This window comes from Streptomyces sp. NPDC101160, assembly GCF_044768205.1.
GTDB lineage: Bacteria > Actinomycetota > Actinomycetes > Streptomycetales > Streptomycetaceae > Streptomyces.
The window spans coordinates 1-48,930 of record NZ_JBIWPJ010000016.1 but is presented as its reverse complement, the minus strand read 5'-3'; the positions used below and the strand labels follow the sequence as shown (position 1 = coordinate 48,930).

Genomic DNA, 48,930 nt, shown 5'->3' with positions numbered 1-48,930 from the left:
GGCGATGATGCGCAGGTTGCTGCCCTTGGACTTGGTGTAGCCGTTGATGGACGGCGAGGGACCGATGAAGCCGATGTCGATCGAACCGGCGTTCAGCGCCTCGATCTCCGACGGGCCCGCGTTGAAAGTCGACACCTTCAGCGCCGTGCCACCCAGCTCCTTCTGGAAGATGCCCTCATTGTCACCGACCAGCGCCGTGGCATGCGTCAGATTGGGGAAGTACCCGAGCCGTACGGCGTCGGCGGAGAGCTTCTTGCCCTCGGCGGCCACCTTCTTCTCGTCGTTCTTGGCCTGGGAGCCGTAGCTGCAGGAGGCGAGCACCCCGATGAGAAGGGGCAGTGCGGCAGCGGCGGCCAGGCCGCGGCGCAGGGTGGTTCGGGTGGTGGCAGGCACGGGAGGTGTTCCCCTCGATCTGTGTCAGTGAAGTCTGTGTTTATGTCGTCGCCCGACGCGGGCGAGCGAGTGGTGGAGCGGGTGGAGCGGCATCGCGCCGCCGCAGCGGCGCACGGAGGTCAGCACGCACATCGCGCGACACCTCCCCGGCCCGCGCCGAGGGCACCGGAGCCCACCCGGCCGCCCTCCTTCGCGAAGGTGGCCCAGAAGTCCTGACCCGTCATCAGAAGTCCCAGCCTTCCTCGTCGTCGACCGTCTTCTCGACGGCCTTGGCGGTGGCGAAGGACTCGCCCGCCATGCCGGCCGCGAGCGTGGTGCCGTCGGCCGGGTCGATCAGCAGGAACGAGCCGGTACGGCGCGAGTCCGCGTACGAGTCCAGCGCGAGCGGCTCGGCGGTGCGCACCTTGACCCGGCCGATGTCGTTGGCGACGAGCTGCCCCGGGTTCGGGTGCTGGGAGAGGTCGTCCAGGGTGAGCCGGGACGGGATGTCCTTGACGATCGCCTTGACCGTGCGGGTGGTGTGCTTGAGCAGCACCCGCTGGCCCACGGTGAGCGGCTGGTCCGCCACGTGGCAGACCGTCGCCTCGACGTCCTGGCTCGTCGCCGGGGCGTCACCGGAGGGCGCGAGCAGGTCGCCGCGCGAGATGTCGATGTCGTCGGCGAGCCGGATGGTGACCGACTGCGGCGCCCAGGCGATGTCCACGGGCTCGCCGAGCGCGTCGATCGCCGTGATCGTCGACGTCCTGCCGGACGGCAGCACGGTGATCTCCTCGCCGACCCGGAACGCGCCGGCCGCGATCTGGCCCGCGTAGCCCCGGTAGTCCGGGTGCTCGGCGGTCTGCGGACGGATCACGTACTGCACCGGGAAACGTGCGTGGCAGGCCGTCAGGTCGTGGCTGACGGGGACCGTCTCCAGGTGCTCCAGGACCGTCGGGCCGCCGTACCAGTCCATGTTGGCGGACGGCTCCACGACGTTGTCACCGGCCAGCGCCGAGATCGGGATCGCCGTGATCTCCGGGACGCCGAGTTCGGAGGCGTAGGTGGTGAATTCCTCGGCGATGGCGGCGAAGACGGATTCCTGGTAGTCGACCAGGTCCATCTTGTTGACGGCGAGGACGACGTGCGGGACGCGCAGGAGGGCGGCGACGGCGGCGTGGCGGCGGGTCTGCTCGACGACGCCGTTGCGGGCGTCGACGAGGACCACGGCCAGCTCGGCCGTCGAGGCGCCGGTCACCATGTTCCGCGTGTACTGCACGTGGCCGGGGGTGTCGGCGAGGATGAACCGGCGGCGCGGGGTGGCGAAGTAGCGGTAGGCCACGTCGATGGTGATGCCCTGCTCGCGCTCGGCGCGCAGGCCGTCGGTGAGCAGCGCGAGGTCGGGGGCGTCCTGGCCGCGGGAGCGGGAGGCGTGCTCGACGGCTTCCAGCTGGTCGGCGAGGACCGACTTGGAGTCGTGGAGCAGCCGGCCCACCAGGGTGGACTTGCCGTCGTCGACGGAACCGGCGGTCGCGAAACGCAGCAGGGTGGTCGCCGCGAGCTCCGCGTTGCCGGGGGTCGGCTGGTCGGTGGTCGTGCTCATTAGAAGTACCCCTCGCGCTTACGGTCTTCCATGGCGGCCTCGGAGAGCTTGTCGTCCGCCCGGGTGGCGCCCCGCTCGGTGAGCCGGGACGCGGCGATCTCGGTGATCACGGCCTCCAGCGTGGTGGCGTCGGAGTCCACCGCGCCGGTGCAGGACATGTCGCCGACCGTGCGGTAGCGGATCAGCCGCGTCTCGACGGTCTCGGTGTCCTTCGGGCCGCCCCAGTCGCCGGCCGTCAGCCACATGCCGTTGCGCTGGAACACCTCGCGCTCGTGCGCGAAGTAGATCTCGGGAAGCGAGATCTTCTCCCGCTGGATGTACTGCCAGACGTCCAGCTCGGTCCAGTTGGACAGCGGGAACACCCGGACGTGCTCACCGGGGGCGTGCCGGCCGTTGTAGAGCTGCCACAGCTCGGGGCGCTGCCGGCGCGGGTCCCACTGCGAGAACTCGTCGCGCAGGCTGAACACCCGCTCCTTGGCGCGGGCCTTCTCCTCGTCGCGCCGCCCGCCGCCGAACACGGCGTCGAAGCGGTGCTGCTGGATCGCCTCGGTCAGCGGCACGGTCTGCAGCGGGTTACGGGTGCCGTCCGGGCGCTCCTTGAGCGCGCCGCGGTCGATGTACTCCTGCACGGAGGCGACGTGCAGCCGCAGCCCGTGCTCGGCGACCACGCGGTCGCGGTACTCGATGACCTCGGGGAAGTTGTGCCCGGTGTCCACGTGCAGCAGCGTGAAGGGGATCGCCGCGGGGGCGAACGCCTTCAGCGCCAGGTGCAGCATGACGATGGAGTCCTTGCCGCCGGAGAACAGGATCACCGGCCGCTCGAACTCGCCCGCCACCTCACGGAAGATGTGGACGGCCTCGGACTCCAGGGAGTCGAGGTGCGACAGCGCGAACGGGCTGTCGGTCTCCTCGTGGAGATGAGCGACGGTGGTCATGCTGCGCCCCTTTCGTTCGCTTCTCCGCCCGCGCGGCGCACCGGTGCGGCTTTCGTGGTCGTCTGCGGGCCGGTGGCCGCGCGCGCGTCGCTCACAGGACACCCCTCTCGGTGAGCAGCGCGAAGAGCGTCGCTGCCGACTCCTGCACGGTCTGGGTGTGGGACTCGATCCGCAGATCGGGGTTCTTCGGCTCGTCGTACGGGTCGTCGACACCGGTGAGACCGCTGATCTCGCCCGCGGCCTGCTTGGCGTACAGGCCCTTCACGTCACGCACCGAGCACACCTCCACCGGAGTGGCGACGTGCACCTCGACGTACGGGGTGCCCTCGGCGGCGTGCCGCTTGCGGACCGCCTCGCGGCTGTCCTCGTACGGAGCGATGACGGGCACGAGCACCTTCACGCCGTTGGAGGCGAGGAGCTCCGCCACGAAGCCGATCCGCTGCACGTTGGTGTGCCGGTCCTCGCGGCTGAAGCCGAGGCCCGCGGAGAGGAACTCGCGGATCTCGTCGCCGTCGAGCACCTCGACGCGGTGGCCCTCGCCCCGCAGCCGGCCGGCCAGCTCGTACGCGATGGTGGTCTTGCCGGCGCTCGGCAGACCCGTGAGCCAGATGGTGGCACCGGTCACGTGCTTCTCCTGGGTTTCCTGAGTGTCCGTCATCCGTGCAGCCCGCACTCGGTCTTGGCGCGCCCGGCCCAGCGGCCGGCCCGCGCGTCCTCGCCTTCCAGCACCCGGCGGGTGCAGGGGGCGCAGCCGACGGAGGCGTAACCGTCCATCAGGAGCGGGTTGGTGAGGACGCCGTGCTCCGTGACGTACGCGTCGACGTCGTCCTGGGTCCAGCGGGCGATGGGGGAGATCTTCACCTTCCGGCGCTTCTCGTCCCAGCCGACGACCGGGGTGTTCGCCCGGGTCGGGGACTCGTCGCGGCGCAGTCCGGTGGCCCACGCGACGTACGCGGTCAGGCCCTCCTCCAGCGGCTTGACCTTGCGCAGCGCGCAGCACAGGTCGGGGTCGCGGTCGTGCAGCTTCGGCCCGTACTCGGCGTCCTGCTCCTCGACCGTCTGGCGCGGCGTGATCGTGATGACGTTGACGTCCATGACGGCGTCGACGGCGTCCCGGGTGCCGATGGTCTCGGGGAAGTGGTAGCCGGTGTCGAGGAAGACGACGTCCACGCCCGGCATGGCGCGCGAGGCGAGGTGCGCGACGACCGCGTCCTCCATGGAGGAGGTGACGCAGAAGCGCTTGCCGAAGGTGGCGGCCGCCCACTGGAGGATCTCCAGGGCGGAGGCGTCCTCCAGCTCGCGGCCGGCCTGCTCGGCGAGTGCCTTCAGGTCGGCCGCGGTCAGCTCATCGGCGGACTGATCGACCGTCATATCTCGTTCCTCCCAGAGTGGTTGACCGGAAGTCCGGGGGCGAGCAGCCCCAGGAACTTCAGCTGGAAGGCTCGGCTGCACGCGGCGCATTCCCAGGCGCCATGGCCCTGCTCGTTGGGACGCAGGTCCTCGTCCCCGCAGTAGGGGCAGTAGAAGGGGGCGGCTCGCTCGCTCAAGACAGCGCCTCCTCGGAGGCGCGCGCCGCCCAGGTGGCGAAGCGCTCGCCGTCCGCGCGCTCCTCCTGGAAGCGCTTGAGGAGCCGCTCGACGTAGTCGGGGAGCTCGGCCGAGGTCACCTTGTGGCCGCGGAGCTTGCGGCCGAAGCCGGCCTCCAGGCCGAGCGCGCCGCCCAGGTGGACCTGGTAGCCCTCGACCCGGTTGCCGTCGGCGTCCAGGACCAGCTGGCCCTTGAGACCGATGTCCGCGACCTGGATGCGGGCGCAGGCGTTCGGGCAGCCGTTGATGTTGATGGTGATCGGCTCGTCGAACCCCGGCAGGCGGCGCTCCAGTTCGTCGATGAGCGAGGCACCGCGGCCCTTCGTCTCGACGATCGCGAGCTTGCAGAACTCGATGCCGGTGCAGGCCATCGTGCCGCGCCGGAACGGCGACGGGGTGACCCGCAGGTCAAGCGCCTCGAGCGCGGAGACGATCGACTCGACCTGCGCCTCCTCGACGTCCAGGACCAGCATCTTCTGCTCGGCGGTCGTACGGACCCGGCCCGAGCCGTGTGCCTCGGCGATCTCGGCGATCTTCGTCAGCGTGGCGCCGTCGACGCGGCCGACGCGGGGCGCGAAGCCCACGTAGAAGCGCCCGTCCTTCTGCTGGTGGACGCCCACGTGGTCGCGCCACCGGCCGACCGGCTGCTCGGGGGCGGGGCCGTCCGTCAGCTTGCGCTTCAGGTACTCGTCCTCCAGGACCTGGCGGAACTTCTCCGGGCCCCAGTCGGCGACGAGGAACTTCAGGCGGGCGCGGTTGCGCAGCCGGCGGTAGCCGTAGTCGCGGAAGATCGAGATGACGCCCTCGTAGACGTCCGCCACCTCGTCGAGCGAGACCCAGGTGCCCAGCCGCACGCCGAGCTTGGGGTTGGTGGACAGACCGCCGCCGACCCAGACGTCGAAGCCGGGACCGTGCTCGGGGTGGTCGACGCCGACGAAGGCGATGTCGTTGATCTCGTGTGCCACGTCGAGCAGCGGCGAGCCGGAGACCGCGGACTTGAACTTGCGGGGCAGGTTGGAGAAGTCCTTGTTGCCGACGATCCGGCGGTAGATCTCCTCGATGGCGGGGGTGCCGTCGATGATCTCGTCCGCGGCGATGCCGGCGACCGGCGAGCCGAGGATGACGCGCGGGGTGTCGCCGCACGCCTCGGTCGTGGACAGGCCGACCGCCTCCAGGCGGTTCCAGATCTCCGGGACGTCCTCGATCCGGATCCAGTGGAACTGGACGTTCTGCCGGTCGGTGATGTCGGCGGTGCCGCGCGCGAACTCCTGGGAGATCTCGCCGATCACCCGCAGCTGCTCGGTGGTCAGCCGGCCGCCGTCGATGCGGACACGCAGCATGAAGAACTCCGCGTCCAGCTCCTCCGGCTCCAGGACACCGGTCTTGGTGCCGTCCAGGCCCTCGCGGCGCTGGGTGTAGAGGCCCCACCAGCGCATGCGGCCGCGCAGGTCGTTGGGGTCGATGGAGTCGAAACCGCGCTTGGAGTAGATCGTCTCAATACGTGTCCGCACATTGAGACCGTCGTCATCCTTCTTGAACTGCTCATTGCCGTTCAGCGGGGTGAAGTGCCCCGCGGCCCACTGACCCTCGCCACGGTGGCGCCCGGTCTTGCGGCGGGCGGTGGCGGGAGTGGGGTTTTCCGGGGTGGCGGCCATGGCGATATGTCCTTCGGGACGGCGAGGGGGCGGCTCTGACCTGCACACTCGCGCGTGGGTCGGAGGGTGGCGCGGCAGTGCGCAGCGAAACAGGACGTCAGGAAGAGTGCGGCGGTGCTGGTTTTCTCAGCGCGCCGAACAGATGGCGCTGGACATGCGGCCGAGGTCGACGTGCCGCCGACTCACCAAGGCAGTTCCAGTTCCAGACATGACGGAAGCGTGTCACGGGACTTTGGACCCAGTCCAGCTTCGTCCAGGATGTGGACAAGAGTGTCTCGCCTGACGAGACAGTGTGGTATGGGTCACGCGAAAGGGGCCCAGTTCAGGGCCCCTTTCACGCGCTGTGTGCAGACGGTGCTACGGCTCAGGCGTACGCGCCCGGCCACGGGCCCGGCGTCTCGGCCTCCTCCGCCTGCTCCACCTTGGTGTCGAAGAGCCGGAAACCGCGCCGCTCGTAGTTCGCCATCGCGTGCTCGCCGTCGAGCGAGCAGGTGTGCAGCCACACGCGCTTGGTCGGCGTCCGCTCCGGCCAGCGCTCGGCCAGGTCCCAGGCGCGCTCCACCCCGTACGAGAGGAGGTGCCCGCCGATCCCGCGGCCGCGGAACGCGGGGATCAGGCCGAAGTAGACGATCTCCACCACGCCGTCGTCCTGCGGGTCCAGCTCCACGTACCCGGCCGGCGTCCCGTTCTCGTACGCCACCCAGATCTCGGCGCCCGGCTTCTCGACGATCTCCTGCCACTGCGCGTAGCTGAGGGAGAGCCGGTCGGTCCACCGGATGTCGCCGCCGACCGCTGTATAGAGGAAGCGGCTGAACTCCGCCGACGGCTCCCCGGCGCGCACGATCTTCAGGTCCCGGCCCTCGGGGGCGGGGACCGGGCGCAGGTCGGACGGCGCGGTCTGTTCCAGGGACCAGGTGGTGAGAGTGATGCTCATGGGCTTATCGCATCATGCGGAGCGCCGGATTCCCAGGGCCTTTCCGCCGGGCGGGACCGGAATCACTGCCGGAATGCCTGCCGGAGCCACTGCCGGAATCACTTCCGGCCGGAGGCGGCCTCGGCGAGCAGTTCCGCGGTACGGGCGTCCGCCGGGAGGAAGGCCTCCAGCTTCAGCTCGGCCACCGTCACGTCGGACGCCGTGCCGAACCGGGTCAGGGTGGTCAGCAGCCGCAGCTCCTCGTCGCCCTCCACGGTGCGCAGGCGCAGCGGCACCGCGAAGCCCACGTACTCCGGCCCGGGGTCGCGGGGTCGCTCCGGGACCAGCGTGGTCAGCTCGGCGATCCGAGCCGTGAGCCGGTCGTCCGGATTGCGGACAGATTCGTTCCGCATCGAGTCCAGGATGTGCCAGGCCCACTCCTCCAGGTTCACGATCCGGGGCGCGAGCCCGCGCGGGTGCAGCAGCAGCCGGGCCACGTCCACCGGGGCCCGCAGCAGCTCCGGATCGGCGGTCGCGGTCAGCGCGGCGAAGGCGGCGTTGGCCGCCACCAGGTCCGCGTACCGGTCCACGATCACCGCCGGATACGGCTCGTGCGCCTCCATCACGCTGATCAGCGCCGTGCGCACCGGCGCGAGCGCCGGATCGTCGAGCCGGGACTCGCGGTACGCGGGGGCGTAGCCGGAGGCCAGGAGCAGGGCGTTCCGCTCGCGCAGCGGCAGCTCCAGCGACTCCGCGAGCCGCACCACCATCGCCCGGCCCGGCACCGAGCGGCCGCTCTCGATGAAGCTCACGTACCGCTGCGTGGTCCCGGCCCGCGAGGCCAGCTCCAGCTGGCTCATCCGCCGCCGGCTCCGCCATGAACGCAGCGACGGGCCCACGCCGCTCATCGGTCTCGTCTCGCTGGTCGTCACGTCCCCGTACTACCGGAGCGGGCGGCCTGCGGGCCATTCCCTGCGGGGAATTGCCGGGCCGCACCCCGGTCCGGATTCTGGACACATCCGATCACCCGCACCGGCACAGGGAGCAGCAGCCATGTCGTACCCCGACCCGCAGACCGTCGCCGACCGCTACGCCGCCGTCTGGAACGAGCCCGACCCCGAGCTGCGCCGCCGCGCTGTCCGGGAGCTGTGGCACGAGGACGGCGTCCACGTCCTCCAGCCGCCGCAGGAGATGCGCAAGGCCGCCCGCGCCATCGGCTTCGCCGAGCCCGAGCTGCGCGCCCGCGGCCACGCCGAGCTGGAGACGCGGGTGAACCGCGCGTACGAGGAGTTCGTGGCGCCCGGCACCATGACCTTCCGCGCGGCGCGGGACGCCGAGCGCCTCGGGAACGTGATCAAGTTCCGCTGGGAGGCGGTGCTCGCCGAGACCGGGGAGCCGGGCGGCGGCGGACTCGAATTCGTCGTGCTGGCGGAGGACGGCCGGATCGCCGAGGACTACCAGTTCATCGAGAGCTGATCGAGCCGCTGGGCGAGCCGAGCAGGTTGTCCAGAATGTGGACAAGGTCGATCGCCCCGATTACCTCCGGGGTAATCGACCTCCCCTGCGCGCGACCGCGAAGGTGATCACACCGGAACGGAAGCAAGCGAAGGGGTACGGGATGAGTGCGCGTCGGCGTGGAGCGGCGGGTATCGCGGTGGCGGTGGCGGTCCTGGCGGGAGCCGGCACGGTCACCGCGGTCACCGCGGCGGCACAGCCGGGCGGGGCCGTGGCCGCCGCCCAGGGCGACTGCCCGGCGGCGCGGGCGAAGGTGGAGCGGCTCGAAGGCCGGATCACGCCCAACGCCTGCGCCTTCATGCAGCGGCAGATCGCCTTCGGCGAGCTGCCCACCGGCACCCCGCCGGCTCTCGGCGATCCGGACCACCCCCGGGTCCGCGCCTACCTGGACATCTTCGACCCGGACGCCACCCTCTGGGAGGCCGGCGGTGCCCCGCAGCGCGGCCACGCCGTGATCGGCACCTCGATCACCGGCTCGCTGCGCCTCGCGCCCAGCCTCAGCTACCGGGGCACGAACGTGGTCGCCGACGGCAGCACCGTGATGTTCGGCCAGCGGAACGAGGTCACGCTGCGCGGCCGCACCATCGCGTACCCGCAGATCGCCCGTAACGTCCTCGGCGACGACGGCCGCACGATCCAGGCCCGCCGCTACTACGACCGGGCCGTCCTCTTCCGGGACACCCTGCCCGAGGCGGCGCCCGCCCCGCTCTTCGCCGGCGTCGCCGACAGCGGCGAGGCCCAGGTGGACCGGGCCGACGGGGTCCCCGCCCGCTTCCGTGTCACCGAGATGCCGGACCGTCTCGCCGCCTGGAACGCCGAGGACACCGACGGCCTCCTCGCCCGGTTCGCCGGCGCCCGGCTGACCGGCCCCGGCCTCGACGCCCCGCTCGTCACCGACGCCGGCAGGCGCGCCTACCTGGAGCGCCTGTTCGCCACCGCCGACCTCCGCCTCAAGGCCGGCCAGGTCGCGGTCGGCGCGACGACCACGTACGTGGAGTGGCACGGCACGGCCTCCGTGCGGGACGGCGCCGGGACCCGCACCGTCCCCTTCGGGATCGTGGAACGATTCGGCCCGGACGGCGTGTGGGAGCTGTCCTTCGACACGCTGCCGCTGGTCGCGGACCAGGCCGAGATCGGCGCCCTCTTCCAGAAGCTCATGGTGTCCTAGGGGGGTGTTCCGCCCCGGCGCCGGAGCGGCTACGCCGACATTCCGGAGCGGGCGGCCACCACCGCCGGGGCCGTCGACTGCGGGAGCAGCTCCGCGGGGTGGGCAGGGCGGTGCAGCACGACCTCGACCTCCTCGCTGAAGCGGTACGGGCGGTGGGCGAGCACGCCGGCCAGGTTGCGGCGGACGCGGGACATCTCGGCCCGTACCGTCACCGTCCTCGTCCGGTCGCCGAAGACGTCCTCGGCGAGGTCGGCCGCCGTCCGGCCCTCCGGGTGCAGGGCGAGCACGTAGAGGAGTTCGGCGTGCCGGGGGCTGAGCTCCTGCGACCAGCTGCCGGCCGCGCCCGACACGGCGACCGTCCAGCGGCGCGGGCGGCTGAGGTCGAGCACGACCCGGCTCGCCGCGCCGGAGGCGGGGTCGGCCGTCGGGGGTTCGTCGTCCACCCTGAGCAGCCAGCCGCCGGGCAGCGGCTCCACCGCGCACATGCCGAGCGACGGCAGCCAGACCCGTCCCGCCCGGAAGGACTTGGGCAGCGCCAGCCGGTCCACCGGCGCCATGCCGGTCACCGCCGCCGTCCAGCCGTGCGGGTCCACGGCGATGGCCCGCCCGCCGACCCGGCAGAGGATGGGCGCGGCGACCGAGCGGAGCCGCTCGATGGAGCGCAGGTGCCGCTGCCGCATCTCGGCCTCGGCGAGCTGCGCGACGGAGGCGACGAGCGCGAGCGTGGTCGGGTGGAAGCTGGAGGCCGGCCCGCTGACGTCGACGATCCCGAGCAGGCGCTGGTCGCGCGGGTCGTGGACGGGGGCGGCGGCGCAGGTCCAGTTGTGCAGCTGCTGGACGTAGTGCTCGGCGGAGTGCACCTGGACGGCCCGGCCCATCGCCAGGGCCGTGCCCACCGCGTTGGTCCCGGTGTCGCTCTCGCTCCAGGCGGCCCCCTCCTCCAGACAGATGCCGTGGGCCTGGCGCATCACCGACAGATTGCCCTCCCGCCACAGCACCCGGCCGTGCTCGTCCGTCACCACCATCATCTGCATCGAGGCGTCGGCGATCCGCGCGAGCCCGGCGCTGAGCGTGCGCATCACCTCGCCGAGCACGGTCGTGCGGCGCCGCTCCTCCAGCTCGTCGCGGCGCAGCAGCACGCTGCTGGTGCCCTGGTCGGGCTTGAGGCCGAGGCGGAACATGCGCTGCCAGGAGGCGTCGATGACCCGCCGGGGCGCGACCGGCGGGGTGCGGCCGGCCAGCGTCTCCTCGCGGACCTTGTGCAGCAGCCGGGTCGCCTGGGCGGCGTCCATCGTGGCCAGCCGGTTCAGGTCGAGCTCGGTGTTGTTCATCGGTCCCTCCCAGCCATCCGCGGTGCGGTAGTCGGCCCTGTGGTGCGTGGTGCGGTGCGTGCGTGGTGCGGTGCGGTGCGTGGTGCGGTGCGTGCGGTGTCGCGGTGGTGCCGCCGTATCGGTTCTGCAGGGTGCGCGCCACCCCGCGGCGCGCGTCCAGGCGCCCATCGTGCCGCTCCGCGGAGCGCCACGCCGGGTGCTTCCCGTAATCCTGCAACCCCTTGCAACTCTGGCAACCCCCGCCCTCGTGCACGAGGGTGGAACCGAAGCGGAGGGTGGTGCCGTGTCGGCGCAGCACCACCCTCGGCTTTTCCGCGCGTGTCGACCCCCTCGGGTCCACCCCTGGCACGCGCGGCACAACGCCTCACTCACCCGAACGAGGGGCTCCCCGTACGGGCGTTCACGCCAGCGGCCGGGCCCGCTCCACCACCGCGCCCAGGTCCAGCGTGTGCGGCAGCGTCCCGAACGACGCCCCCCAGTCCCCGCCGAGCCGCGACGCGCAGAACGCATCCGCCACCTCCGCCGGCGCCCACCGCACGAGCAGCGCGCCCTGCAGCACCCGCGCCATCCGCTCCACGAGCCGGCGCGCCCGCGCCTCGATCCCGTCCAGATCGGCCAGTTCGGCCAGCAGGTCCCGGATCGCCCGGTCGAGCCGGTGGTCCGCGCCGCGCGCCCGCCCCACCTCGACCAGGAACGCGTTCAGCGCGCCCGGCTCCCTCTGCAGCGCCCGCAGCACGTCGAGCGCCTGGACGTTCCCGGCGCCCTCCCAGACGGAGTTCAGCGGCGACTCGCGCAGCAGCCGCGGCAGCACCGACTCCTCCACGTACCCGTTCCCGCCCAGGCACTCCAGGGCCTCCGCCACCACCGGCGTACACCGCTTCGTCACCCAGTACTTCGCCACCGGCACCGCGATCCGCAGCAGCGCCCGCTCCTGCGCCTGCTCGTCCTCCGCGCCGGAGTCGGCGGCGTCGTACGCCGCCGCGAGCCGCATCCCGAGCACCGTCGCCGCCTCCGACTCCAGGGCCAGATCGGCGAGCACGTTGCGCATCAGCGGCTTGTCGACGAGCAGCCCGCCGAAGGCGGCGCGGTACGAGGCGTGGTGCACGGCCTGTGCGACCGCCTGCCGCATCAGCGCCGCCGAGCCGAGCACGCAGTCGAGCCGGGTCGCCGCCACCATCCCGATGATCGTGCGCAGCCCGCGCCCCTCCTCACCGACCGGGCGCGCCCAGGTCGACCCGTCGAACTCCACCTCGGCCGAGGCGTTCGAGCGGTTGCCCAGCTTGTCCTTCAGCCGCTGGATCGCGAACGGGTTGCGCGTGCCGTCCGGCAGCACCCGCGGCACCAGGAAGCAGCTCAGTCCCCCGGGGGCCTGCGCGAGCACCAGGAACCCGTCCGACATCGGCGCCGAACAGAACCACTTGTGCCCCGTCAGGACGTACCCGCCGTCGCCCGCCAGCGGCTCCGCCCGGGTCGTGTTCGCCCGTACGTCGCTGCCGCCCTGCTTCTCCGTCATGCCCATCCCGAGCAGCACGCCCGACTTCTCCAGCGGCGGCCGCAGCTGCTGCTCGTACACCCGGGAGGCGAGCAGCGGCTCCCACTCGGCCGCGAGCTCCGGATCCGCCCGCAGCGCCGGCACCGCCGCGTGCGTCATCGACAGCGGACAGCCGTGCCCCGCCTCCACCTGCGAGGCCAGCATGAACGCCGCCGCCCGCCGCACATGGCCGCCCGGCCGGCCCCACGCGCCGCCGCTGAGCCCCGCCGCCACCCCGCGGCCGAGCAGCCGGTGCCAGGACGGATGGAACTCCACCTCGTCGATCCGCCGGCCGTACCGGTCGTGGGTCCGCAGCCGCGGCGGATTCTCGTTCGCGAGCCGCCCCCACTCCAGCGCCTGCGCCGAACCCGCCGACACCCCGAGGGCCGTCAGCTCCTCACCGGCCTCCGCCGCCACCTCCGGTGGCAGGTGCCGTCCGACGGCCTCGACGAGTGCCCGGTCGCTCGCGTACACGTCGTACCCCATCAGCGGGGGAGCCTGGTTGGTCACGGTGTGGGTCCTTGGTGCCATGCCGATACGGTAAGGAGGTGCAGGCAGCAAACGAAACACCCGGCCGTGGCGATCGGGGCGAGGATCCGGAGCGGACGGAGCGGTCCGACCGGCGCCGGTGGCGCAGGCTCCACCGGGCCCGCGTCCTCTACCGCAACGTCTCCAAGCGGAAGATGGCCTGGCTGCTCCTCAAGGACACGGTCAACTCGTGCATGGAGTACCGCATCCTCGGCCTCGCCGCCGAAGCCGCCTTCTTCACCCTGCTCTCGCTGCCGCCGCTGCTGCTCGGCCTGATCGCCCTGCTCGGCTACGCCGACGAGTGGACCAACACCGACACCGTCGCCAGCATCCAGCAGAACATCCTGCACGCCGCCGGCACCGTCCTCTCCGACAAGGGTGTCAACGAGATCGCCCGCCCGCTCCTGGAGGACGTCACCAAGGCCAAACGCCCGGAGATCATCTCCCTCGGCTTCGCCATCGCGATCTGGTCCGGCTCCCGAGCCGTCAACGTCTTCATCGACACGATCACCGTCATGTACGGCCTCGACGGCCACCGCGGCATCGTCAAGACCCGGCTGCTGTCCCTGCTGCTCTACATCGTGGCCCTGCTCATCGGCGCGGTCGTGCTGCCGCTCGCCGTCGTCGGCCCCGACCGCCTCGTCGAGATCCTGCCCTGGGGCACCGAGGTCGTCTCGGTCCTGTACTGGCCGACGGTCATCCTGCTGTCCGTCGTCTTCCTGACGACCCTGTACCACGTGTCCGTGCCGGTCCGCTCGCCGTGGATCGAGGACATCCCCGGCGCCTTCGTCGCCCTCGGCATGTGGGTGCTCGGCAGCTTCCTGCTGCGCATCTACCTGGTCAGCCAGGTCGAGGGCCCCACCATCTACGGCTCCCTCGCCGCGCCCATCGCCGTCCTCCTCTGGATCGGCATCTCCGCCTTCGCCGTCCTCGTCGGCGCCGCCGTCAACGCCGCCATCGACCGGGTCTGGCCCTCCGTCGCCACCGCCGCCGCCCGCGAGGCCGGCGAACGCGCCCGCGCCGCCCAGGCCGCCGACCTCGTGGCCCGGCTGCGCGCCGAGGAGGACGACGTGGACGAGGACGACCCCGACATGCCGTCCGAGTTCCCGGAACGCTGGTCGAAGTTCCTGCCGCCGGACGACGTGAAGTCGCGGCTGCACGCGACCCGGGAGAAGGAGTAGGGCCCCGCGGCCTACTCTGGGCGGGTGTACGAGGAACGCCCCTCGCGGCTCGCCGGAGCGGTCGTCTGGACCCGGGCCGTCGCCCGGGAGACGGCCGTCCGCCCGGTGCTGCCCGACGGGTGCATGGACCTGATCTGGGCCGACGGCCGGCTGCTCGTCGCCGGACCGGACACCCGGGCGTACGTCCCCGAGAACCCCGTCGCCGAGTACGCCGGCGTGCGCTTCGCGCCCGGGGAGGCGCCCGGGGTGCTCGGCGCCGAGGCGAGCGAGCTGCGCGACCGGCGCGTGGACCTGGCCGAGTTGTGGGGCGCCCGGGCGGCGCGGCGGCTCGCCGACGAGGTCACCGGGGCGGCCGACCGGGCCGCCGCCCTGGAGGAGCTGGTGCTGCGCCGGGCCGCCGGGGCGCCCGCGCCCGATCCGCTGCTGCGGGCGGTGGTGGCCCGGCTGCGGGCGGGCGGCTCGGTCGGGGCGGCGGCGGACGAGGCGGGCCTCGGCGCGCGGCAGCTGCACCGGCGCTCGCTCGCCGCGTTCGGCTACGGACCGAAGACGCTGGCCCGGATCCTGCGCCTGCAGCGGGCGCTCGCCCTGGTGACGGCCGGGGTGCCGTACGCGGAGGCGGCGTACCGCGCGGGCTGCGCGGACCAGGCACATCTGGCCCGCGAGATGCGGGCCCTGACGGGGACGACCCTGACCGGCTACCTCTCCGGCTACCGGTCCGCGTACAGCGAGACCGCCGCGCCGTCCGGGTCGAGCACCACCGCGTAGCGCTGCCCCCAGACCGCGTCCCAGGGCTTCAGGTGCCCGCGGTGACCGGCGGCCGTGACCGCCTCGTACACCGCGTCGACCTCGTCCGCGTCCGCGCAGCGGAAGGCGAGCGCCACCCGGTCGCCGCCCGCGGGCCGCGACCGCTCGGGGTCGAAGGAGCGGACGACGTCCTCGGTGTCCCACAGCACCCGCAGGCCGCCGGGCAGCGCGACCTCCACGTGCGGGGCGCTCTCGGCGCCGGCCGGGACGTCCAGACCGAGCAGCCGGTAGAAGGCGAGCGAGGCGGCCATGTCGGCGGTGACCAGGCCGATGACGTCGAGGCGGGGAACGGGGCGTGCGGGTCGGTTCGTGTTCGCGTTCATGGCCCCCATGCTGGAAGGCCCCGGGCCGACCCGTCTTGTACGGATCGGACACCGGGGCCTTCTCGGACGCCGGGGGCGGGCCGGGCTACTTCAGGTAGACCAGGCCGTCCGTGGTGATCGTCGGCCGGCCGGACGTACCGACGACCACGATCTTGACCGTGTGCTTGGCGCTGGACGCCCAGGTCTTGGTCCAGATCGCGTTGCGGTACATGGTCGTCGCCGACTTCAGGTCGACCGTGGTGACCTTGACCCCGTCCACGTACACGTACGCCTGGCCGGAGGTGGCGCTCCGGGAGACCACCCAGGCCGCCGAACGGCCGGTGAAGGTCCAGGTCAGGGACGCGTTCTTGGTGCCGCTGGAGTACGAGTAGCCGCCCAGGTAGCTGGACGAGGAACGGCTCGACCAGCTGCTGTACTTCGCCGCCGCGCTCTCCTGGAGGATCGCCGGGGTGACGCCGACGGCGGCCGCGCCCTTGTTGCCCGCCTGGTCGTAGGCCGACAGGGTGAAGGAGGTCGTCACGCCCGGCTTGGCGCCGAGGGTGCCCGAGACGGCCGTGGCCGGGCCGTAGGTGACCGCCGGGGTGGTGAGCCGGACGTCGCGCAGGGCCAGCGCGTCGGCCGCCTTCCAGCGCAGCTTCACCGGCGCGGACGTGCTGCTGACCGTGCCGCCCGTCAGCTCGGCGGTCGGCTTGGTGGAGAAGTACGGCGCGGTGGTGTCGCCGACGACGGTGACGGCCGCGCTGGTGGCCGTGCGGCCCGACTGGTGGACCGCGCGCACCTGCACCGAGTGGGAGCCGGCGGTCACGGTCGTGCCGGCCGAGGTGGCCGAACCGGCGACGGTCGCCACGACCTTGCCGTCGACGAGCAGCTCGTTCCTGCTGATCAGCGCGGCGGGCGTGGTGGCGCTCCAGCTCACCGTGACCGGGCCGCGGGTGTAGTACTTGCCGCCGGCCGCGCCCGTGCCCGAGACGGACTTGACGGTCAGTCCGGCGACCGGGCCGCCCGCCCAGGTGCGGAGCGTGCCGAGCTGGCCGTAGAGGTTGTTGCCGGGGCACTCGGTGTTGTAGCCGTCGCGGTGCCCGAAGATCGTCGGGAAGGTGAGCTTGGCCCCGGCGACCCAGTTCCTGCCCGTGCCGCTCGGGCCGGCCGCGCCCGCGGTCAGCGTGGTCGTGCCGGTCGGGTCGACCCCGTACTGCCCGAGCTTCCACGCGGCGAGCCGGGCCACCGACGTCAGGGCGGCGGTCGACGGGACGGCGGTGTTGTAGTCACCGAGCACCGAGATGCCGGCGGTCTCGGAGTTGAAGCCGTAGGTGTGCGCGCCGAAGACGGGACGGTCGACACCGCCCTTGCGGCCCTCGTAGATGACACCGCACTTGTCGACCAGGAAGTTGTAGCCGATGTCCTTCCAGCCGTTCGACTTCACGTGGTACGTGTAGATGCCACGCACGATCGCGGGGCCGTCGGCGCACGTGTACGTGTTGGAGTCGGCGGTGTGGTGGACCGCGACGGCCTTGACCGGGCCCGACAGATAGCTCGGCGCCTCGGGACTGATGGACTCGTCGGCCTGCCAGTCGGCGCGGGACTTGATCGCCGGCTGCGGCACGGTCGACGGCGGGGCCGGCGGCACGGACACGGTCGGGGTGGCGCTGGCCGTCGCCGAGGCCGAGGCGGTCGGCGTGGGCGAGGTCGTGGCGGTGTCGGTCGGGGCCGGGTCCGTCGGGGTCGCGGCGGTGTCCGACGGCGAGGCCGTCGCGGTGTCGGTCGGGGCCGGGTCGGTCGTCTGATCCGCCGTCGGCTCGGTCGTCGTGCCGGTGCCCGGGTCCGTGGTGGTCGGGGTGTCGGACGGGGTCGGGTCCGTGGTCTCGGCGCCCGCCGCGCCCTCCATGACGTACGCCGCCGTGTCGATCGAGCTGGTCTTCGACCGGCCCGGGTCGATCATGTCCAGGCGCAGCCCGGCCGGGAGCCTGTTCGTGGCCTTGCCGCCCGCGACGACCCGCACCTCCACGCCGTCGGACGGGCCGACCCACGCCGGGTCGGTGCCGCCGCGCTTGGCGCTCTTGTCCTCCGGCGCGGTGTTGCCGTCGAGGTGCACCCAGCGGCCCCACGTGTCCGTGCCGGCCTTCCGGGCGCGGGCCTCCACGCTGCCGGTGATCCTGGCGTGCGGATCGGCCCAGGTGACGCCGAGCATGCTGAACGGCTTGGTGTCCTGCTGCGCGAGGGTCGCGCTGTGCCCGTTCGAGTCCGTCTTCAGACCGAGCGATCTCGCCTCGGTGCGGACCGGCCCGGAGCCGCCCTCGTCGTCGAGGGAGCCGATCGGATTACCGGTCACCCCCTGGAAGACGAGGACCCCGGACAGACCGGCCGCGACCGCGGCAGCCGTTCCCCATATTCGACGCCGCCGCATGCGGCCCACCCCATCGTGTGTCAGTGGCTGGATAGCTACGTTTCGATTGCCGGCGATTGCCCGCGATTGCCTGATCGGCGGGAGGAACATACCGGAGCGTCGAACTTCGCCTGCCACCGGGGGAGGTACTGGGGAGGTGCGGGGGAGGGCGGCGGGGAGTTAGGGGGATTAGGGGAGGTTATGGGGAGGGCGCGGTCGGCGGGGCCGGATCCCGGCCCCCGTGCGCGCCACGGAAAAACCCGTGGCGCGCGGGGCGTACCCGGGTCTACGGTGGGGCCGCTTCGAAGATCACGGCCGAGGTGGCCGTGGGAGCCCTTTCCCCAGGAGGTGTGACAGATGGCTGTCGTGACGACGGGTGTTGCCCGCAACCAGATGCTTCTCCACTCCACCTCCGTGGCCACCGGCTGACGTTTCCGGGGCCACCCCTGTGAAGGGTCCCCCTTGTCTTTCCTCTCCACCGACGCTTTCTCCTCCTCTTCCGCTTCCGCTCTCGCCCCCTACGGCTGGGACGACGCCTGGGCGGCCGAGTTCGCCCCGTACGCGGCGCAGGGCCTGCTGCCCGGCCGGGTCGTCCGGGTAGACCGCGGCCAGTGCGACGTGGTCACGCCCGAGGGAGTCGTGCGCGCCGACACGGCGTTCGTCACCCCGCACGACCCGCTGCGGGTGATCTGCACGGGCGACTGGGCGGCCGTCGACCCCGACGGCGTCGGCGACCCCCGTTACGTACGGGCGTATCTGCCCCGCCGTACGGCGTTCGCCCGCTCCACCTCGTCCAAGCGGTCCGAGGGCCAGATCCTCGCCGCGAACGTCGACCACGCGATCATCGTGGTGTCGCTCGCCGTCGAGCTCGACCTCGGCCGGATCGAGCGCTTCCTCGCACTCGCCTGGGAGTCCGGCGCGCAGCCGCTCGTCGTGCTCAGCAAGGCGGACCTGGTCCCCGACCCGGTCGGCCTCTCCTATCTCGTCGAGGACGTCGAGACGGTCGCCCCCGGCGTCCAGGTCCTCCCCGTCTCCTCGCACACCGGCGAAGGACTCGACGTCCTGCAGGCGGTCGCCGGCGGCGGCACGAGCGTGCTGCTCGGCGTGTCCGGCGCGGGCAAGTCCACGCTCGCCAACACGCTGCTCGGTACGGACGCGATGGACGTCCAGGCAACGCGCGATATGGACGGCAAGGGCCGCCACACCACGACGACCCGCAACCTCCTCGCCCTTCCCGGCGGCGGTGTCCTCATCGACACCCCCGGCCTGCGCGGCGTCGGCCTGTGGGACGCCGAGGCGGGCGTCGGCCAGGTCTTCGCCGAGATCGAGGACCTCGCCGCCGAGTGCCGCTTCCACGACTGCGCCCACGAATCCGAACCGGGCTGCGCCGTCACCGCCGCGATCGCCGACGGCAGCCTGCCGGAACGCCGCCTCGACAGCTACCGCAAGCTGATCCGCGAGAACCGCCGTCTCGTCGCCAAGACCGACGCCCGCGTCCGCGCCGAGATGCTCAAGAACTGGAAGCGCGTGGGCGCGGAGGGCCGCGCGGCGCTGGAGGCGAAGCGGGGGCGCCTGCGGTAGCCCCACGCGCCGGGGCCGTCCACCCCGTCCTCCCACCCCGTCCTCCCACCCCGTCGTCCCGCCCCGCCGGCCCTCCCCGCCGTCCCGCTCCTCGCCGTCCGAAAACCGCCAGTCGGTGTCCGTCCCCTCCCGCACACTGGAGGCATGACGGACACGGCGACGGCAGCGGCGGCAGGCGCGGCGACGGGCGGGGGGCTCGACGAGGAGACCCGGTACCAGGCGGTCAGCAGCAGGGACGCGCGGTTCGACGGGGTGTTCTTCTTCGGAGTGGCGACCACCGGGATCTACTGCCGGCCCAGCTGCCCCGCCGTCACGCCCAAGCGGCGCAACGTCAGCTTCTACCCGACCGCGGCCGCCGCCCAGGCACACGGCTTCCGGGCCTGCCGGAGGTGCCGGCCGGACGCCGTGCCCGGATCGGCCGAGTGGAACGTGCGGGCCGACGTGGTGGGGCGGGCCATGCGGATGATCGGCGACGGGGTCGTGGACCGGGAGGGCGTGCCGGGGCTCGCCGGGCGGCTCGGGTACAGCGCCCGGCAGGTGCAGCGGCAGCTCACCGCCGAGCTGGGCGCCGGGCCCGTCGCCCTCGCCCGCGCCCAGCGGGCGCACACCGCGCGGCTGCTGCTGCAGACGACCGGCCTGCCGGTGACGGAAGTGGCCTTCGCGGCCGGATTCGCCAGCATCCGCCAGTTCAACGACACCATCCGCGCCGTCTACGCCCGCACCCCCACCGCGCTGCGCGCCGAGTCCGGCACCGGCACCGCCGCCGGAACCCGCACCGCGCTCGCCGCCGGCGTCCCGCTGCGGCTCGCGCACCGGGGCCCGTACGCGGCCGCCGAGGTCTTCGACCTGCTGGCCGCCGAGGCGCTGCCGGGCGTCGAGGAGGTCGCCGGCCCGCCCGGCGCCCGTACCTACCGGCGCACGCTCCGCCTCCCGTACGGCACGGGCATCGTCTCCGTCGACGAGAAATCGCCGGGCGGCTGGCTGGAGGCCCGCATCCACCTCACCGAGCTGCGCGACCTCACCACCGCCGTGCAGCGCCTGCGCCGCCTGCTCGACCTCGACGCCGACCCGTACGCCGTCGCCGAACGCCTCGGCGCCGACCCGGCCCTCGCCGCCGAGGTCGCCGCCCGGCCCGGCGTGCGGTCACCGGGCACCGCCGAGCCGGAGGAGTTCGCGCTACGGACGGTGGCCGGCCCGGAGGAGTCCGCGCGGCTCGTCGAGCGCCACGGCACGCCCTTGGAGACCCCGTGCGGCACGCTCACCCACCTCTTCCCGGAACCCGCCGCACTGACCGCCCACCCGGTCGCCGGCCCGCTCGCCGGTGCCCTCGCCGACGGCACCCTCCGCCTCGACCCGGGCGCCGACCGGGACGCCTCCGCCGCGGCCCTCGCCGCCGTCCCCGGTGTCGGCCCCGAGGCCGTCGCCGCGATCCGCACCCGCGCCCTCGGCGACCCGGACGTGCCCGCGCCCGGCTTCCCGGACCACCCGGAATGGCGCCCCTGGCGCTCGTACGCGGCCCGCTACCTGGCCCGCCGCCAGTCCCTGAAGCCCTGACCCGGGGCCCCGGCTTCCTCAGACCCAGATCTCCGCCCCCACCCACGCCCCCACGATCAGCAGGCACGCGAACAGCTCCACCAGCACGCTCGTCCCCGCCGCCCGCATCACCGTGCGCGTCGCCGCCCGGGCCTGGCCGTGGCCGCCGAGGCGGAGACGTTCGCAGAGGTAGATGCCGCCGACGAAACCGGGGATCGCGCCGAGCACGGGGATCAGCAGAAAGCCGAGGAAGGCGCCGACGCCCGCGTACGCCACCATCCGGCGGGTGATGCCGACGCCCCGGAAGCGGCGGGGCGGCAGCTGCCAGACGATCGCCTGGGTCAGCAGCAGCAGGCCGGTGGTGGAGACCAGCAGGATCCAGGCCAGGCCGGTCCGCTCGTGCAGCGCCCACCACAGCATCGCGGCCCACACCAGCCACGTTCCCGGCACGCCGGGCGTCAGCACCCCGAACAGGCCGAGCAGCATCACCATGCCGATCAGCAGCTGCTGCCACACACCCATCTGCCCAGCGTGCCGGAGCCCGCGCGTTCCCGCAGGTCAAGCGGTACGCAAGGAGTACGCGTGGAGGACGGGGTCAGTCGGCGGTCACCGGCAGGGCCGCCACCACCTGGTTGCGGGCCTTGCGCTCGACCAGCGGGAAGATCAGCTTCAGGGAGGAGGCGCTGTACGGCGAGGACAGCACGAACGACGAGTTCACGAAGCGTTCCTTGACCGCCGAGCGGAACAGGCCCGCGCGCTGGATCGTCATCGTGTGCCGCACCGGCTTCGCGAAGACCGGATCCGCCTCGAAGATGACGATCCGGCGGTCGGTCAGCACCAGGTACATCGGTGTCGGCACCGGGATCACCGTCACCGACCCGCCGCTCGCGATCGCCGAGGCCATGCCGAAGGCCGCGGTCCGCCCGGCCGACACCGTGCTCAGGTTCACGACGGTCGTCACCTCCACCAGCTCCCCGGGCTCCAGCATCGGGGTCACGGCGGTCAGCAGGGCGCGGCGGCGCCTTCCGTTCATAGGGGTGCTCTCCTGGGAGTGAACCGGAATCAGGCCGTCACCTTACGGCCACCCCCGCCGCCTCCGGCACCGGCCCCCGGCCCGCCCGTACCGCGGGCCCCCGCCCGCCGCTACCGCCGGGCCACCCACCCCTTCTCGTACGCGTGCCAGCCCAGTTGCAGCCGGGTCGTCACGCCCGTCATCTCCATCAGCCCCTTCACCCGCCGCTGCACCGTCCGCAGCCCCAGGTCCAGCTGCTTCGCCACGCTCGCGTCCGTCATCCCGGCGAGCAGCAGCGAGAGGATCTCCAGGTCCGTCGGGTCCGGGCCCGCCACCTCGTCCTCCGTGACCTGCGCGCCCGCGCCGAGCCGCAGCGGCAGCGCGTCGCGCCACACCGACTCGAACAGGCCCATCAGGGACTCCAGCAGGCCGCTGGCGTGCACGACGAGCGCGGCCGGTTCGGCGCCACGGCCGGTGAGCGGGACCATCGCGAGGGTGCGGTCCGCCACGACCAGCTTGGTCGGGACGCGGTCGACCACCCGGATCTGCTCGTGCCGGCCGAGCGCCGTCGACAGTTCCAGGAGGCCCGTCGGCAGGCTGAGCACCTCGCGCTCGATCACCACCCGGTAGCGCACGCCGCGCTCGACGGCCAGCGCCTCCGCGTCGTTGTCCATGCCGGACACGGCGATCGGCTTGCCGGTGACCAGGGCGCACACCTCGTCGACGGCGCCCAGCTGCAGCTGGAGGAAGCGGTGGGTGACCGCGCTCGCCCCGGTCACCACCTCGACCAGGTCGTGCACGGCCGGCTCGGTGGCCGCCTCGGCCCGGTACTCCTGCGCGAGCAGGCTCGCCGCCAGCTCCGCCTGCTCCAGCTCGTGCCGCTGCTGGGTGAGCAGTGCGCCGAGCGCCACCCCGGGCGGGGCCGCGACCCAGCGTCCGGTGCGCGCCGAGGACTGGGCGGCCAGGCCCTGCGACTCCAGGCGGCGCAGCGTCCGCTCGGTGTCGCCCTCCGGCAGGGCGAGCCGATGGGCCAGGTCGGAGACCTCGGCCGCGCCCAGCGCGACCAGCGCGCGGTAGGCGGACTCCTGCCGTTCGTCGAGACCTATCGCTCCCAGCATGTCCCTGCTCCCACCCCTCGCGCGGACGTCCCCGGACGACCCGGACATCCCGGGACGGCCGCGGACGCGTTCGTTCCGTCGGTGCCTGGCGGGAATCGGCCACGGCGCATTCCCGCCTTGCCCATCCTGCCTGCACCACCCTCACCTCTGCCAATGTGGCGCCACCGCAGCACCAACAGCCTCCGGACATGGGCGCCTTGTGCCTGCATGCCCGGACAAAGGAGGGGGAAAGCGATGCGTCCGATTTCGCGTACGGCCCTGGGGGCGGCGACCGCCGCCGTGCTGGCCGTCACCGCGGTCTCCGCGTCCGCGGCGCCGCAGGACGATCCGGCGACCGGCAGGAGACCGCTGGTCGGCAGCGCGGCGGCAGCCGCCGCGCCGGGACAGGCGCGGACCGCCACGGTCACCCTCGTGACCGGCGACCGGATCCTGGTGACCCGCGACGCCGACGGCAACCCGGCGGCCACCGCGCTGCCCCGCGAGGACGGCACCGTGCCGTTCACCCAGACCCGCCGCTCCGGCCAGGACCTCTACGTCTACCCCGAGGGCGCCACCGCCGCCCTCGCCGCCGGCCGGGTCGACGAGGAGCTGTTCAACGTCACCGGACTCGTCCGCCAGGGATACGACGACGCCGGCTCCGCGACCGTGCCGCTGATCGCCGTCTACGACGACGGCCTCGCGACCGCCCGCGCCGTGCCGCCCGCCCCGCGCGGCGCCACCCGCGGCCGGCTGCTCGCCACCGTCCACGGGGTCGCCCTCAAGGCCGACAAGAAGCAGGCCGCCACCTTCTGGGCCGACATCACCGCGCCCGCCGCCCGCGCCGGGAATCCGGCGTCGACCGGCCTCAGGAAGCTGTGGCTCGACCGCAAGGTCCAGGCCACCCTGGAGCGGTCGACCGCCCAGGTGCACGCCCCCGAGGCATGGGCGGCGGGCTACGACGGCACCGGCACCAGGGTCGCCGTCCTCGACACCGGCGCCGACGCCGACCACCCGGACCTCAAGGGCCGGATCGTCGCGGCGAAGAACTTCACCGACTCCGACACCACCGACGACCGCCAGGGTCATGGCACCCACACCATCTCCACCGTCGGCGGCACCGGCGCCGCGAGCGGCGGCAAGAAGCGGGGCGTCGCCCCCGGCGCCGCCCTGCTCGCCGGGAAGGTCCTCAACGACTCCGGATCCGGCGCCACCTCGTGGATCATCGCCGGCATGGAGTGGGCCGTCGCCCAGGGCGCCGACGTCGTCTCCATGAGCCTCGGCAACCCCTCCGAGACCGACTGCACCGACCCGATGGCCGTCGCCGCCGGACAACTCGCCCAGAACAAGGGCACGTTGTTCGTCATCGCCGCCGGCAACTCGGGCCCCGGGAACAACACCGTCTCCTCGCCCGGCTGCGCGCCCGGCGTGCTCACCGTCGGCGCCGTCGACCGCGACGACTCCACCGCGTACTTCTCCAGCCGCGGCCCCGCGGCCGACGAGGCCCACACGCTCAAGCCGGAGATCGCCGCGCCGGGCGTCGGCATCTCCGCCGCAGCGGCCGGCGGCCGCGGCGTCTACGCCTACCGGTCGATGTCCGGTACGTCGATGGCCACCCCGCACGTCGCCGGCGCGGCCGCGATCGTCAAGCAGCGCCACCCCGACTGGACCGCCCAGCAGATCAAGGCCGCGCTCGTCTCCTCCGCCGACAGCGGCGTCCCCGGCGACGCCCGCGAGGCCGGCGGCGGCCGGCTCGACGTCGAGGCCGCCGTCGACCAGACCGTCCTCGGCGCCCCCGCCGTCCAGGGCGGCACGCACCACTGGCCGCAGACCTCCGCCGACCGCACCACCGTCACCGTCCCCTACACCAACACCGGCGCCCTGCCCGTCACCCTCGACCTCGCCGTCGAGAAGGTCACCGGCAACGACGGCTCGGCCGTACGGACCCCGGTCGCCCGCCTCGGGCAGCGCACCGTCACCGTCCCCGCCGGCGCCACCGTCGAGGTCCCGCTGAAGCTCGACCCGGCCGCCCACCTGGAGCGCGCCCAGTACGGCGACGTCACCGGCCGCGTGGTCGCGACCGGCGCCGGCGGCGTGCACGTCTCCACCCCGTTCGCACTCTACGTCGAGCCCGAAACCGTCACCCTGCGCGTCGAACTGATCGACCGTCAGGGCAACCCGGCCGCCGGCGCCTCCTCCCTCGACGTCATCGGCACCGACGACGCCTCCGGCGAGCGCCGCTTCAACGAGGGCTCCGCCGACCAGGTCTACCGGCTGCGCGCCGGCCGCTACTTCCTCTCCTCCTTCGTCACCACGCCCGACGCGGGCGAGGGCGCCACGCTCAACGACTCGGTCAGCTACCTGGCCCGGCCGCAGCTGGAACTGAGGAAGGACACCACCGTCGTCCTCGACGCCCGCGAGGCCCACCGGCTGTCCGTGCGGACCGAGCGGCCGTCCGAACTCCGCGGCGCCACCCTGGCGTTCGCCCGCGCCTGGGACGACACCTGGCTGCACGCCGGCACCGCGGCCGGACCGCGCACCATCCGCGGCTACTACGCCTCCGTCGAGGGCCGCGCCACCGACGGCACCTTCGAGTTCGGCAGCTACTGGCGCGCCGCCGCCCCGCAGATCACCTCGCTCGCCACCACCGACGGCCTGGCCCTGAACCCGCTGACCGCCTCCACCGGCTCCGACAACCTCGACGGCACCGGCTCCGCCCGGCTCGTCGACGCGGGCACCGGCACCCCCGCCGAACTCGCCGCCGCCCAGGTCGAGGGCCGGATCGCGCTTGTCCGGCTGCCCGACGACAGCACCGCCGCGGGCACCCTCGCCCGCAACGCCAAGACGGCCGGCGCGCTCGCCGTCGTCACGTACCACCAGGCCCCCGGCCGCTGGTACCCGAGCGGCGGCTTCACCGGCCTCGGCCTGCCCGTCGTCTCCGTCCCCGCCGACGAGGCGACCCGGCTCCTCGGCAAGCTGGCCGCGGGTGAGGTCGCGCTCGCCTGGCAGGCCACGGCGAAGAGCCCGTACGTCTACAACCTGGCCTTCCCCGAGACCCGTGCGGTCCGCGACGAGAAGACCTACCGCGTCGAGGACGGCGAACTCGGCCGCACCGACGCCCGCTACGGCTCGGCCGGCATCACCACTGACTTCGTCCAGTTCCCGGCCGCCTACCGCCCGGACGGCACCGCCGTCTCCTTCGGCTCCCTGGAGACCGTCCCGGCCCCCGGCACCCGCACCGAGTACTACACGCCCGGCGACACCGCCTGGCAGCAACTGACCGGCAGCAGCTTCCCGTTCGGCGAGCTGATGGTCGGCGGCCGGCACACCTGGACCGCCGGCGAGCGGCACACCGAGAACTGGTATGACGGAGTCATCGCCCCCACCGCCCCGCGCGACGCGGCCGGTGAGCCGGTCCTCGTCGCCGAGCGCCAGGGCAACCTCATCGGCTTCGCCGACGCCATGTGGGGCGACGCCACCCACCACGCCGAGCCCGGCTCCTTCGGCGACATCGGCAACCTGCGCCTGAGCCGGGACGGCGAGGAGATCGGCGCCACCGGCTGGCCGTCCGGCGTCTTCGAGGTGCCGGCCGACCCCGGCACGTACACCCTCGAACAGAACACGATGAAGATCGGCAGCCGGGTCTGGGCCCGCTCCGTCTCCGTCCGGTCCGTCTGGAAATTCACCTCGAAGCTCGACGAGAACGTCTATTCTCAGTCCATCCCGATCCTGTTCCCCCGGTACGACCTTCCGGAGGACGGACTCAAGACCCTGGCCGCCACCGACGGCCAGCGGATCGGCCTCGGCGTGACCGGTCACGCGGGCTACCAGGCACCCGCTCTCACCTCCGCCAGGCTCTCGTACTCCTATGACGGGGGCACGACCTGGACCGAGGCCCCGGTCACCCACCAGGGCGAGAGCTGGACCGCGACCGTGAACCACGCGGGAGCGAGCGGCCGGCAGGTCACCCTGAAATCCGAACTGACGGACGCCGAGGGCAACTCCGTCACCCAGACCGTGGTCCGCGCCTACGACGTGCGCTGACCACGCCGGTCCGCCGGACGGTCCTCCCGTGGGGGGTGGGGCCGTCCGGCGGACCATTTCCCTTCGCGCCACTCTTTTGCCGTAACGCTTTTCCTGGTGTCCCGTTTTCTGACGCCCCGTGCGGTGGACAATAAGGGCATGACTCAGCAGGGGGACACCAACTGGTGGGACAAGCTGTACGACGAGTCCGCGCCGGACACCGCGCCCGCGCCGACCGCCGACAGCCTCGACGAGCGGTACGACTCCGCCGCGGCGACCACGACGCCGGCCAGGCACGAGGACCCGCCGGCCGAAGCCGTCCACCCGGCCGTACCCGCCCAGCCGGCCGTACCCGCCGAGCCGGCCGTACCCGCCGAGCCGGCCGTACCCGCCGAGCCCGTCGTGTCTGTCGAGGCGCCGACCGTGCAGGTCCAGCTCCCCGCGCCCCGGCCCCGTACCGGACACGTCGGCAGCCGCCCGCCCACGTACGAGCCCGAGCCCACGGCCCTGCCCGCGGCGCGCCCCGGAGAGCTCGACGACCTCGTCGCCGACACCGTCCTCGACGGCGCCCGCTACGGCGCCTACACCCTGCGCGCCGCCTCCGTCCGCGGCGACTCCGCCCGCTTCCGCGGCGAACCGCGACGCGACGCCCTGCTCACCGCCCGCTTCGGCCAGGACGAGGCCGCGCTCGTGCTCGTCGCCATCGCCGCCGGCCGGCGCTCCGCCCCGCACACCCACCTGGCCGCCGCCGACGTCTGCCGCTGGATCGGCGAGGCCGTCGGCCGCAGCCACGCCCGGCTTTCCGAGGACATCCGCTCCGGCCGCCGCGGCGACCTCAAGTCCGGGCTGCACCGGCTCACCGACCGCACCTACGGCAAGCTGCGCGCCCGCGCCGGCGAACGCGGCCTCGACCCCGACGCGTACACGGCCGGACTGCGCTGTCTGCTGCTCTCCGCCGACCCCGACTGCCGCACCCGGGTCTTCTTCGGTGTCGGCCCCGGCGGACTCTTCCGGCTCCGCGACGGCGCCTGGCAGGACATCGAGCCGCTCCTCCCGGAGCCGTCGGCGACCGTCGGCGCCCCGGTCGTCGGCTTCGGCTCGCCACCGGGCACACCGCCGGGCGCACCGCCGAGCGCGGACGAGGAACCCGAGGCCGGTGCCGACGGCGACCGGCTCACCATGAAGCTCGCCGTCACCGAGACCCCCGGCCGCCCGTTCGTCGAGGACCCCGTGCCGCCGCCCGCCGAACCCTTCCGCTTCCGCGCCTCCGTCGCCCGCCCCGGCGACACCCTGCTGCTCGCGTCGAACGGCCTCGCCGAGCCGATGCGCGGCGAACCGGCCCTCGCCCACGAGCTCGCCGCCCGCTGGGCCGGCGCCGAACCGCCCGGCCTCGCCGCCTTCCTCGCCGACACCCAACTACGTGTCACCGGTTACGCCGACGACCGTACGGGAGTGGCCGTCTGGGAGTCCTGACAACGTGAGGCGTAACCCCGCAGGCGCGACCCCGGCGCCCGTGGGTTGATGGACCCATGGCCAAACAGAATGTCGCAGAACAGTTCGTCGACATCCTCGTCCGCGCCGGCGTCCAGCGCCTCTACGGCGTCGTCGGCGACAGCCTGAACCCGGTCGTCGACGCGATCCGCCGCAACTCCGCCATCGACTGGGTCCAGGTGCGGCACGAGGAGGCCGCCGCCTTCGCCGCCGGCGCCGAGGCCCAGCTCACCGGCAGGCTCGCCGCCTGCGCCGGCTCCTGCGGCCCGGGCAACCTGCACCTGATCAACGGCCTGTACGACGCCCACCGCTCCATGGCCCCGGTGCTCGCCCTCGCCTCGCACATCCCGTCCAGCGAGATCGGCCTCGGCTACTTCCAGGAGACCCACCCCGACCAGCTGTTCCGCGAGTGCAGCCACTACAGCGAGCTGATCTCCAACCCGGGCCAGATGCCCCGGCTGCTGCAGACCGCGATCCAGCACGCCGTCGGCCGGGGAGGCGTCAGCGTGGTCTCGCTGCCCGGCGACATCGCCGACCAGCCCGCTCCCGAGAAGGCCGTCGAGACCGCGCTCGTCACGTCCCGGCCCACCGTCAGGCCCGGCGACGCCGAGATCGACGACCTGGTGCGGATGATCGACGCCGCCAAACGGGTGACGCTGTTCTGCGGCAGCGGTACGGCCGGGGCGCACGCCGAGGTCATGCAGTTCGCCGAGCGGGTCAAGTCACCCGTCGGACACGCCCTGCGCGGCAAGGAATGGATCCAGTACGACAACCCGTTCGACGTCGGCATGAGCGGACTGCTCGGCTACGGCGCCGCCTACGAGGCCACCCACGAGTGCGATCTGCTGATCCTGCTCGGCACCGACTTCCCGTACAACGCCTTCCTGCCGGACGACGTGAAGATCGTCCAGGTCGACGTACGGCCGGAGCGGCTCGGCCGGCGCTCCAGGCTCGACCTCGCGGTGTGGGGCGACGTCCGCGAGACCCTGCGCTGTGTGATCCCGCGCGTGCGGGCCAAGACCGACCGGCGCTTCCTCGACAAGATGCTGAAGAAGCACGCCGACGCCCTGGAGGGCGTGGTCAAGGCGTACACCCGGAAGGTCGAGAAGCACGTCCCCATCCATCCCGAGTACGTGGCCGCCGTGCTCGACGAACTCGCCGACGACGACGCCGTCTTCACCGTCGACACGGGCATGTGCAACGTCTGGGCCGCCCGCTACATCACCCCCAACGGGCGCCGCCGGATCATCGGCTCCTTCAGCCACGGCTCCATGGCCAACGCCCTGCCGCAGGCCATCGGCGCGCAGTTCCTCGACCGCGGCCGGCAGGTCGTGTCGATGTCCGGCGACGGCGGATTCAGCATGCTCATGGGCGACTTCCTCACCCTCGTCCAGTACGACCTGCCCGTGAAGGTGGTGCTCTTCAACAACTCCTCCCTCGGCATGGTGGAGTTGGAGATGCTGGTGGCCGGACTCCCCTCGTACGGAACGGCCAACAAGAACCCCGACTTCGCCGCCATCGCCCGGGCGGCGGGCGCCTACGGCGTCCGGGTGGAGAAGCCCAAGCACCTCGCGGGGGCGCTCAAGGACGCCTTCAAGCACAAGGGCCCGGCGCTCGTCGACGTCGTCACCGACCCCAACGCCCTGTCCATCCCGCCGAAGATCAGCGCCGAGATGGTCACCGGCTTCGCGCTCTCCGCCAGCAAGATCGTGCTCGACGGGGGAGTGGGCCGGATGCTCCAGATGGCCCGATCCAATCTGCGCAACGTGCCCCGCCCCTGAATGCGTGCGTTCCGGTGGGGCATGCATCCCCGTGAGCCTGTTCGATCCGACGACGGGGTGGGGGTTACCGGGTATGGCCGGGGAGGCGAAGCAGTCGACTCAACTGCTCAGAAAGGTGGGAGGCGCCGATCTCACCGCGGTACCGGAGGTACGGCATGCGTTACGCGCGATGCTGGGAGGCTGGGGCGGGCCGGGCGCCACCGACGTCGCCGAGCTGCTCACCAGCGAGCTGGTGACCAACGCGCTCGTCCACACCGAGCAGGGGGCGATCGTCACCGCCACCGTCGACCCCGAGCAGCTGCGGGTCGAGGTACGGGACTTCGTGCCGGACCTGAAGCAGCCGTCCGTGCCGCCCGCCGACGACGGCACGCACGGCCGCGGACTGGTCCTGGTCCAGGCGCTCGCCGACTCCTGGGGCGTGGACCGGAGCGGCGCGGGCAAGGTGGTCTGGTTCGAACTGAACGGCGGGGCCGCCTGAGGAAGTTCCTCGGGCGGCCCCGCCGTGCACGGTGTCCGGTGGGTCAGCCGAACTGCTGCTCCATCTCTGCGAGCTTGCGCTCCAGGGAGTCGAGCCGGGGCAGCGTCTGGGTGTCGTCCTCGGCGGTGAGGTCCACCGTCCGGGGCCCGGCCGCGAGGGGCTCATCGCTCTTCACGGCTTGCAGGGAGGGCCGGTTTCGAAGCGGCAGCTGTCCGGGGTCGGATATGGCGGGCTCCGCGACGGCGGCCTGCACCGGCCCCGTCGCGGAGCCCGCACCGGTGGCGGCGCCGAGCGCCGCCACGTCGACCTGCCGGCCACCCCGCCCGAACGCGCGGTGCTGCCGGCTGAGCGCCTTCAGCCGTGCCCGGTCCAGCTTGGCCTGCTCCCGCCGGCGGATGCGGTCCTGCTCCTTCTCCCGCCGGTCCTCGCGCACCTCGTCCACGGCCTCGTCCAGCGTCCGTACGCCTTCCAGGAGCATCAGCGACCAGGCGCCGAAGGTCTCCCGGGGCGCCCGCAGCCAGCGGACCATCCGGATCTGCGGCAGCGGCCGCGGGATCAGCCCCTGCTCGCGCAGCGCCGCCCGCCTGGTCTGCTTCAGCGCCCGGTCGAAGAGCACCGCCGCCGACAGGGACATCCCCGCGAAGAACTGCGGGGCGCCCGCGTGGGCGACACCCCGCGGCGCGTGCACCCAGTTGAACCAGGCCGCGGCCCCCGCGAACATCCAGACGAGCATGCGCGAGCCGAGTGCCGCGTCACCGTGGCTGGCCTCCCGGACGGCGAGCACCGAGCAGAACATCGCGGCGCCGTCGAGGCCGAAGGGGACCAGGTACTCCCAGCCCCCGGAGAGGTTGAGGTTCTGCCGGCCGAAGCCGACGAGCCCGTGGAAGGAGAGCGCCGCCGCGACCGCGGCGCAGCAGAAGAGCAGGACGTAGGAGGCGGTGCCGTAGACGGCCTCCTTGCGCCTGCGGCGCTCCTCGCTGCGCTCCCAGGAGTCGTCGGCCGCGGCCTGGTCACCGGCGCGCTTGCCGCGCGCGAGCACCGCCACCGCCGTCAGGACTCCCGCCACCATCACGCCGCCCGGAAGCAGCCAGTCGAGCGATATGTCGGTCAGTCTCATTGCGATGTCCCTTGCCTCGCAGTAGGGCGGTACGGCCGCCCATACTGGCCGACCCGGCGGGGCGGCCACGGGGTTTCGGGGCAAGAGCACGCCATCGGGGCCGTACGGCATACGAATAGGTGCGATCTGGTCGAACTGGCGGGCGGGAAGCGCTAGTTGTGTTCGACGGTCGCCACCCCTGCGGGTGACGTAAGGGCAAGAGAGGGTCAGGCTGTCGCCGCGAGCCGGCGGACCCGGTCGGGGTCGGCCGTCCGCGGGCAGGTGAGGCAGGTGTCCTCGGGGCGCAGCGTGTAGAACAGGCAGCAGGTCGCCCGGTCCCGGGTCGCCCGCGCCGCGCCGCACGCCTCCGCCGAGCCCGGCAGCTCCCGGAAGCCCGCGGCCCCCACGTACGGCCTGGCCGTCCCCGGCATCAGCCGCTCCAGCTCGGCCAGCGCCCGGTCCTCCTCGCCCAGCAGCGCCGCGACGTACCAGAGCCCCTCGACGATCTCGTCCGTCACCATGCCCCACAGGGCCCGGCGGCCGCGCCGCATCCGGGGCCCGAAGCCGGCGAGCACCGCCTCGAAATGCTCGGCGAGCGCCCCCCGCACCTCCGCCCGCAGCGCCTCCTCGTCGGCCACCACCCGCGCGCCCGGCAGCGCCGCCGCCGGATCGTCCGGCAGGCACGCGAACTCCTCCACGCGGACCGCGAGCCGCCCGAGCGCACGCTGGAAGGCCACGTTCCGGACGGGCAGCCGCGGCACCCGGCGGTGCAGGAACCAGGGGAGGGTGACCAGGAGGCAGACCGGCCAGGCGTAACGGTGCAGCCCGAAGCTCGCGACCACGTCCGGGCGTGCCGTACGCCCGTAGTCCCGCCGCACCTGCGTCTCGTCCCAGGCAAGGAAGGCGTCGAGGCCGTCCCCGGCCGCGGCCAGCTCCGCCGCGCCGACCCAGCCCGTGCCCTGCGGCATCTCCTCGTCCGCCGTCCGCTCGATGATCCGCAAGGCGGTGAAGACCTCGCCGAGCCGGGCGTACGAGGCCGTGACGGGCGAGGCGGGGGCGGCGGAAACGGGGGACGCGGGGGCAGACGGCAGCAGAGCGGGCACGGCCATACGGGACCACCGAATCGCGATCGTTAGCAGGTTAGCCTTACCTTACCCGATGCGTACGGTGTTTGAACTGCGACGCCGTCCGCCTATCGTGCACGGGGGACCCCGGCACCGCGAGCCGGGCCCGGCACGAAGGCGCAGGAGGACCCGGGTGGAGCAGGCGGCGTACGAGACGTACGGGGCCGGTGAGGCGTACGCCGAAACGCCACGGGTTCCGGAACAGGGGCAGGGCCACGGGCAGGGACACGGCCGGGAGCAGGCGTCGGGCCAGGCCCAGTCGCCCGTGCGGGTGCCCGCTTACGCGCGCGGCGAGCACACCCACAGCGAGCCGCCCGCCCCCGGGCTCGCCCCCCGCCCCGTACGCCGGCACTCCGTGCGCGGCCAGATCCTCCAGGCCCTGCGCACCGCCCTCGTCGGCGGCGAACTCGTCCCCGGCGAGGTCTACTCCGCCCCCGTCCTCGCCGAACGCTTCGGCGTCTCCGCCACCCCCGTCCGCGAGGCCATGCAGCAGCTCGCCACCGAAGGCGCCGTCGAGGTCGTCCCCAACCGCGGCTTCCGCGTCACCGAACGCACCCCCCGCGAACTCGCCGAGCTCGCCGAGGTACGGGCCCTGATCGAGGTCCCCGTCATGCTCCGGCTCGCCCGCACCGTCCCCGCCGCGCGCTGGGCCGAACTCCGCCCGCTCGCCGAGGCCACCGCCACCGCCGCCGCCCGCGGCGACCGCGCCCACTACGCCGAGGCCGACCGCGCCTTCCACCGCGCCGTCCTCTCCCTCGCCGGCAACGAGCAACTCCTCCTCATCGCCGACGACCTCCACCGCCGCTCCCAGTGGCCCCTCGTCAGCGCCCCCGTCACCCGGCACGGCGAACTCGTCGCCGACGCCGCCGAGCACAGCGCCCTGCTCGAGGCCCTGATCGCCCAGGATCTTCCGGTCGTTTCGTCACTCGTACGCGAGCACTTCACCGGAGCGCAGGACTGACGACTAAGGTCGACAACGACAGGGTCTCTTCGTTCTGTACCGCTCGTCATGACCGCGCCGACCGAGAGGTGATCATGCCGTCCGTCCGCGCGGAGCGCCCAGGGGCCGCGGCCCTGCTCGGCTGGCTCACCGACCCCGAGGCCCCGCGCCTCTGTCTCGTCACCGGTGGCCCCGGGCTGCTCGACTGGCTCGCCGGGCACGGCCCGCGCGCCGCCGGCCGCCGCCGCACCGCCCGCGCGCTCGTCCCGCTCACCGGACGCACCGCCCTCGGCACCGCCTGGGCCGTCGCCGACCGGCTCGGCGTCGTCGCCACGTCGCCCGCCGACCTCGTCCGCGCCCTCGCCACCACCGAGACCGGCCGCGCCGCCCGCACCGTGCTGCTCCTGCCCGCCCTCCACTCCGCCGCCGAACCGGAAGCCGTTGCTCTGCTGCTGGCGGACCTGGCGCGGCTCGGGCGCGTGCGGCTGGTCGTGGAGGTGCGGCCGGGGACGCCGGAGTACGGGACGCTGGCGGCGGCGGGGCGGATCGCGGAGGTGGAGGGGGAGGACGACGAGGAGGGCGCCGGGCCTTCGACCGCGTCCGGCCCGTCTGCCGCGTCCGGTCGGTCTGTCGGGTCCGGCTCGTCTGCCGCGCCCACCTCGTCTGCCGCGCCCGCCCCCTCCGCCGCGTCCGGCTCGTCCGCCGCGTCCGCCGTGGACCTCTCCGATCCCGTCGCCGTCTGTGGCGCCGATCCCGTCGCCGTGACCACCGGGTACATACGGGACCCGGAGCCCCGGGACGAGCACGGCGGGCTGCGGGCCGCCTGGCTGCGGGCCGGGCAGGCCCTGTGTGCGGCGCCCGCCCCGAGTGACCGGGCGCTCGGGCTGCTCGCCGTCCTGGGCGACGGCGCCGACCCCCGGCTGCGGCCCGCCCTCGACGAACTCGCCGCCGCATCGCCCTGGCGCGTGCGGTGGACCCGCGTCGCCGGTGACATCGCCCCGCCCTGGCCCGGACCGGTCGCCGCGCTCGCCGCGCAGGGCGGCACGCTGCTCGTCGCCGACCTCGGCGGCGCGGTGCGGCTCGTCGGCGCGGCCGACGCCCGCGCGCTCGGGCGGCTCGACCACCCCGTCACCGGGCGGGTCCGGGCGCTCGCGCCCGCGCCCGACGGGACGGTGCTGCTCCTCGACGAGCGCGGCCGGCTGCACACCGTGCCGGGCCGGGAGCCGCGCGCGCCCTATCTGCACCGGCTCACCGAGGCCGTGGCCGCCACGCTCAGCCGGCACCCCGGTACCGCGCTCGCCGCGATTGCGGGCTCCGTGGTGGTGGGGGACCGCCTCGGCTCCGTGCACGCCTTCGGGCTCACCGGGCTGCACCAGGCGGCCCTGCACAGCGGGCGGGTCACCGCCGTCGCCGCCGTCGAGTCCGCGACGCCCTTCGTGTGCAGCGGCGGCGCCGACGGGGCCGTCCGGGTGTGGACGCCCGGCACCGACCCCGACCCGGCCCCGCTCGCCGAGCGCGCGTCGCCCGTCGTCTCGCTGGACGCCGTGGAGACGCCGTACGGGCCTGTCCTCGCCGCCGCCTGGGCCGACGGGACGGTGGAGTTCCGCCGCCTTGAACAGGCCGACCGGCTCGTCTTCCGCCCCGGCCCGCCGGTGCGGGCGGTCGCGGTGACGGAGGACGGCGCGATGGTGCTGGGCCTCGACGAGGTGCTCGTCCGGCTGGAGCGGCGGGGCAGGTGACGCGGTCTCGGACCCGGGGCCTGTCCGACGGATCATGGCCGGGTCCGACCCTGATCCGCCCGCCGGGGCGAGCCCGGCATGATCGGCGAGACACCCCCTAGATCGCCGGGTGCGGCTTTAACTGCGCCGCCAGCCACGTCGGTACACCTCCCAGCAGGCGGAACAGGCGGCCCGCCTCGGCGCGGAGGCGGCCCGCTTCCGGTTCGGGTTCCGTGTCGGCGAGGGAGGCGAGGGCGGGCGCGGTGCCGACCAGGTAGCCCAACTCCTCGCGGATCCGCAGCGATTCGGCGAAGCCGTGCCGGGCCTCGGCCAACTCGCCCTCGCGCAGGGCGAGTCCGGCGAGGTGGCGCCAGGTGAAGGAGAGCAGCAGCTCGTCCTCGTGGGCCGTCGCGCCCTCGTGGGCGCGGCGGTAGGCGGCGCGGGCCGCCTGTGGGGAGCCGCCGAGGTTCTGGGCCATCAGGCCGCGGCGGAAGTCGAGGAGGGCGCGGCGGGGGGTCTCGGGGCCGATCAGGGCCGCCGCGCGGCCGAGCGCCGCGCGGGCCTCGTCGGCCCGGTCCTGTACGCCCAGCAGGGTGGAGGCGTAGGCGAGGTAGCCGCGTTCGCAGGCCGCCGCCCCGCGTTCCTCGTCGGTCTGCGCGACCGCCTCCGCGGCGCGCAGCGCCTCCTCGGCCTCGGCCCAGCCCTGTTCGGTGTAGAGGCAGCGCTCGATCAGCAGGGCCGCCCGCTCCAGGGCCGCGGCCGGTTCTGCCGCGCGGGGCGTGAGGAGTTCGGCGGCGTCCGTCCAGCAGCCGCGGGAGCGAAGCCTCCAGACCGCGGTCTCCAGTGGGGTTCCCCGGCCGTACGCCACATTGCCCTCCCCGAGCACGCCATCGAGCTGAGTAGGACGGAATCTCAGCACGAACCGAAGGCGTGGGCCAAGGGGTCGGGTGAAACTTTTCACAAAGGGAGTGGGTGGCGGAACGCGGCCGGGAACGGCCAGGGGCGGCAGTCGCCTGCCGCCCCGTCAGCTCACGTGGTCACCCGATGAGATGAAGCCCTTCGGGTGCCGGGTGCGTTCACCCGATCAGCTCATGCGCAGGGCCAGGAAGAAGTCCAGCTTGTCCTCCAGCCGGGACAGGTCACGGCCGGTGAGCTGTTCGATCCGGCCCACCCGGTAGCGGAGCGTGTTCACGTGCAGGTGGAGCCGGGTCGCGCAACGGGTCCAGGAGCCGTCGCAGTCCAGGAACGCCTCCAGGGTCGGGATGAGCTCCGCGCGGTGCCGCCGGTCGTAGTCGCGCAGCGGGTCCAGGAGCCGGGCCGTGAAGGCGCGCCGCACGTCGTCCGGGACGAAGGGCAGCAGCAGCACGTGCGAGGCCAGCTCGTGGTGGCCGGCCGCGCAGACGCGGCCCGGACGGGCGGCGGCGACGCGACGGGCGTGCCGGGCCTCCTCCAGGGCGCCGCGCAGCCCCTCCGCGGAGTGCACGGCGGCGCTGACGCCCAGGGTGAGCCTGCCGTCGTCGCCGAGCCCGGCGGACAGCGGGGCGCGGACGGCGGTGAGCAGCGCGTCGGCGTGCAGCCCGAGGGACACGGCCGGCAGGTCGTCCTCGCTGTCCGGCAGCGGCGCCGCGGCCAGCGGGACGAGCGCGATGGCCTCGTCGCCGCTGTGCGCGACGGCGATCCGGTCGGCGGAGTCGGGGCCCGTGGTGGCCGGGTCGACCAGGATCTCCTCCAGCAGCGCCTGGGCGATGGGCCCGCTGTCGACCGGGCTCTGCCCGGCCTCCTGCTCCCACTCGACGCGGGCGACGACGACCTGCCAGTGCGGCGCGGTGCCGAGGCCCGGCAGCAGCACCGGCGCGGCCACCCGCAGGCGGGCGGCGATCTCGGCGGGCGCGGCGCCCGTCTGCACCAGCTCCAGGACCTCCTGGGCGAGCCGGCGCCGTACCGTACGGGCCGCGTCGCGCCGGTCGCGTTCCACGGCGATCAGCTGGGTGACGCCCTGCAACAGGTCGAGCCGGGCGGCCGGCCAGTCGCTCGCGTCGGCCTCGACGGCGAGCAGCCAGTCGGAGAGCACGGTCTCGCGCACGTCGCGGGAGGCGGGCGCCGCCCCGCGGCCGGTGTTGCGGATCGGGAAGAGCGAGTACGGCGTGCCGCCGGCGCTGAGCCGGTGCGGGCCGCGCCGGCCGGTGCGGGTGGCGGCCAGGTGCTCGCCCGCCAGGGTGGCGGCGAGGACCGGGTCGAGGGGCTCGCCGGCACCCGCGATCTGGCGGCCGGTGGGGGAGAGCACCCAGGCCCGGAGGTCGAGGTCGGAGCCCAGGAGGTCCAGGACGACCTCGGGTCCGCCGCCCGCCGGACCGGAGGTCATCAGACGCCTGTGGCGGTCTACGACAGCGGCCAGGTCGCCCGCCCGTTCGCCGGACACCTGTCGAACAACATGCTCGGTGATCGTCGCGAACGCAACCGACTCGTGAACTGCGAACAGCGGAAGCCGATGGCGAGAACACGCCTGTACGAGGTCTTCCGGGATGTCACCGAGTTCGGCCTCGCCCGCGGCGAGCGCGGCCACCCCGGCCGCGGCCAGGGTCCGCACGAAGGGCTCCGCGTCGGCCGGCTCCCGCATCCAGGCGAGGCCCGTGAGGACCAGCTCGCCGCCGGACAGGTAACGGCTGGGATCCTTGAGGTCCGTGGTCATGACGCCCCGGACGGAGCGGTCCAGCTCCTCCTCGCCGCCGAGCAGCCGCAGGCCCAGCGCGTCGTTCTCCAGCAGTGCGCGCAGCCGCATGATCTCGCCGCCGTTCTTCTCGTCAGTGGTGATGGGTGTTCGATGGTGAAGGATGTCGCATTGTGATCGGTGACCTGTGGCCACCGTTTTCAGCGGGAAACGGCGGGGCTCGTGTTCCCAGCCTTTCGTTCGAATCTACAAGACGGTGGGGGCGACCGGCCAACCGCTTCATGGTTTCTGTCACTGCACCGTGGCGTTCGTGGCTTGTGTACTAGGCCACACAGCCCGCGTGAACAGCACGTGAAGAGATCGTCGAAGGGAGGAGGGTCGTCATGAAGTCCCGTCGCCCCGCCTCCCGGGCCCTGCCCCTCGCCGGCCGTACCGACGTCATGGTCGAGATCGACTTCGCCGAGCACCTGATCGGCCCGGGTCAGCGGCGGTTACCGCAGCACCAGTAGTCGGCAACCGCAGTACCAGCAGGAACCGCAGTACCAGCAGTACCGATTCACCCCGTTCGTCTCGGGCCGTCCCCCGGGTCGTGCAGCCAACTGGAAATCCCAAATCCCGCAGTCCACGCGCACCCGCGCTCACGGATTCGATGCGGGTGCCCCTTTGAACCTTGGGAGTAGGCCCCATGACCCAGTCGTCAGTGGAGCCGGAGACCACGGCGGAGGACGCGGGCAACGGCTCGCGCAACCCCGCCGGCAGGTCCTGGCTCGACCGGTACTTTCACATCTCGGAGAGAGGATCCACCGTCGCGACGGAGATCCGCGGCGGCGTCACCACCTTCATGGCGATGGCGTACATTCTCCTGCTCAACCCCCTGATCCTCTCCGGCAAGGATGTCGCCGGAAACCAGCTCGGCCAGGCCGCGCTGATCACCGCCACCGCCCTGTGCGCGGCCGTGACCACGCTCCTCATGGGCTTCTGGGGCAAGGTCCCGCTGGCCCTCGCGGCCGGCCTCAGCGTCTCCGGTGTGATGGCCTCGCAGGTCGTCCCGGTCATGACCTGGCCGCAGGCCATGGGCATGTCCGTGGCGTACGGCGCGGTGATCTGCCTCCTGGTCGTCACCGGCCTGCGTGAGATGATCATGAACGCGATTCCCCTCGCGCTCAAGCACGCCATCACCATCGGCATCGGTCTCTTCATCGCGATCATCGGCTTCGTCAAGGCCGGCTTCGTGCACGAGAACCCCGCTCCCGGCGGCGGCCCGGTCACCCTCGGCCCGGCCGGTGAGCTCCAGGGCTGGCCCGTCCTGATCTTCGCCTTCACCCTGCTGCTGATCTTCGCGCTGCAGTCGCGCAACATCCCCGGCGCGATCCTCATCGGCATCGTCAGCGGCACCGTCGTCGCGGCGATCCTCAACGCGGTCGCCGACATCCCGGCCAAGGCCTGGTTCTCCGGTCCGCCGGAGCTGCACGGCAGCGCGGTCTCCGCCCCCGACTTCTCGTTGATCGGCAACGTGTCCTTCAGCGGCTGGGGCGACGTCGGCTACATCACCATCAGCATGATCGTCTTCACCCTGGTCCTCGCCGGCTTCTTCGACGCCATGGCGACCATCCTGGGCGTCGGCACCGAGGCCAAGCTCGCCGACGCGCAGGGCCGGATGCCCGGCCTGTCCAAGGCGCTGTTCATCGACGGCGCGGGCGGTGTCCTCGGCGGCGTCGGCGGCGCCTCCGGCCAGACCGTCTTCGTCGAGTCCGCCACCGGCGTCGGCGAGGGCGCCCGCACCGGTCTGGCCTCCGTGGTCACCGGCGCGTTCTTCGCCCTGTGTCTCTTCTTCACGCCGCTGACCGCGATCGTGCCGCAGGAGGTCGCCGCCGCCGCCCTGGTCGTCATCGGCTCGATGATGATGCAGAACGCCAAGCACGTGGACTGGAGCGACCGCTCCGTCGCGATCCCGGTGTTCCTCACCGTGGTCCTCATGCCCTTCACGTACACCATCACCACCGGTGTCGCGGCCGGCGTCATCTCCTACGTGGTGATCAAGACCGCGCAGGGCAAGGCCCGGCAGGTCGGCGGCTTCATGTGGGCGCTGACCGGGATCTTCATCGTCTACTTCGCCATCCATCCCATCGAGAGCTGGCTCGGCGTCGGCTGATCCCGCTGATCCGGCGGAACCCGGGCCCGGTCCCGGGTAACGTCGCCCTCCACACCCGTAGGTCCTGGAGGAGTTCGCCGTGCTGGACATCGCCGAAGAGCTGCACCGGTGGGTCGAGCAGGGCCGCGAGTTCGCCGTCGCCACCGTCGTGGGCGTCAGCGGCAGCGCACCCAGGCAACCGGGCGCCGGGCTCGCCGTCGACAGCGAAGGCACGGTCGTCGGCTCGGTCTCCGGCGGATGTGTGGAGGGCGCCGTGTACGAGCTGTGCCGGGAGGCGCTCGAAGAAGGCCGTACGGTCGTCGAGCGCTTCGGCTACAGCGACGAGGACGCCTTCGTGGTCGGTCTGACCTGCGGCGGGGTCATCGACATCCTCGTCACACCCGTGCGCGGCGGGGTCTTCCCCGCCGCGCTCAGGGCCGCAGCCTTTGGGGAGGCGGCGGCCCTGGTCCGGGTCGTCGAAGGCCCGGCCGAACTGATGGGCCGGGCGCTGCTCGTCCGCCCCGACGGGTCGTACGAGGGCGGACTCGGCGACCACCCCGACCTCGACCGCACCGCGGCCGGCGAGGGCCTCGCCATGCTGGACGCGGGCCGCACCGGGACCGTGGAGATCGGCGAGGACGGCAGCCGCTGCGGCCGGCCCGTCACCCTCCTCGTCGAGTCCTCCGTCCCCGCCCCCCGCATGATCGTCTTCGGCGCCGTCGACTTCGCGGGCGCGCTGGCCAGGGTCGGCAGGTTCCTCGGCTACCACGTGACCGTCTGCGACGCCCGGCCCGTCTTCACGACGCGGGCCCGCTTCCCCGACGCCGACGAGATCGTCGTCGACTGGCCCCACCGCTATCTGGAGTCGGCCGCCGCGGCAGGCGCGATCGACGGCCGGACCGTGCTGTGCGTGCTCACCCACGACCCCCGGTTCGACGTCCCCCTGCTCCGCGCCGCCCTCGGCCTTCCCGTCGCCTACATCGGAGCCATGGGCTCCCGACGCACCCACGAGGACCGCAACCGGCGGCTGCGCGAGGTCGGCGTCACCGAGCTCGAACTGGCCCGGCTGCGCTCCCCGATCGGCCTCGACCTCGGCGCCCGTACGCCCGAGGAGACCGCCCTTTCCATCGGCGCCGAGATCGTCGCCGCGCGCCGCGGCGGCAGCGGCGTCTCCCTCACCGGAGCGCACACCCCGATCCACCACGACGGCCCGCACGAGCCGGACGGCCGCCGGATCGGCTCCGTGGCGTAGTCGCGCCGCGGCTCAGCCCTTGCGCAGCCCGTTCAGGAGCAGCTGGGCGAGCTGCTCGTACGCCGCCGCGTCCGCGAGTCCGGTCGCCGCGGCCACCTGCCGCTGCTGGATGCGGACCATCACGGACGAGATGACGTCGGCGGCGAAGGCCACGTGCACGTCGCGGAAGACGCCCGCCGTCACGCCCTCCTCGATCAGCTCCTGGACCCGCCCGGCGGCCGCGCGCGTGTTGCGCTCGTACACCTCGGCGGCCGGCTCGAAGGCGGCCACGTCGTCGAAGAACTGCGGGGAGACGGGCGCCAGTTCGGCGGCGACGGCGCGCAGATAGGCGGCCAGGCGCTCGGCCGGTCCGGTCGCCGCGGCCAGTACCGCCTCGACGCGCACGGTGGCGCGCCGGAAGAACTGCACCACGGCGGCCCGGACGAGCTGCTCCTTGCTGCCGGCGAGGCCGTAGAGCGTGCGCTTGGAGCAGCGGAGCCGGGCGGCGAGGTCGTCGAGGGTCAGCTGGGCGAAGCCCTCCCCGACCAGGAGCGCCACCAGGTCGTCGAAGAGCTCGGAGCGCCGGGCGGCGCCCCGGCCCGTGAGCCGGGGGGCGTGTGCGGCGGAGGTCTCGATCACCCGAACAGTATGCCGGGTCGACCCGATCGGGGGGTTACGGAACCACCCTTCTGCGCTACGCTAACCGGTACTGCCGTACCCCTCGCAGTACCGTTTCACGGATCCGCAGCCCGGATCCGCCTCAGTGATCCGTTTCGTTCGTTCTCGCAGCCACCCTTTGCGTCGTGATGGAGTCGCCATGGATGTCGACCGTCTGCTTCCCACCCCCGAGGCGGCGGACCTCATCGCTCTCACGCGGGAGATCGCCGACAAGGAGCTCGCCCCCCGCGCCGACGAGCACGAGGCCGCGGAGGCGTACCCCGAGGGCCTCTTCACGACCCTCGGCGAGGCGGGACTGCTCGGCCTCGCGTACCCGGAGGAGTTCGGCGGCGGAGGCCAGCCCTACGAGGTCTACCTCCAGGTCCTGGAGGAGCTCGCCGCCCGCTGGGCCGCCATCGCCGTCGCCACCAGCGTCCACACCCTCGCCTGCCACCCGCTCCACGCCTTCGGCACCGCCGAGCAGAAGGAGCGCTGGCTGCCGCAGATGCTCGACGGCAGCCTCATCGGCGGCTACAGCCTCTCCGAGCCGCAGGCCGGCTCCGACGCCGCCGCGCTCACCTGCAAGGCGGAGCCCACCGAGGACGGCGCCGCGTACCGGATCACCGGCACCAAGGCGTGGATCACCCACGGCGGCAAGGCCGGCTTCTACTCCCTCTTCGCCCGCACCGCCCCCGGCAGCCACGGCATCTCCTGCTTCCTCGCGCCCGGCGCCACCGAGGGGCTCTCCTTCGGCGCGCCCGAGCGCAAGATGGGCCTCCAGGCCGTGCCCACCACCGCCGCGTACTGGGACGGCGCCCTCGTCGACGCCGACCGGCGCATCGGCGCCGAGGGCCAGGGCCTGCAGATCGCCTTCAGCGCCCTCGACGGCGGCCGCCTCGGCATCGCCGCCTGCGCCACCGGCCTCGCCCAGGCCGCGCTGAACGCCGCCGTCGCCTACGCCAACGAGCGCACCACCTTCGGCCGGAAGATCATCGACCACCAGGGCCTCGGCTTCCTGCTCGCCGACATGGCCGCCGCCGTCGACTCCGCCCGCGCCACCTACCTCGACGCCGCCCGCCGCCGCGACCTCGGCCGGCCCTTCAGCCGCCAGGCCAGCGCCGCCAAGCTCATCGCCACCGACACCGCGATGAAGGTCACCACGGACGCCGTCCAGGTCCTCGGCGGCTACGGCTACACGCGGGACTTCCCGGCCGAGCGCTACATGCGCGAGGCGAAGATCATGCAGATCTTCGAGGGCACCAACCAGATCCAGCGTCTCGTCATCAGCCGGCAGCTGTCGGCGGCCGCGAAGTAGCGAGCAACCGCTCCCGCACCCACGCCGGATCGGGGTTGGTGTACGGGCGGCCCGCCACGACGACGGTCGGCACCGTCTCGTTGCCGTCGTTGGCCGCCCGTACCATCGCAGCGCCCTCCGGGTCGCGCCAGATGTTCACCCAGTGCGCCCGGCGGGCGTCCCGGCCGAGGCGGAGACGCAGCCGCAGGCAGTACTTGCAGCCCGGCCGCCAGTAGACGACCGGGCGGCCGTCCGCGGCGGCGCCGGTCGGGCGCGGGAACACCAGCGGCGAGTTCAGGCCCGCCAGCACCACGAACCCCAGCAGGAAGAGGGCGGCCGAGCCGACCGAGCCACGCAGCGCCATCGAGGCCGCCACCAGGGCACCGGTGCCCACGAGCAGGAGCGGCAGGAGCCAGACGCGCATCATGCTCCGCAGGCTATCCGTACGTGTGTCCGGGCGTCGCCGCTTTCCCGGCGGCCCTCCGGTTGCCGGGGTGCCGGAACCGGCGTACAGCGGAAGAGGGGCCCGATCCGTCGGCATTCACGGAATTCCCGGCATTCTCGGAGAGGAGTCCCATCATGCTCGGTGAGCTCATCGGTGAGCTCATCGGTGAGGAGCGGGGCGAGACCACAGGCATGCGGGTGCTGTCCACGGACGGCGGCCACCCGGTGATGGAGGCGTCGTTCCAGTCCACGGGGACGATGCTCGGCGTTCCGGTGAAGGACATCGGCACGTACGAGTCGGTGCTGCGCCCGGACGGCACGCTCTGGGGCGAGGGCCAGGGCGTGGCCATGACCCAGCAGGGCGAGACCTTCACCTGGCACGGCTCCGGAGTCGGCCGCGTCAACCAGGACGGCCATGTCAGCTGGCGCGGCGCGATCTTCTTCGAGACCGTCGCGGAGCGCTTCACCAAGCTCAACTCCCTCGCGGGTGTCTTCGAGTTCGAGGTGGACGCGGACGGCAAGGCGGACGCCAAGCTGTACGAGTGGTCGTGAGGCCCAGACCGGCCGCACAGACCTCCTCGTCATCGACGCCGCTCGGTAGGGTGAGCGGCGTCGACCGTGCCCGGCCCCCGGTCCGGCGCACGGTCCGGTCCAGGGCGCTCACGAGGCGCCGCGGCCGGCCATCCACCACACCCGGCGGCCCGACACCCGGCGCCGCTTTCGTACGAGGAGATCCATGGACATCGCAGGTTCCGCCGCGCTCGTCACCGGTGCCGCTTCGGGGCTCGGGGCCGCCACCGCCGCCGCGCTCGCCGCCAAGGGCGCCACCGTCTACGGTCTCGACCTCGACAAGGCGGTCGCGGGCGCCGAGGCGCCGGCGGACGGCGTCACGCTGATCGCGGCCGACGTCACCGACGAGGAGCAGGTGCGGGCCGCGCTCGCGCGGATCGAGGAGGACGGGGCGGAGCTGCGGCTCGCCGTGAACTGCGCCGGCATCGCGCCCTCGGCCCGGGTGCTGGGCCGCAAGGGCCCGCACGACCTGGAGCTGTTCCGGACGGTCCTGGACGTCAACCTGGTCGGCACCTTCAACGTCATGCGGCTCGCCGCCGAGGCCATCGCCCGGCGCGAGGCCGACGAGAACGGGCAGCGCGGACTCGTCGTCAACACCGCCTCCATCGCCGCCTTCGAGGGCCAGGTCGGCCAGATCGCGTACGCCGCCTCCAAGGCCGGTGTCGCCGGGATGACCATCACCGCCGCCCGCGACCTCGCCCAGTTCGGCATCCGGGTCGTCACCGTCGCCCCCGGCATCGTCGACACCCCGATGATGGCTGGCTTCAGCGACGAGATCCGCGCCGGGCTCGCCGCGAGCGTCACCTTCCCGCAGCGGCTCGCCCGCCCCGAGGAGTACGCCCGGCTGGTCACGATGATCGCCGAGCACGACTATCTCAACGGTGAGACGATCCGCATGGACGGCGCCCTGCGCATGGCCGCCCGCTGACCTCGCCGGTGGCACCTAGTGCCGTCGCGTGAGGGGTCCGAGTGCTAGGTTCGGAGGTATGAGCACCAACCCCGTCAAGCCCTCGATGCGTGACTCCCTCGTCGCGGCGGCCTTCCAGCTCTTCCTGGAGCGCGGCTACGAGCAGACGACGGTCGACGACATCGTCAGGACCGCCGGGGTCGGCCGCAGGTCCTTCTTCCGGTACTTCCCGTCCAAGGAGGACGTGGTCTTCCCGGACCACGAGCAGAGCCTCGCCGACATGACCGAGTTCCTCGCCGCGAGCGAGGACGGCGACGACCCGCTGGAGCGGGTCTGCGAGGCCACCCGGCTCGTCATGCGGATGTACGCCGAGAACCCCACGTTCTCCGTCCAGCGCTACCGCCTCACCCGCGAGGTCGCGGGCCTGCGGACGTACGAGCTCTCCGTCGTGTGGCGGTACGAGAAGGTCCTCGGCGACTATCTGCGCACCCGCTTCGCCGACCGGCGCGACGGCACCCTGCGGGCCAACGTCGTCGCCGCGGCCGTCGTCGCCGCCCACAACCACGCGCTGCGCCACTGGCTGCGCTCCGGCGGCGAGGGCGACCCGCTGGCCGAGGTCGACCGGGCCCTGGAGTTCGTCCGCACGACCTGGGACCCGGCGGCGGCGCCGGGCGGGACGGCGGCGGAGCAGGAGCCGGACGACGTGGTCGTGGTGATCGCCAAGCGGTCCACGCCGATGTGGCGCGTGGTGCGCGAGGTGGAGGCGAGCCTCGGCGAGGGCTGAGGGGGTGCGGGGGGACCGGCCGGGCGCCGGCGGGGCTGCGGTGGGGCTGACTCAGGACACAGAGGGGTCTCAGTATCGTCAATTGAGGGAACTCAGGTCTTTATCTGCTGGCACTCAGTGCCATATGTTTGCTCCATGCACGGTTGAGCCGCCGAGTGCAAGGAGAACCATCGTGTTCCACACCGGATCCACGGGCCTGCGGAGCCAGGCCGGCGCCGTCCTCGACGCCGAGTCGGCCGCCGAGCCCGAGCTCTACTTCCAGCGCTGCCGCTGGTGCCAGACCACCACCTTCCAGCGCCTGCTCTGTCCGACCTGCGGGTCCACCGACCTGGCGCCCGAACTCAGCGCGGGCGAGGGCGTGATATCGGTACGCCGCGCCTTCACCGCCGCCGAGGCCGACCTCTGGCCGGTCCACATGACCGAGGGCTTCGTGGTGCGCTGCCGGGTCGACGGGCCGCCGCACGCGGTGCGCCCGGGCGTCCGGGTCAAGCTCCTCCACGACGGCAGTGCGGGCCGCCGGCCGGTCGTGCGGCTGAGCGAGGAGGTCGCGCTCGACGGCTGGTTCTGAGCGCGACCCGCACGGCGACACGGACAAGCGGAAAGGGGCGGGTGGCACAGAGTGCCACCCGCCCCTTTCGCTGCTTCCGATCAGCGGGCGCCGATCTCGTCCGTCAGCTGCGGCAGCACCTCGAACAGGTCGCCGACGACGCCGTAGTCGACGAGGTCGAAGATCGGGGCCTCCGCGTCCTTGTTGACCGCGACGATCGTCTTCGACGTCTGCATGCCGGCCCGGTGCTGGATCGCGCCGGAGATGCCCGCCGCGATGTACAGCTGCGGGGAGACCTGCTTGCCGGTCTGGCCCACCTGGTTGGAGTGCGGGTACCAGCCCGCGTCCACCGCGGCGCGGGAGGCGCCGACGGCCGCGCCGAGCGAGTCGGCCAGCTTCTCGACGACCGCGAAGCCCTCGGCCGCGCCGACGCCGCGGCCGCCCGAGACCACGATCGCCGACTCGGTCAGCTCCGGACGGCCGGTGGCGACGCGCGCGGTGCGCGAGACGACCTTGGCGGCGTTGCCGGTGAAGGCGACCGAGACGTTCTCGACGGCGCCGGCGGCCGGCGCGGCCTCCGGGGCGGCCGAGTTCGGCTTGACGGTGATGACCGGCACGCCGTGCGAGACGGTCGACTTCACCTGGTACGAGGCGGCGAACACCGACTGGGTGGCGACCGGGCCGTTCTCGCCGGCCTCCAGCTCCACCGCGTCCGTGATCAGACCGGACTCCAGGCGCAGCGCCACGCGCGCCGCGACCTCCTTGCCCTCGCCGGACGAGGTCACCAGGACGGCGGCGACGCCCTTGTCCCTGGCGATCTGGGTGAGCGCGTCGACCTTGGGCACGACGAGCTGCTCGGTGAACTCGGCGCCGTCCGCGACGTACACGGTGGCCGCGCCGTACTCGCCGGCCGTCGCGGCGATCGAGGCCGCGGCCTCGCCGGCGCCGAGGACGACCGCCGAGGGCTCGCCGATCCGGCGGGCCAGCGTGAGCAGTTCGAGGGCCGGCTTGCGGACCGCACCGTCGGCGTGGTCCACGAGAACCAGGATCTCAGCCATGATTCCTTGCTCCTGAGGGATGATGACGGTGGGTCAGATGAACTTCTGCTCGGACAGGAAGGCGGCGAGCTGCTTGCCGCCGTCGCCCTCGTCCGTGACGATCGTGCCCTTGGTGCGGGCCGGGCGGGCCGTGGCCGAGTCGACCAGGGTCCAGGAACCGCCGAGGCCGACCGTGTCGGCGTCGATGCCGAGGTCGTCCAGGTCCAGCTCCTCGACCGGCTTCTTCTTGGCGGCCATGATCCCCTTGAAGGAGGGGTAACGGGCCTCGCCGGACTGGTCGGTGACCGACACGACGGCCGGCAGCGGGGCCTCCAGCTGCTCGCTGGCGGCGTCGCCGTCGCGGCGGCCCTTCACCGTGCCGTCCTCGACCGAGACCTCGGAGAGCAGCGTCACCTGCGGCACGTTCAGCCGCTCGGCGAGCAGCGCCGGCAGCACGCCCATGGTGCCGTCCGTCGAGGCCATGCCGCAGACGACCAGGTCGAAACCGGTCTTCTCCAGGGCCTTGGCGAGGATCGCCGAGGTGCCCATGACGTCGGTGCCGTGGATGTCCTCGTCGTTGACGTGCACGGCCTTGTCGGCGCCCATCGACAGCGCCTTGCGCAGCGCGTCGGTGGCGTCGTCCGGGCCGACCGTGATGACGGTGACCTCGGCGTCGTCCGCCTCCTCGGAGATCCGGAGGGCCTGCTCGACCGCGTACTCGTCGAGCTCCGAGAGGAGGCCGTCCACGGCCTCGCGGTCGGTGGTCAGGTCGTCGGCGAAACCGCGGTCGCCGGACGCGTCGGGAACGTACTTCACACAGACAGCGATCTTCAGGGTCACGGCCTGTCTCCTTTCGACGAAGAGGGGGTTACGGGAGGTTGCGGGCCATGACGATGCGCTGGACCTGGTTGGTGCCTTCGTAGATCTGGGTGATCTTGGCGTCGCGCATCATGCGCTCGACGGG

45 protein-coding genes and 1 pseudogene are annotated in these 48,930 nt (G+C 73.2%); 20 read left to right on the top strand and 26 right to left on the bottom strand.

Translation table 11 applies throughout. The annotated features are described in order from the left end of the window. From ACIRSU_RS36015 to ACIRSU_RS35970, 10 genes are all read right to left on the bottom strand, one after another. Window positions 1-393 (bottom strand): ABC transporter substrate-binding protein (locus tag ACIRSU_RS36015; RefSeq protein WP_403801730.1); only part of this gene is annotated, 393 nt, incomplete at its 3' end. A gap of 223 nt (window positions 394-616) precedes the next feature. After that, window positions 617-1,972 (bottom strand): sulfate adenylyltransferase subunit 1, encoded by a 1,356-nt coding sequence (locus ACIRSU_RS36010; protein WP_403801727.1) that lies wholly within the window; start codon window positions 1,970-1,972, stop codon window positions 617-619. Then, window positions 1,972-2,907, bottom strand: coding sequence for a sulfate adenylyltransferase subunit CysD (gene cysD / locus ACIRSU_RS36005; protein WP_403801725.1), 936 nt, complete (start codon window positions 2,905-2,907; stop codon window positions 1,972-1,974). The genes ACIRSU_RS36010 and cysD overlap by 1 nt, the downstream gene beginning before the upstream one ends. A 91-nt stretch (window positions 2,908-2,998) precedes the next feature. Next, window positions 2,999-3,565, bottom strand: coding sequence for an adenylyl-sulfate kinase (gene cysC / locus ACIRSU_RS36000; RefSeq protein WP_403801722.1), 567 nt, complete (start codon window positions 3,563-3,565; stop codon window positions 2,999-3,001). After that, on the bottom strand, window positions 3,562-4,278 hold the full coding sequence (locus ACIRSU_RS35995; protein WP_403801721.1) for a phosphoadenylyl-sulfate reductase: 717 nt from the start codon (window positions 4,276-4,278) through the stop codon (window positions 3,562-3,564). Before ACIRSU_RS35995 ends, cysC begins: the two co-directional genes overlap by 4 nt. Next, window positions 4,275-4,454 carry a hypothetical protein gene (locus tag ACIRSU_RS35990; RefSeq protein WP_403801718.1) on the bottom strand — a complete coding sequence of 60 codons (180 nt, stop codon included), beginning with the start codon at window positions 4,452-4,454 and terminating at the stop codon, window positions 4,275-4,277. The genes ACIRSU_RS35995 and ACIRSU_RS35990 overlap by 4 nt, the downstream gene beginning before the upstream one ends. Then, the gene (locus ACIRSU_RS35985) at window positions 4,451-6,148 is read right to left on the bottom strand and encodes a nitrite/sulfite reductase (protein WP_403801716.1); all 1,698 of its coding nucleotides are present in this window, start codon (window positions 6,146-6,148) and stop codon (window positions 4,451-4,453) included. Before ACIRSU_RS35985 ends, ACIRSU_RS35990 begins: the two co-directional genes overlap by 4 nt. A gap of 126 nt (window positions 6,149-6,274) precedes the next feature. Then, window positions 6,275-6,358 carry a putative leader peptide gene (locus ACIRSU_RS35980; protein ID WP_389208060.1) on the bottom strand — a complete coding sequence of 28 codons (84 nt, stop codon included), beginning with the start codon at window positions 6,356-6,358 and terminating at the stop codon, window positions 6,275-6,277. A 154-nt stretch (window positions 6,359-6,512) separates the two neighbouring features. Continuing rightward, window positions 6,513-7,082: a GNAT family N-acetyltransferase gene (locus ACIRSU_RS35975; protein WP_403801713.1), complete on the bottom strand. Its 570-nt coding sequence runs from the start codon at window positions 7,080-7,082 to the stop codon at window positions 6,513-6,515. A 98-nt stretch (window positions 7,083-7,180) separates the two neighbouring features. Further along, window positions 7,181-7,969 carry a helix-turn-helix domain-containing protein gene (locus ACIRSU_RS35970; RefSeq protein ID WP_403801731.1) on the bottom strand — a complete coding sequence of 263 codons (789 nt, stop codon included), beginning with the start codon at window positions 7,967-7,969 and terminating at the stop codon, window positions 7,181-7,183. Window positions 7,970-8,114: 145 nt separating this feature from the next. Between ACIRSU_RS35970 and ACIRSU_RS35965 the strand changes: the two genes are divergently transcribed. After that, entirely contained in the window at window positions 8,115-8,537 is a 423-nt protein-coding gene (locus tag ACIRSU_RS35965) for a hypothetical protein (RefSeq protein ID WP_403801710.1), read from the top strand. 142 nt (window positions 8,538-8,679) lie between these two features. Then, window positions 8,680-9,744, top strand: a complete 1,065-nt coding sequence (locus tag ACIRSU_RS35960) for a hypothetical protein (RefSeq protein ID WP_403801707.1) — start codon at window positions 8,680-8,682, stop codon at window positions 9,742-9,744. A gap of 29 nt (window positions 9,745-9,773) precedes the next feature. Here ACIRSU_RS35960 and ACIRSU_RS35955 read toward each other — a convergent pair whose 3' ends face one another. Both ACIRSU_RS35955 and ACIRSU_RS35950 read right to left on the bottom strand, forming a co-directional pair. Further along, complete coding sequence (locus ACIRSU_RS35955; protein ID WP_403801704.1) at window positions 9,774-11,075, bottom strand: GAF domain-containing protein; 1,302 nt, start codon at window positions 11,073-11,075, stop codon at window positions 9,774-9,776. A 400-nt stretch (window positions 11,076-11,475) separates the two neighbouring features. Next, entirely contained in the window at window positions 11,476-13,137 is a 1,662-nt protein-coding gene (locus tag ACIRSU_RS35950; protein ID WP_403801701.1) for an acyl-CoA dehydrogenase family protein, read from the bottom strand. 17 nt (window positions 13,138-13,154) lie between these two features. On the opposite strand from ACIRSU_RS35950, the gene ACIRSU_RS35945 reads away from it, so the two are divergent. Together ACIRSU_RS35945 and ACIRSU_RS35940 are read left to right on the top strand one after the other, a co-directional pair. Beyond that, the gene (locus ACIRSU_RS35945; protein WP_403801698.1) at window positions 13,155-14,315 is read left to right on the top strand and encodes a YihY/virulence factor BrkB family protein; all 1,161 of its coding nucleotides are present in this window, start codon (window positions 13,155-13,157) and stop codon (window positions 14,313-14,315) included. 24 nt (window positions 14,316-14,339) lie between these two features. Continuing rightward, window positions 14,340-15,080, top strand: a complete 741-nt coding sequence (locus tag ACIRSU_RS35940) for a helix-turn-helix domain-containing protein (RefSeq protein WP_403801695.1) — start codon at window positions 14,340-14,342, stop codon at window positions 15,078-15,080. Here the strand turns inward: ACIRSU_RS35940 and ACIRSU_RS35935 are convergent. Next, on the bottom strand, window positions 15,023-15,442 hold the full coding sequence (locus tag ACIRSU_RS35935; protein ID WP_403801693.1) for a VOC family protein: 420 nt from the start codon (window positions 15,440-15,442) through the stop codon (window positions 15,023-15,025). The genes ACIRSU_RS35940 and ACIRSU_RS35935 overlap by 58 nt on opposite strands. 85 nt (window positions 15,443-15,527) lie before the next feature. Next, the gene (locus ACIRSU_RS35930; RefSeq protein WP_403801690.1) at window positions 15,528-17,846 is read right to left on the bottom strand and encodes a peptidoglycan recognition protein; all 2,319 of its coding nucleotides are present in this window, start codon (window positions 17,844-17,846) and stop codon (window positions 15,528-15,530) included. A 441-nt stretch (window positions 17,847-18,287) separates the two neighbouring features. Here ACIRSU_RS35930 and rsgA point away from each other — a divergent pair, with 441 nt between their 5' ends. Together rsgA and ACIRSU_RS35920 are read left to right on the top strand one after the other, a co-directional pair. After that, window positions 18,288-19,406: a ribosome small subunit-dependent GTPase A gene (gene rsgA, locus ACIRSU_RS35925; protein WP_403801687.1), complete on the top strand. Its 1,119-nt coding sequence runs from the start codon at window positions 18,288-18,290 to the stop codon at window positions 19,404-19,406. Window positions 19,407-19,550: 144 nt separating this feature from the next. Next, window positions 19,551-20,933: pseudogene (locus tag ACIRSU_RS35920) on the top strand (AlkA N-terminal domain-containing protein); the annotation flags it as partial. Between the two features lie 45 nt (window positions 20,934-20,978). Here ACIRSU_RS35920 and ACIRSU_RS35915 read toward each other — a convergent pair. From ACIRSU_RS35915 to ACIRSU_RS35905, 3 genes are all read right to left on the bottom strand, one after another. Next, complete coding sequence (locus ACIRSU_RS35915) at window positions 20,979-21,461, bottom strand: DUF456 domain-containing protein (RefSeq protein ID WP_403801684.1); 483 nt, start codon at window positions 21,459-21,461, stop codon at window positions 20,979-20,981. 73 nt (window positions 21,462-21,534) lie between these two features. Beyond that, entirely contained in the window at window positions 21,535-21,972 is a 438-nt protein-coding gene (locus tag ACIRSU_RS35910; protein WP_403801681.1) for a hypothetical protein, read from the bottom strand. Between the two features lie 110 nt (window positions 21,973-22,082). Then, entirely contained in the window at window positions 22,083-23,069 is a 987-nt protein-coding gene (locus ACIRSU_RS35905) for a helix-turn-helix domain-containing protein (protein ID WP_403801678.1), read from the bottom strand. A gap of 234 nt (window positions 23,070-23,303) precedes the next feature. On the opposite strand from ACIRSU_RS35905, the gene ACIRSU_RS35900 reads away from it, so the two are divergent. The 4 genes from ACIRSU_RS35900 (at window position 23,304) to ACIRSU_RS35885 (ending at window position 30,818) form a co-directional block, all read left to right on the top strand. Next, window positions 23,304-27,089: a S8 family peptidase gene (locus ACIRSU_RS35900; RefSeq protein WP_403801675.1), complete on the top strand. Its 3,786-nt coding sequence runs from the start codon at window positions 23,304-23,306 to the stop codon at window positions 27,087-27,089. Window positions 27,090-27,227: 138 nt separating this feature from the next. Further along, window positions 27,228-28,541, top strand: a complete 1,314-nt coding sequence (locus tag ACIRSU_RS35895) for a protein phosphatase 2C domain-containing protein (RefSeq protein WP_403801672.1) — start codon at window positions 27,228-27,230, stop codon at window positions 28,539-28,541. A 56-nt stretch (window positions 28,542-28,597) separates the two neighbouring features. Further along, window positions 28,598-30,340 carry a pyruvate dehydrogenase gene (locus ACIRSU_RS35890; protein ID WP_403801669.1) on the top strand — a complete coding sequence of 581 codons (1,743 nt, stop codon included), beginning with the start codon at window positions 28,598-28,600 and terminating at the stop codon, window positions 30,338-30,340. Between the two features lie 169 nt (window positions 30,341-30,509). After that, window positions 30,510-30,818 (top strand): ATP-binding protein, encoded by a 309-nt coding sequence (locus tag ACIRSU_RS35885; protein WP_403801666.1) that lies wholly within the window; start codon window positions 30,510-30,512, stop codon window positions 30,816-30,818. Window positions 30,819-30,861: 43 nt separating this feature from the next. Here the strand turns inward: ACIRSU_RS35885 and ACIRSU_RS35880 are convergent, their stop codons facing one another. Then, window positions 30,862-31,935: a DUF2637 domain-containing protein gene (locus ACIRSU_RS35880; protein ID WP_403801663.1), complete on the bottom strand. Its 1,074-nt coding sequence runs from the start codon at window positions 31,933-31,935 to the stop codon at window positions 30,862-30,864. Window positions 31,936-32,141: 206 nt separating this feature from the next. Next, window positions 32,142-33,023: a (2Fe-2S)-binding protein gene (locus ACIRSU_RS35875; RefSeq protein ID WP_403801661.1), complete on the bottom strand. Its 882-nt coding sequence runs from the start codon at window positions 33,021-33,023 to the stop codon at window positions 32,142-32,144. Window positions 33,024-33,171: 148 nt separating this feature from the next. On the opposite strand from ACIRSU_RS35875, the gene ACIRSU_RS35870 reads away from it, so the two are divergent. Both ACIRSU_RS35870 and ACIRSU_RS35865 read left to right on the top strand, forming a co-directional pair. Next, on the top strand, window positions 33,172-33,999 hold the full coding sequence (locus ACIRSU_RS35870) for a GntR family transcriptional regulator (RefSeq protein ID WP_403801658.1): 828 nt from the start codon (window positions 33,172-33,174) through the stop codon (window positions 33,997-33,999). 74 nt (window positions 34,000-34,073) lie between these two features. Further along, a complete protein-coding gene (locus ACIRSU_RS35865) occupies window positions 34,074-35,717 on the top strand; it encodes a WD40 repeat domain-containing protein (protein WP_403801655.1) in 1,644 nt (547 codons plus the stop codon). 97 nt (window positions 35,718-35,814) lie between these two features. Here the strand turns inward: ACIRSU_RS35865 and ACIRSU_RS35860 are convergent, their stop codons facing one another. Further along, window positions 35,815-36,582, bottom strand: a complete 768-nt coding sequence (locus ACIRSU_RS35860; protein ID WP_403801652.1) for a hypothetical protein — start codon at window positions 36,580-36,582, stop codon at window positions 35,815-35,817. 198 nt (window positions 36,583-36,780) lie between these two features. Next, on the bottom strand, window positions 36,781-38,475 hold the full coding sequence (locus ACIRSU_RS35855; RefSeq protein WP_403801649.1) for a PucR family transcriptional regulator: 1,695 nt from the start codon (window positions 38,473-38,475) through the stop codon (window positions 36,781-36,783). A gap of 272 nt (window positions 38,476-38,747) precedes the next feature. Between ACIRSU_RS35855 and ACIRSU_RS35850 the strand changes: the two genes are divergently transcribed. From ACIRSU_RS35850 to ACIRSU_RS35840, 3 genes are all read left to right on the top strand, one after another. Then, entirely contained in the window at window positions 38,748-38,873 is a 126-nt protein-coding gene (locus ACIRSU_RS35850; protein WP_403801647.1) for a hypothetical protein, read from the top strand. Between the two features lie 176 nt (window positions 38,874-39,049). Then, complete coding sequence (locus ACIRSU_RS35845; RefSeq protein WP_403801644.1) at window positions 39,050-40,516, top strand: NCS2 family permease; 1,467 nt, start codon at window positions 39,050-39,052, stop codon at window positions 40,514-40,516. A gap of 79 nt (window positions 40,517-40,595) precedes the next feature. Continuing rightward, the gene (locus tag ACIRSU_RS35840; RefSeq protein ID WP_403801641.1) at window positions 40,596-41,747 is read left to right on the top strand and encodes an XdhC family protein; all 1,152 of its coding nucleotides are present in this window, start codon (window positions 40,596-40,598) and stop codon (window positions 41,745-41,747) included. A 12-nt stretch (window positions 41,748-41,759) separates the two neighbouring features. Here the strand turns inward: ACIRSU_RS35840 and ACIRSU_RS35835 are convergent, their stop codons facing one another. Further along, window positions 41,760-42,365 (bottom strand): TetR/AcrR family transcriptional regulator, encoded by a 606-nt coding sequence (locus tag ACIRSU_RS35835; RefSeq protein ID WP_403801638.1) that lies wholly within the window; start codon window positions 42,363-42,365, stop codon window positions 41,760-41,762. A 178-nt stretch (window positions 42,366-42,543) separates the two neighbouring features. Here ACIRSU_RS35835 and ACIRSU_RS35830 point away from each other — a divergent pair, with 178 nt between their 5' ends. After that, complete coding sequence (locus tag ACIRSU_RS35830) at window positions 42,544-43,698, top strand: acyl-CoA dehydrogenase family protein (RefSeq protein WP_403801635.1); 1,155 nt, start codon at window positions 42,544-42,546, stop codon at window positions 43,696-43,698. Here ACIRSU_RS35830 and ACIRSU_RS35825 read toward each other — a convergent pair. Beyond that, window positions 43,667-44,104, bottom strand: coding sequence for a glutaredoxin domain-containing protein (locus ACIRSU_RS35825; protein WP_403801632.1), 438 nt, complete (start codon window positions 44,102-44,104; stop codon window positions 43,667-43,669). The two genes, ACIRSU_RS35830 and ACIRSU_RS35825, sit on opposite strands and share 32 nt — an antisense overlap. A gap of 152 nt (window positions 44,105-44,256) precedes the next feature. Between ACIRSU_RS35825 and ACIRSU_RS35820 the strand changes: the two genes are divergently transcribed. The 4 genes from ACIRSU_RS35820 (at window position 44,257) to ACIRSU_RS35805 (ending at window position 46,950) form a co-directional block, all read left to right on the top strand. Beyond that, window positions 44,257-44,673: a hypothetical protein gene (locus tag ACIRSU_RS35820; protein WP_403801629.1), complete on the top strand. Its 417-nt coding sequence runs from the start codon at window positions 44,257-44,259 to the stop codon at window positions 44,671-44,673. 184 nt (window positions 44,674-44,857) lie between these two features. Next, entirely contained in the window at window positions 44,858-45,619 is a 762-nt protein-coding gene (locus ACIRSU_RS35815; RefSeq protein WP_403801626.1) for an SDR family NAD(P)-dependent oxidoreductase, read from the top strand. A 58-nt stretch (window positions 45,620-45,677) separates the two neighbouring features. After that, window positions 45,678-46,382 carry a TetR family transcriptional regulator gene (locus ACIRSU_RS35810; RefSeq protein WP_403801623.1) on the top strand — a complete coding sequence of 235 codons (705 nt, stop codon included), beginning with the start codon at window positions 45,678-45,680 and terminating at the stop codon, window positions 46,380-46,382. Window positions 46,383-46,554: 172 nt separating this feature from the next. Next, complete coding sequence (locus ACIRSU_RS35805) at window positions 46,555-46,950, top strand: Zn-ribbon domain-containing OB-fold protein (RefSeq protein WP_403801621.1); 396 nt, start codon at window positions 46,555-46,557, stop codon at window positions 46,948-46,950. Between the two features lie 80 nt (window positions 46,951-47,030). Here the strand turns inward: ACIRSU_RS35805 and ACIRSU_RS35800 are convergent, their stop codons facing one another. The 3 genes from ACIRSU_RS35800 to ACIRSU_RS35790 form a co-directional block, all read right to left on the bottom strand. Beyond that, entirely contained in the window at window positions 47,031-47,987 is a 957-nt protein-coding gene (locus ACIRSU_RS35800) for an electron transfer flavoprotein subunit alpha/FixB family protein (RefSeq protein ID WP_403801618.1), read from the bottom strand. Between the two features lie 33 nt (window positions 47,988-48,020). Then, the gene (locus ACIRSU_RS35795) at window positions 48,021-48,806 is read right to left on the bottom strand and encodes an electron transfer flavoprotein subunit beta/FixA family protein (protein WP_403801616.1); all 786 of its coding nucleotides are present in this window, start codon (window positions 48,804-48,806) and stop codon (window positions 48,021-48,023) included. 28 nt (window positions 48,807-48,834) lie between these two features. Continuing rightward, a partial coding sequence (locus ACIRSU_RS35790; RefSeq protein ID WP_157849844.1) for an acyl-CoA dehydrogenase family protein occupies window positions 48,835-48,930 on the bottom strand: 96 nt, incomplete at its 5' end.

What these genes read in the sequence shown, in the direction of transcription:
- ACIRSU_RS36010 (WP_403801727.1), bottom strand. Translation starts at nt 1,972, where the DNA reads ATGAGCACGACCACCGACCAGCCGACCCCCGGCAACGCGGAGCTCGCG.
- cysD (WP_403801725.1), bottom strand. Translation starts at nt 2,907, where the DNA reads ATGACCACCGTCGCTCATCTCCACGAGGAGACCGACAGCCCGTTCGCG.
- cysC (WP_403801722.1), bottom strand. Translation starts at nt 3,565, where the DNA reads ATGACGGACACTCAGGAAACCCAGGAGAAGCACGTGACCGGTGCCACC.
- ACIRSU_RS35995 (WP_403801721.1), bottom strand. Translation starts at nt 4,278, where the DNA reads ATGACGGTCGATCAGTCCGCCGATGAGCTGACCGCGGCCGACCTGAAG.
- ACIRSU_RS35985 (WP_403801716.1), bottom strand. Translation starts at nt 6,148, where the DNA reads ATGGCCGCCACCCCGGAAAACCCCACTCCCGCCACCGCCCGCCGCAAG.
- ACIRSU_RS35980 (WP_389208060.1), bottom strand. Translation starts at nt 6,358, where the DNA reads ATGTCTGGAACTGGAACTGCCTTGGTGAGTCGGCGGCACGTCGACCTC.
- ACIRSU_RS35975 (WP_403801713.1), bottom strand. Translation starts at nt 7,082, where the DNA reads ATGAGCATCACTCTCACCACCTGGTCCCTGGAACAGACCGCGCCGTCC.
- ACIRSU_RS35970 (WP_403801731.1), bottom strand. Translation starts at nt 7,969, where the DNA reads ATGAGCGGCGTGGGCCCGTCGCTGCGTTCATGGCGGAGCCGGCGGCGG.
- ACIRSU_RS35965 (WP_403801710.1), top strand. Translation starts at nt 8,115, where the DNA reads ATGTCGTACCCCGACCCGCAGACCGTCGCCGACCGCTACGCCGCCGTC.
- ACIRSU_RS35960 (WP_403801707.1), top strand. Translation starts at nt 8,680, where the DNA reads ATGAGTGCGCGTCGGCGTGGAGCGGCGGGTATCGCGGTGGCGGTGGCG.
- ACIRSU_RS35955 (WP_403801704.1), bottom strand. Translation starts at nt 11,075, where the DNA reads ATGAACAACACCGAGCTCGACCTGAACCGGCTGGCCACGATGGACGCC.
- ACIRSU_RS35950 (WP_403801701.1), bottom strand. Translation starts at nt 13,137, where the DNA reads ATGGCACCAAGGACCCACACCGTGACCAACCAGGCTCCCCCGCTGATG.
- ACIRSU_RS35935 (WP_403801693.1), bottom strand. Translation starts at nt 15,442, where the DNA reads ATGAACGCGAACACGAACCGACCCGCACGCCCCGTTCCCCGCCTCGAC.
- ACIRSU_RS35930 (WP_403801690.1), bottom strand. Translation starts at nt 17,846, where the DNA reads ATGCGGCGGCGTCGAATATGGGGAACGGCTGCCGCGGTCGCGGCCGGT.
- ACIRSU_RS35915 (WP_403801684.1), bottom strand. Translation starts at nt 21,461, where the DNA reads ATGGGTGTGTGGCAGCAGCTGCTGATCGGCATGGTGATGCTGCTCGGC.
- ACIRSU_RS35910 (WP_403801681.1), bottom strand. Translation starts at nt 21,972, where the DNA reads ATGAACGGAAGGCGCCGCCGCGCCCTGCTGACCGCCGTGACCCCGATG.
- ACIRSU_RS35905 (WP_403801678.1), bottom strand. Translation starts at nt 23,069, where the DNA reads ATGCTGGGAGCGATAGGTCTCGACGAACGGCAGGAGTCCGCCTACCGC.
- ACIRSU_RS35900 (WP_403801675.1), top strand. Translation starts at nt 23,304, where the DNA reads ATGCGTCCGATTTCGCGTACGGCCCTGGGGGCGGCGACCGCCGCCGTG.
- ACIRSU_RS35895 (WP_403801672.1), top strand. Translation starts at nt 27,228, where the DNA reads ATGACTCAGCAGGGGGACACCAACTGGTGGGACAAGCTGTACGACGAG.
- ACIRSU_RS35890 (WP_403801669.1), top strand. Translation starts at nt 28,598, where the DNA reads ATGGCCAAACAGAATGTCGCAGAACAGTTCGTCGACATCCTCGTCCGC.
- ACIRSU_RS35885 (WP_403801666.1), top strand. Translation starts at nt 30,510, where the DNA reads ATGCTGGGAGGCTGGGGCGGGCCGGGCGCCACCGACGTCGCCGAGCTG.
- ACIRSU_RS35880 (WP_403801663.1), bottom strand. Translation starts at nt 31,935, where the DNA reads ATGAGACTGACCGACATATCGCTCGACTGGCTGCTTCCGGGCGGCGTG.
- ACIRSU_RS35875 (WP_403801661.1), bottom strand. Translation starts at nt 33,023, where the DNA reads ATGGCCGTGCCCGCTCTGCTGCCGTCTGCCCCCGCGTCCCCCGTTTCC.
- ACIRSU_RS35865 (WP_403801655.1), top strand. Translation starts at nt 34,074, where the DNA reads ATGCCGTCCGTCCGCGCGGAGCGCCCAGGGGCCGCGGCCCTGCTCGGC.
- ACIRSU_RS35855 (WP_403801649.1), bottom strand. Translation starts at nt 38,475, where the DNA reads ATGCGGCTGCGCGCACTGCTGGAGAACGACGCGCTGGGCCTGCGGCTG.
- ACIRSU_RS35850 (WP_403801647.1), top strand. Translation starts at nt 38,748, where the DNA reads ATGAAGTCCCGTCGCCCCGCCTCCCGGGCCCTGCCCCTCGCCGGCCGT.
- ACIRSU_RS35845 (WP_403801644.1), top strand. Translation starts at nt 39,050, where the DNA reads ATGACCCAGTCGTCAGTGGAGCCGGAGACCACGGCGGAGGACGCGGGC.
- ACIRSU_RS35830 (WP_403801635.1), top strand. Translation starts at nt 42,544, where the DNA reads ATGGATGTCGACCGTCTGCTTCCCACCCCCGAGGCGGCGGACCTCATC.
- ACIRSU_RS35825 (WP_403801632.1), bottom strand. Translation starts at nt 44,104, where the DNA reads ATGATGCGCGTCTGGCTCCTGCCGCTCCTGCTCGTGGGCACCGGTGCC.
- ACIRSU_RS35820 (WP_403801629.1), top strand. Translation starts at nt 44,257, where the DNA reads ATGCTCGGTGAGCTCATCGGTGAGCTCATCGGTGAGGAGCGGGGCGAG.
- ACIRSU_RS35815 (WP_403801626.1), top strand. Translation starts at nt 44,858, where the DNA reads ATGGACATCGCAGGTTCCGCCGCGCTCGTCACCGGTGCCGCTTCGGGG.
- ACIRSU_RS35810 (WP_403801623.1), top strand. Translation starts at nt 45,678, where the DNA reads ATGAGCACCAACCCCGTCAAGCCCTCGATGCGTGACTCCCTCGTCGCG.
- ACIRSU_RS35800 (WP_403801618.1), bottom strand. Translation starts at nt 47,987, where the DNA reads ATGGCTGAGATCCTGGTTCTCGTGGACCACGCCGACGGTGCGGTCCGC.